45 protein-coding genes (2 of these 45 only partly in view) are annotated in these 57,671 nt (G+C 38.4%); 30 read left to right on the top strand and 15 right to left on the bottom strand.

Annotated elements, in window-relative coordinates:
* Window positions 1-304: the 3' end of a 23S rRNA pseudouridine(2604) synthase RluF gene (gene rluF / locus MED134_RS01240; RefSeq protein ID WP_021779203.1), read on the top strand. The gene continues 479 nt to the left of window position 1, outside the view; the window shows 304 of its 783 coding nt (coding positions 480-783); the start codon falls outside the window, past its left edge; the stop codon is at window positions 302-304.
* Between the two features lie 71 nt (window positions 305-375).
* Here rluF and MED134_RS15230 read toward each other — a convergent pair whose 3' ends face one another.
* From MED134_RS15230 to MED134_RS01230, 3 genes are all read right to left on the bottom strand, one after another.
* Complete coding sequence (locus MED134_RS15230) at window positions 376-552, bottom strand: hypothetical protein (RefSeq protein ID WP_021779204.1); 177 nt, start codon at window positions 550-552, stop codon at window positions 376-378.
* Between the two features lie 62 nt (window positions 553-614).
* Window positions 615-1,301, bottom strand: a complete 687-nt coding sequence (locus MED134_RS01235; RefSeq protein WP_038596802.1) for an SIMPL domain-containing protein — start codon at window positions 1,299-1,301, stop codon at window positions 615-617.
* 52 nt (window positions 1,302-1,353) lie between these two features.
* Entirely contained in the window at window positions 1,354-1,986 is a 633-nt protein-coding gene (locus MED134_RS01230) for a rhomboid family intramembrane serine protease (RefSeq protein WP_021779206.1), read from the bottom strand.
* Window positions 1,987-2,050: 64 nt separating this feature from the next.
* Here MED134_RS01230 and MED134_RS01225 point away from each other — a divergent pair, with 64 nt between their 5' ends.
* Entirely contained in the window at window positions 2,051-2,917 is an 867-nt protein-coding gene (locus MED134_RS01225) for a lysophospholipid acyltransferase family protein (protein WP_021779207.1), read from the top strand.
* A 49-nt stretch (window positions 2,918-2,966) separates the two neighbouring features.
* Here the strand turns inward: MED134_RS01225 and MED134_RS01220 are convergent, their stop codons facing one another.
* Both MED134_RS01220 and glmM read right to left on the bottom strand, forming a co-directional pair.
* The gene (locus MED134_RS01220) at window positions 2,967-4,472 is read right to left on the bottom strand and encodes an aminotransferase class V-fold PLP-dependent enzyme (RefSeq protein WP_021779208.1); all 1,506 of its coding nucleotides are present in this window, start codon (window positions 4,470-4,472) and stop codon (window positions 2,967-2,969) included.
* 86 nt (window positions 4,473-4,558) lie between these two features.
* Window positions 4,559-5,947: a phosphoglucosamine mutase gene (glmM, locus tag MED134_RS01215; protein ID WP_021779209.1), complete on the bottom strand. Its 1,389-nt coding sequence runs from the start codon at window positions 5,945-5,947 to the stop codon at window positions 4,559-4,561.
* A 167-nt stretch (window positions 5,948-6,114) separates the two neighbouring features.
* On the opposite strand from glmM, the gene MED134_RS01210 reads away from it, so the two are divergent.
* The 8 genes from MED134_RS01210 to MED134_RS01175 all read left to right on the top strand — a co-directional run bounded on the left by MED134_RS01210 (window position 6,115) and on the right by MED134_RS01175 (window position 14,588).
* Window positions 6,115-6,699: an ACP phosphodiesterase gene (locus MED134_RS01210; RefSeq protein ID WP_021779210.1), complete on the top strand. Its 585-nt coding sequence runs from the start codon at window positions 6,115-6,117 to the stop codon at window positions 6,697-6,699.
* 28 nt (window positions 6,700-6,727) lie between these two features.
* Window positions 6,728-8,419, top strand: coding sequence for a gamma-glutamyltransferase (gene ggt / locus MED134_RS01205; protein WP_021779211.1), 1,692 nt, complete (start codon window positions 6,728-6,730; stop codon window positions 8,417-8,419).
* Window positions 8,420-8,478: 59 nt separating this feature from the next.
* Window positions 8,479-8,955 carry a hypothetical protein gene (locus MED134_RS01200; protein ID WP_021779212.1) on the top strand — a complete coding sequence of 159 codons (477 nt, stop codon included), beginning with the start codon at window positions 8,479-8,481 and terminating at the stop codon, window positions 8,953-8,955.
* Window positions 8,956-8,980: 25 nt separating this feature from the next.
* Window positions 8,981-9,208: a hypothetical protein gene (locus tag MED134_RS01195; protein WP_021779213.1), complete on the top strand. Its 228-nt coding sequence runs from the start codon at window positions 8,981-8,983 to the stop codon at window positions 9,206-9,208.
* Window positions 9,209-9,285: 77 nt separating this feature from the next.
* Entirely contained in the window at window positions 9,286-9,777 is a 492-nt protein-coding gene (locus MED134_RS01190) for a nucleoside monophosphate kinase (RefSeq protein WP_158407694.1), read from the top strand.
* 222 nt (window positions 9,778-9,999) lie between these two features.
* Window positions 10,000-10,551: a hypothetical protein gene (locus MED134_RS01185; protein ID WP_021779215.1), complete on the top strand. Its 552-nt coding sequence runs from the start codon at window positions 10,000-10,002 to the stop codon at window positions 10,549-10,551.
* 272 nt (window positions 10,552-10,823) lie between these two features.
* The gene (locus tag MED134_RS01180; protein WP_038596798.1) at window positions 10,824-11,720 is read left to right on the top strand and encodes a serine hydrolase; all 897 of its coding nucleotides are present in this window, start codon (window positions 10,824-10,826) and stop codon (window positions 11,718-11,720) included.
* Window positions 11,721-11,744: 24 nt separating this feature from the next.
* Entirely contained in the window at window positions 11,745-14,588 is a 2,844-nt protein-coding gene (locus MED134_RS01175; RefSeq protein WP_021779217.1) for an NTP/NDP exchange transporter, read from the top strand.
* A 52-nt stretch (window positions 14,589-14,640) separates the two neighbouring features.
* Here the strand turns inward: MED134_RS01175 and MED134_RS01170 are convergent, their stop codons facing one another.
* The 3 genes from MED134_RS01170 to MED134_RS01160 form a co-directional block, all read right to left on the bottom strand.
* Window positions 14,641-15,888, bottom strand: coding sequence for a serine hydrolase (locus tag MED134_RS01170; RefSeq protein WP_021779218.1), 1,248 nt, complete (start codon window positions 15,886-15,888; stop codon window positions 14,641-14,643).
* Window positions 15,888-18,806, bottom strand: coding sequence for a PEP/pyruvate-binding domain-containing protein (locus MED134_RS01165; protein WP_021779219.1), 2,919 nt, complete (start codon window positions 18,804-18,806; stop codon window positions 15,888-15,890). Before MED134_RS01165 ends, MED134_RS01170 begins: the two co-directional genes overlap by 1 nt.
* Before the next feature lie 115 nt (window positions 18,807-18,921).
* Window positions 18,922-20,127: a sensor histidine kinase gene (locus MED134_RS01160; protein WP_021779220.1), complete on the bottom strand. Its 1,206-nt coding sequence runs from the start codon at window positions 20,125-20,127 to the stop codon at window positions 18,922-18,924.
* 304 nt (window positions 20,128-20,431) lie between these two features.
* On the opposite strand from MED134_RS01160, the gene MED134_RS01155 reads away from it, so the two are divergent.
* From MED134_RS01155 to MED134_RS01095, 13 genes are all read left to right on the top strand, one after another.
* Window positions 20,432-20,887 carry a MarR family winged helix-turn-helix transcriptional regulator gene (locus MED134_RS01155; protein ID WP_021779221.1) on the top strand — a complete coding sequence of 152 codons (456 nt, stop codon included), beginning with the start codon at window positions 20,432-20,434 and terminating at the stop codon, window positions 20,885-20,887.
* Entirely contained in the window at window positions 20,887-23,295 is a 2,409-nt protein-coding gene (locus MED134_RS01150) for a 3-hydroxyacyl-CoA dehydrogenase/enoyl-CoA hydratase family protein (RefSeq protein WP_021779222.1), read from the top strand. Before MED134_RS01155 ends, MED134_RS01150 begins: the two co-directional genes overlap by 1 nt.
* Window positions 23,296-23,381: 86 nt before the next feature.
* Window positions 23,382-24,575, top strand: coding sequence for an acetyl-CoA C-acyltransferase (locus MED134_RS01145; protein ID WP_038600741.1), 1,194 nt, complete (start codon window positions 23,382-23,384; stop codon window positions 24,573-24,575).
* Between the two features lie 83 nt (window positions 24,576-24,658).
* Entirely contained in the window at window positions 24,659-26,473 is a 1,815-nt protein-coding gene (locus MED134_RS01140; protein WP_021779224.1) for an acyl-CoA dehydrogenase family protein, read from the top strand.
* A 180-nt stretch (window positions 26,474-26,653) separates the two neighbouring features.
* Window positions 26,654-30,106 (top strand): pyruvate carboxylase, encoded by a 3,453-nt coding sequence (locus tag MED134_RS01135; RefSeq protein ID WP_021779225.1) that lies wholly within the window; start codon window positions 26,654-26,656, stop codon window positions 30,104-30,106.
* 251 nt (window positions 30,107-30,357) lie between these two features.
* Window positions 30,358-31,359: an NADP-dependent oxidoreductase gene (locus MED134_RS01130; RefSeq protein ID WP_021779226.1), complete on the top strand. Its 1,002-nt coding sequence runs from the start codon at window positions 30,358-30,360 to the stop codon at window positions 31,357-31,359.
* Window positions 31,360-31,488: 129 nt separating this feature from the next.
* Entirely contained in the window at window positions 31,489-32,436 is a 948-nt protein-coding gene (locus MED134_RS01125) for a tRNA dihydrouridine synthase (protein ID WP_021779227.1), read from the top strand.
* A gap of 48 nt (window positions 32,437-32,484) precedes the next feature.
* On the top strand, window positions 32,485-34,662 hold the full coding sequence (locus tag MED134_RS01120; protein ID WP_038600740.1) for a B12-binding domain-containing radical SAM protein: 2,178 nt from the start codon (window positions 32,485-32,487) through the stop codon (window positions 34,660-34,662).
* Window positions 34,663-34,802: 140 nt separating this feature from the next.
* Window positions 34,803-36,545, top strand: a complete 1,743-nt coding sequence (locus MED134_RS01115; RefSeq protein WP_021779229.1) for an alpha-amylase family glycosyl hydrolase — start codon at window positions 34,803-34,805, stop codon at window positions 36,543-36,545.
* A 150-nt stretch (window positions 36,546-36,695) separates the two neighbouring features.
* Window positions 36,696-38,246, top strand: coding sequence for a M20/M25/M40 family metallo-hydrolase (locus MED134_RS01110; RefSeq protein WP_021779230.1), 1,551 nt, complete (start codon window positions 36,696-36,698; stop codon window positions 38,244-38,246).
* Window positions 38,247-38,271: 25 nt separating this feature from the next.
* The gene (locus MED134_RS01105; RefSeq protein ID WP_021779231.1) at window positions 38,272-39,162 is read left to right on the top strand and encodes a dienelactone hydrolase family protein; all 891 of its coding nucleotides are present in this window, start codon (window positions 38,272-38,274) and stop codon (window positions 39,160-39,162) included.
* Window positions 39,163-39,246: 84 nt separating this feature from the next.
* Entirely contained in the window at window positions 39,247-39,729 is a 483-nt protein-coding gene (locus MED134_RS01100; protein WP_038596793.1) for a nuclear transport factor 2 family protein, read from the top strand.
* Between the two features lie 11 nt (window positions 39,730-39,740).
* Window positions 39,741-41,000 (top strand): MFS transporter, encoded by a 1,260-nt coding sequence (locus tag MED134_RS01095; RefSeq protein WP_021779233.1) that lies wholly within the window; start codon window positions 39,741-39,743, stop codon window positions 40,998-41,000.
* 40 nt (window positions 41,001-41,040) lie between these two features.
* Here MED134_RS01095 and MED134_RS01090 read toward each other — a convergent pair whose 3' ends face one another.
* The 3 genes from MED134_RS01090 to MED134_RS01080 form a co-directional block, all read right to left on the bottom strand.
* Window positions 41,041-41,907, bottom strand: coding sequence for a hydroxymethylglutaryl-CoA lyase (locus tag MED134_RS01090; protein WP_021779234.1), 867 nt, complete (start codon window positions 41,905-41,907; stop codon window positions 41,041-41,043).
* Between the two features lie 48 nt (window positions 41,908-41,955).
* Complete coding sequence (locus MED134_RS01085; protein ID WP_021779235.1) at window positions 41,956-43,512, bottom strand: NAD(P)/FAD-dependent oxidoreductase; 1,557 nt, start codon at window positions 43,510-43,512, stop codon at window positions 41,956-41,958.
* Between the two features lie 99 nt (window positions 43,513-43,611).
* Entirely contained in the window at window positions 43,612-43,884 is a 273-nt protein-coding gene (locus MED134_RS01080; RefSeq protein ID WP_038596790.1) for a hypothetical protein, read from the bottom strand.
* Between the two features lie 110 nt (window positions 43,885-43,994).
* Between MED134_RS01080 and MED134_RS01075 the strand changes: the two genes are divergently transcribed.
* The 3 genes from MED134_RS01075 to MED134_RS01065 are packed head-to-tail and all read left to right on the top strand — an operon-like array spanning window position 43,995 to window position 46,616.
* Entirely contained in the window at window positions 43,995-44,987 is a 993-nt protein-coding gene (locus MED134_RS01075; RefSeq protein WP_021779237.1) for a transporter, read from the top strand.
* A 19-nt stretch (window positions 44,988-45,006) separates the two neighbouring features.
* Window positions 45,007-46,146: a GNAT family N-acetyltransferase gene (locus MED134_RS01070; RefSeq protein WP_021779238.1), complete on the top strand. Its 1,140-nt coding sequence runs from the start codon at window positions 45,007-45,009 to the stop codon at window positions 46,144-46,146.
* Window positions 46,147-46,169: 23 nt separating this feature from the next.
* The gene (locus MED134_RS01065) at window positions 46,170-46,616 is read left to right on the top strand and encodes a hypothetical protein (protein WP_021779239.1); all 447 of its coding nucleotides are present in this window, start codon (window positions 46,170-46,172) and stop codon (window positions 46,614-46,616) included.
* An 8-nt stretch (window positions 46,617-46,624) separates the two neighbouring features.
* Here MED134_RS01065 and MED134_RS01060 read toward each other — a convergent pair whose 3' ends face one another.
* The 4 genes from MED134_RS01060 to MED134_RS01045 all read right to left on the bottom strand — a co-directional run bounded on the left by MED134_RS01060 (window position 46,625) and on the right by MED134_RS01045 (window position 54,204).
* On the bottom strand, window positions 46,625-47,491 hold the full coding sequence (locus MED134_RS01060; RefSeq protein WP_021779240.1) for a hypothetical protein: 867 nt from the start codon (window positions 47,489-47,491) through the stop codon (window positions 46,625-46,627).
* Between the two features lie 112 nt (window positions 47,492-47,603).
* Entirely contained in the window at window positions 47,604-48,605 is a 1,002-nt protein-coding gene (gap, locus tag MED134_RS01055) for a type I glyceraldehyde-3-phosphate dehydrogenase (protein WP_021779242.1), read from the bottom strand.
* A 15-nt stretch (window positions 48,606-48,620) separates the two neighbouring features.
* Complete coding sequence (pfkA, locus tag MED134_RS01050) at window positions 48,621-49,607, bottom strand: 6-phosphofructokinase (protein WP_021779243.1); 987 nt, start codon at window positions 49,605-49,607, stop codon at window positions 48,621-48,623.
* A 202-nt stretch (window positions 49,608-49,809) separates the two neighbouring features.
* A complete protein-coding gene (locus MED134_RS01045) occupies window positions 49,810-54,204 on the bottom strand; it encodes a translocation/assembly module TamB (protein ID WP_237747136.1) in 4,395 nt (1,464 codons plus the stop codon).
* Window positions 54,205-54,291: 87 nt separating this feature from the next.
* Between MED134_RS01045 and tsaD the strand changes: the two genes are divergently transcribed.
* The 4 genes from tsaD to MED134_RS01025 all read left to right on the top strand — a co-directional run.
* The gene (gene tsaD / locus MED134_RS01040; protein ID WP_021779245.1) at window positions 54,292-55,332 is read left to right on the top strand and encodes a tRNA (adenosine(37)-N6)-threonylcarbamoyltransferase complex transferase subunit TsaD; all 1,041 of its coding nucleotides are present in this window, start codon (window positions 54,292-54,294) and stop codon (window positions 55,330-55,332) included.
* 2 nt (window positions 55,333-55,334) lie between these two features.
* A complete protein-coding gene (locus tag MED134_RS01035; RefSeq protein WP_021779246.1) occupies window positions 55,335-56,036 on the top strand; it encodes a 16S rRNA (uracil(1498)-N(3))-methyltransferase in 702 nt (233 codons plus the stop codon).
* 187 nt (window positions 56,037-56,223) lie between these two features.
* Complete coding sequence (locus MED134_RS01030) at window positions 56,224-57,204, top strand: hypothetical protein (RefSeq protein WP_021779248.1); 981 nt, start codon at window positions 56,224-56,226, stop codon at window positions 57,202-57,204.
* A 113-nt stretch (window positions 57,205-57,317) separates the two neighbouring features.
* Window positions 57,318-57,671, top strand: partial view of a CDP-alcohol phosphatidyltransferase family protein gene (locus MED134_RS01025; RefSeq protein WP_021779249.1) — the 5' portion only. The gene runs 408 nt beyond the window's last position; 354 of the gene's 762 nt are visible here — the first part of the coding sequence; the start codon lies at window positions 57,318-57,320; its stop codon lies beyond the right edge, outside the window.

Here is a 57,671-nt window from a genome sequence, read left to right as displayed (position 1 = left end):
AGATACTGTGACACGTAAATGCCACGTAGAGCAACTGAGTAGGTTTTCTTTTAAAATCATACTCACACAAGGCCTCAACAGGCAAATACGTAGAATGTGTGAGGCACTAGATTATGAGGTTACTCGCTTAAAGCGAAATAGGATTATGAATATTGAACTAGATGTACCAGTAGGTAAATGGCGTTACATTAGTGATACAGAGATGGAGGAGATTAATAGACTTGTAGAAGACTCTGCAAAGACCCATACAGATGCTCCTAAAGAACCTAGACACCCTAATCTACGCAGAAACAGAAATAGGTAGTAACGACATCATCAAAGTAAAAAGGTCAAGGATAAATATCCTTGACCTTTTTATTTACACACAAAATAAAATTACTTTTTCTTTGCTCTCTGGAGCGCTTCATCTTTTGCTTCTTTTTTTGCAAGTTTAGATTTTTCTCTATGCACTCCGTTGCCTATGGATATGGGTTGCGGGTCATCTCTTACGATGCGTGCATCGATCTCTTTTTCGCGCTCAGATTTATTGGTTTCTCTTTCTTTCCTTTTCATATCTTAAAGATACTTTGAGAAAGCTATAAGAATGGTTAACAAGTCGTTAATCTTAGTTAAGCTTATTTTAATTCAAAACTTACAGAGATTTTTGTAGTGATTGTAAGCTCTCCTGGAGCGATGGTCTCCCCTTTTGCAGAGTTATCCATCTCCATAGACATCATTCTGGCCTTGTACATAGGAGGTTGTGGTGAAGCACTACCTTGCTCACTTATTTGTACTGCTTTACCTATAGTTTGACCTAATGCACCAGCATATGCTGTGGCCTTGTCTTTGGCATCTTTGATTGCTTTCACACGCGCGTCTGCCTTAAGAGCATCCATCTGTGAAGAGGTAAACTGTACGTTATCTATACGATTAATACCAGAATTAAGAAGTCCTGCCATTACACCTTCATACATCTTTAAATCCTTGAGTTTTATGGTAAGTGTTTGATTTGCGTTATAATTGTAGGTTTTACTATTATAATCATAATTTTTATTAAGGTTGATATACTCCGTCTGTACATACTTACTATCTATACCTTGGCTACGTAAGAATTTTATAACATTATCTATAGCCTGATCGTTTTCTGCTTTTACTTGCTTTGCTTCCTTTCCTTGATTTTCTACGCGCACGCGTATGTTTACACCGTCTGGCACTACCTTAACAATACCTTCACCGGTAACGTTTACTAGGGGTTGCATTGTGTTGTTTTGAGCAGATATAGACATTGTGATTAATAGAATTAATGCGGTTATATATTTCATAATTATTGGTTTTTTGTTTCTCTCAATATAAAAAAGAATAGAAGAGGTTTCCTTAAATCTTTCCTAATTTAAAAAGAATAAAGAAAGCAATAATAGGTAAAGCTAGCGCAATTACTATTAAAAGACGCTCTTCTAAAAGAATTGGAGCAGACACAATGGCAATTACATACCCCGCAATAGCACCTCCAAAATGGGCATCGTGCCCTATATTATCATTACGCTTCACCATACCATAAATAGAGTAAATCATATACCCTACTCCAAATACCCAACCTGGCATAAAGTAAATTTCTAACCTTGGATTGAGAAGTATCCCAGCATACACTACACCCATTACCGCACCACTAGCTCCTACCGCAGAGTAGTGATACTCATCTTTATGTAGAAAATAAGAAAGTAAATTTCCTAAAAGCAAACTTGAAACATATACCAGTAAAAACCTAGGTACGCCTATAGTGTAGATAACAGCATTTGCGAAGAAATACAGGGTAAGCATATTAAATAACAAGTGCTGCGTGTTTGCGTGTAAAAAGGCAGAAGACACCATACGTACTTGCTCTCCTCTACGTATAGCTCCTACGTTAAATTTATATTTTTCAAACATTGAGTAGTTTTTAAAACCACTCATAGAGAATAAGACATTTGCTAAGATAATTGCAATTGTAACTGGATGTAAATCCGCCATAAATACTAAGTTTTACTTGTAAAGATAGCTATATTTGTGAGATTAATATCTTAACTATATCTGAATGAAAGCTATTGTTTTCTGGTTGTTTTACCCACTATTATGGCTCATCTCCATACTCCCTTTTAAAGGGCTTTACCTGCTCTCAGATTTCTGTTATTTTGTTATTTATAAAGTTATAGGCTATCGTAAGAAAGTAGTGAGATATAACCTAAAGACTACCTTCCCAGAAAAATCTAAAGAAGAACTCCATACCATAGAACGTAAATTTTATAGCCATCTCTGTGATATGTTTCTAGAGATGATAAAATCTATGAATATAAAAAAGGAGGACCTCCTTGAACGTTACCAATTTTCTAACAAGGAACTCATCACAAAATATGATAAGGAAGGACAAAGCTCACTCCTTATGATGGGACACTACGCAAGTTATGAGTGGATATTTGCACTACAACTATCTATGGAAAATCCGGGCTACGGAGTATATAAAAAGATAAAACACAAACAGTTTGATAATCTCATACGCAAGATACGTAGTAGATGGAACACCTATCTTATAGACTCTAAGGATACAATGCGCTTTATAAGAAAAAATGAGAGTGAGAATAAAACAGGCTGTTACGGCTTTGTAGCAGATCAATCGCCTAGATTTCACCGTGCTCGCTACTGGACACAATTTTTAGGTCACGAGTTACCTTTTTTTACTGGAGTAGAACGTATTGCAAAAGAGTTTAAGCTGCCTGTACTCTATTACGGTACAGAAAAGATAAAACGTGGCTACTACAAAGGGTCTTTCCAACTTATTACACCAGATGGTTCTCAAACAGAAGATGGCGAGATTATGACAAATTATGCCGCCGCCCTAGAAGCTCAAATACGTAAAAATCCAGAGTATTACCTACTGGACTTCATAAACGTTTTAAACTTTTAGGCAAAAAGGAGGAAGTCCTTTCTGAGATAAATAAGTCTAAGAAATAGTATTAAAATTCAAACCAAGAGTCTATAGCAGTACTACGACTTAAAGAGGTTGCCTTATCGTCTTTATGTAAGTACTCGTTTGAGTAAGGTTGGTATATATAATCTTGAGACCAGTCTTTATGGTGTAAGGCTAGGTCTTTTATACACGCGCATACATAAGCTATTTCCTCATTTGTGATGGTAGGGTGAATAGACATACGTATCCATCCTGGCTTTTGTATTAAGTTACCCGCATCTATCTCACAAGCGAGGGAGTTTGATGTTTTTTGATCTACATTAAGTAAATAATGCCCATAAGTTCCTGCGCAGCTACAACCGCCCCTAGTTTGTATCCCAAAACGGTCATTGAGTAATTTGACCGCTAGATTAAAGTGCAACTCTTCTATATAAAAAGAAATAACACCTAGTCTATCCTTATGATCACCTGCAAGAATTTTTACGTTTTCTACCGCTTCTAGTTCATTCCAAATGATGTCTATAAGTTCGTGCTCACGAGCGAGTATATTATCTACACCCATCTCTTCTTTTACTTTAATTGATAAGGCTGTACGTATGGTTTGCAAGAAACCTGGAGTACCCCCATCTTCACGCTCTTCTATATTATCTATATACTTATGCTCACCCCAAGGGTTTGTCCACGATACGGTGCCTCCACCTGGGTTATCTGGTACCACGTTTTTATACAAATCTTTATTAAAGATTAAAACTCCAGAAGAGCCTGGCCCTCCTAAAAACTTGTGTGGAGAGAAGAAAATAGCGTCTAGGCGCTCTTCTTTATTCTCTGGGTGCATATCAATATGCACATAAGGCGCACTACACGCAAAGTCTACAAAACATAAACCACCGTGAGCGTGCATAAGTCTCGCCACATCGTGATATGGTGTCTGTATACCTGTTACATTACTACAAGCAGTAATAGATGCTATTTTGAAAGGGTGATCTTCATATTTGAGTAGTTCTTGTTCAAACATCTGTATACAAAAGCGTCCATCTTCTTTAGCAGGCACGACCACTACTGTTGCCGTGGTCTCTAGCCACGTAGTTTGATTACTGTGATGCTCCATATGTGTTACAAAAACAATGGGCTTTATCTCTGCAGGTACTTCTGTAAATTTCTTTATGTTTTCTGGCACTTTTAATCCAAGTATGCGCTGAAATTTATTGATCATACCTGTCATACCATTACCACCTACTATGAGTACATCATTCTCATCTGCATTTACGTGCTCTTTTATGATGTGCTTTGCTTTATGATAACTCATTGTCATAGCAGTACCTGAGACGGTCGTCTCTGTATGGGTATTTGCTACGTAGGGACCAAAGTCGCGTAACATCTTCTCCTCTATGGGACCGTATAATCTTCCTGAGGCGGTCCAGTCTGTATATAAAAGCTGCTTTGTTCCGTATGGAGATTGAAAACTTTGGTTAATGCCAATGATGTTTTCGCGAAAGCGTGAAAAGTAATTCTCTAGTTTACCGCTAGGCTTAGTAGACTTTAATGTATTCATAATCAATAGTTTGCACTGTAAAGATATTTAAAATTAAGCACAAAAAAAGAGGGCGATTGCCCTCTTTTTTTAATCGCTATATCTGTCTAGATACCAGCTACTTCCTTTATGGTAGCAATCATATCATTTGCAACTTGGTCTGCTTCGGCTTGTGTGCTTGCCTCTGTGTAAATACGTATAATAGGTTCTGTATTAGACTTACGTAGGTGTACCCAGTGATTTTCAAAATCTACTTTTACACCATCTACCGTAGATACATCTTCATTTGCATATTTGGCAGCCATCTTTTCTAGTAATGCATCTACGTCAAGACCTGGTGTGAGCTGGATCTTTTGCTTACTCATAAAGTATGGAGGATAACTAGCTTTGAGTTCGCTCACAGAGATTTTAAGCTTTGCAAGGTGTGTAAGGAAAAGCGCCGTACCTACCAGACTATCACGACCGTAGTGCGATGCTGGGTAGATAATTCCACCATTTCCTTCTCCGCCTATTACAGCGTTTTGGTCCTTCATAGTTTGTACTACGTTTACCTCTCCTACGGCACTTGCAAAGTATTCTCCACCGTGTTTTCTTGTGATATCACGTAGCGCACGTGAAGAAGATAAGTTTGACACCGTATTACCCTTAGTCTCTCCTAGTACATAATCTGCACAAGCAACAAGGGTATACTCTTCTCCAAACATTTCTCCCTTATCATCTATAAAAGCAAGACGGTCTACATCTGGATCTACTACGATTCCAAAATCTGCATTTTCATCTACCACCATCTTACAAATGTCACCTAGGTGCTCCTTAAGCGGTTCTGGGTTGTGAGGGAACTCCCCGTTAGGTGTACAGTATAATTTTACTGCCTCTACGCCTAGCTCTTCTAGTAATCTTGGTATGGCAATACCTCCCGTAGAGTTTACACCATCTACCACAACTTTAAACTTGGCATCCTTAATAGCTTTTACATCTACAAGCTCAAGGTTTTTTACCTCTTCAATATGCAAATCTATGTAGGCATCATTCTTTGTGATTTTACCTAAATCATCTACCTCTGCAAAGGTAAAATCTTCATTATCTGCATAATTTAAAATTTTCTCCCCTTCTACTCCATTAAGAAACTCCCCCTTACTGTTTAATAGTTTAAGCGCGTTCCATTGTTTTGGGTTATGCGAGGCAGTGAGTATAATACCACCATCTGCGTGTTCCATAGGTACGGCAACTTCTACCGTAGGTGTGGTAGAGAGACCGAGGTCTATAATATGGATTCCCATACCCACGAGCGTGTTCATCACAAGCTCTTGTATCATAGATCCAGATATACGTGCATCACGCCCTACTACTACTCTGTAGGTTTCTTTATTACGATCATTTTTGAGCCACGCACCGTATGCTGCAGCAAATTTTACTGCATCTACTGGTGTAAGGTTTTCACCCGTGCGACCTCCTATGGTACCACGTATTCCTGATATAGATTTTATTAATGTCATATGTAAATTTTGAGTACGCTTTCGCGAAAGCGTAATTAATCTTCGTTTTTTTGATTGTTAAACAAAAGTACTAAAACACATACGTACCAGCCTAACAAGAATGCATTGCTTCACAATGCCTCATAAAATCTTTGAACAGGTTAATTTTTCCTATTAACTTCACCACTATGAATTTTCTCGCACACATTTACCTTACCGATGGCTTACCTATGGAAACTATAGGCAACTTTATGGCAGATGGTATAAAAGGTAAAAAGTACCTCAAGTATAGTGATGATATACAGCGAGGTATACTCGTGCATCGCTGGATAGATAGCTACACAGATAGCCACCCTATTGTAAAGCAGAGTACAAAACGCCTGCACGCAAAGTATGGTCACTACTCTGGTGTGATAGTAGATATTATATATGATCACTTTCTAGCCAAAAACTGGAACAACTATCACGATACAGCGCTAGATGTGTACATAGATGACTTTTACCAGCTACTACAAGACCATCACAACTTGCTCACAGGTCGCATACAGAAAATGATGATCCCTATGATGGAGCAAAACTGGCTCCTCAGCTATGCAACTATGGAAGGTATAGGTACTGTGCTTTACAATATGAACATACGCACAAAACGCCTCGTAGCGATGGACAAAGCTATAGAAGACCTTGCCGAACATTATGAAGCCTTTGAAGATGAGTTCACACGGTTCTTTAAAGAATTACAAGCCTTTGTTGCATTAAAACTAGAAGAACTTTAAGTTTATCATATAATTACAAATCCAACCTATGAAGTATTTACTCTTACTCTGTATTCCCCTATTATTTATAAACTGTAAGACAGAAGCGCCTGCTCCTGCTCCCGTACAGGGACTTATTGCTCAAGAGGCTATGGTTGTTTCGGCGAGAGAAGAGGCTTCACGCATAGGCGTTGAGATTATGAGGCAAGGTGGTAACGTTTTTGACGCAATGATTGCTACAGATATGGCGCTCAACGTGACATACCCGTTTGCCGGTAGCCTAGGTGGTGGTGGTTTTCTCGTATACCGTACTAAAGATGGTGATATAGGAGCGCTAGACTATCGCGAGATGGCACCTGGAGCGGCTACCAGTGATATGTACCTAGATGAAGACGGTAATGTGATACCAGGTTTAAGCACAGAGGGAAGTCTTGCTGTAGGTGTGCCAGGCGGTCTTGCAGGTATGTTTGCCGTGCACGAGAAATTTGGCTCACTACCTATGGAGACCATTCTCAAGCCCGTAATAGAGCTTGCTCGCAATGGCTATGTAATTACAGAAAAACAAGCAGGAAGGTTTGGCGCTTTACAAGATAAATTTAAAGAGCTTAACGGAGATAGTATTATATATGTAAACGCTTTCGCGAAAGCGGACACCCTTAAAAACGAAGCTCTCGCACAAACACTAGAGCGCATTGTAGCAAATGGTAAAGACGAATTTTACAAAGGTGAGACAGGCCAAAAACTGGTAGACTTCTTACAATCTAAAGGTGGAATCATCACAATGGAAGATCTTGCGGCATACGAAGCAAAGTGGCGCACACCAGTAACCTTTGAGTATGATAACTTAAAAATGATCTCTATGAGTCCGCCTAGTTCTGGTGGGGTTTGTTTATCACAAATTATGCAAATGATAGAACCGTATGACATCTCACAATATGATCACAACAGTGTGGAGAGTATACAACTACTTACAGAGGCAGAGCGTCGCGCGTATGCAGATAGAAGTTTTTACCTAGGAGATCCAGATTTTGTAAACATCCCTATAGACACACTCATCTCTGATGTGTATGCAAAAAACAGAATGGAAACCTTCTCTTGGGACACCGCTACAAAGTCTAGCGATATGACACACGGTGCCTTGCCAGGTTATGAGAGCATGGAAACAACGCACTACAGCGCGGTAGACCAGTATGGTAACGCCATTGCAGTAACGACCACGCTTAACGGCGCTTATGGATCTAAATTATATGCGAGTGATATAGGCTTCTTTTTAAACAATGAGATGGACGACTTCTCTAGTAAACCAGGAGTGCCTAATATGTTTGGCCTTATAGGCGCCGAGGCAAATAAAATTGAGCCAGGCAAGCGTATGCTGTCTAGTATGACTCCTACCCTAGTAGAAAAAGATGGCGAGTTCTGGATGACCGTAGGTACGCCTGGAGGATCTACCATTATTACCTCTGTGTTACAAACGGTACTTAATGTACACGAGTTTGGGATGACAATGCAGGAGGCGGTAAACGCGCCACGTTTTCACCACCAGTGGTTACCAGATGTGGTATTATTTGAACCTAACAGCTTTGATCCAGCCATCATAAGCGGACTGCAAGAAAAGGGTTATGAAACCAACGAGGAGCGCTCTCCCGTAATAGGTAAAGTAGACGGTATTTTAGTCCTCCCTAATGGTACACTAGAAGGCGGCGCAGATAGACGTGGTGATGATACTGCGGTAGGGTTTTAGGGGGTTGAGTTAGATTAAATTATATATAAATCTAAATTGAATCAATCAAAAGATCTAAAATGAGAATAATTGTCATTGTAATAATTTATGGTTTGTTAACTAGTTGTAGTAACAAAAATGGTAATTCAGATTCTATACATAAATTAGAAAATACTGTTTGGATAGATTCACTTTGCAACAGTTATCATTTTAAGGATTCACTCGTTGTAAGAAATCTATTATTTCAAAAAGAATCTGATTATAGTGAAATTGGTAAATTTCATTCTTCTAATAAAATTCAACTTCACTTCCAGACAGATTTTGATGAGGTGAAAAAGTACTATTTAGAGCCAATTTCTAAAAACAAAATGTTTTTAAGCCCATTGAATCAATATGATTACCCAATAGTTTTATTAAAAAAAGAACTAATACAGCTGCCTTATTTAGAAATCGTAGAACTCAAGATAAAAATAAATCCAACATTTATATCTTCAAATGGTTTTAGACGATTAAGTATCACAAATAACAAGAAGATAGAATACATAAAAAGCAGATAATGATTTTGAACTAACTAAAAATACATTGTCTGATTCTACATTCCATCAAATAGAACAATATATAGAAATATTGCAACTAGAGAAATATGAGGAAGAGTATAACTTTGCTGGATTTGATGGGCCTAGTTTTGAATTGAATTTAATAACTAACAGCTACACAAAGACAATAAAATCTACCCAAGGAATCCCAAAAGGGATACGTAATTTAATTAATTTTATTGATTACAAGCTGCAGACAGAAAAGCAAAACTAGAGATGAGGAAAACACATATTATTCTTAGTCAACCTGGTTACTTGAGTAAAGTCTTTGAAAATATGTTATGTGAAATAATGTCATCTAGAAAAATTGACTTAAGAGAATTATTGCCCCAAGAAATCCGCTCTGAATCGATTTTGGGTAAGGAATTTAAACATTACATTACTCAAGGTGAAATTATACATCCTGATCTCTTAAATAAACTGATTAAAAGAGAAATTAATAAAGACAGTACTAACGTTATAATAGTTAATTATCCTAAAACTCAGGAGCAATATAATTCTTTAAAAAAGCTTATTGACATTGATAGAGTTTGGAATTTAAAGATAGTTGGACTCGATTTTTTTATTGAAAAACAATACTCAAAACTCAATGAAAAATATATTTTAGAGAATAACATAACTCGCAAAGCTTTAAAATTAAAAGTAAGTGCTGAAGAATATAAAATACAAACCCTCATTGCTGTAATTCAAAAAGATTATCCTTGCACTCTTGTAGAGATGGATTATGAAAATGAATTAAAGATGACTAATTATTTTAATTCAAAAATCGAAGGTTTAAAATAATATTTAGCCTTAGTAACTATGATTATAGTCTCTAACTACTTTTTTAACGGGTAACATTTAATTTTAGTAAATAAAATATCTTCCCTTCTTACGAAATATCATCAAAAACAAATAAGTGTATATTTAAAACATCAATTAAAAAACAAAGATACAGGCACTACCGGGAGCTACACTCTCTTTATTTAGTGCCTGCGGGCATATATTTAAAATCACATTACTAAAATGAAAAAGATAGGAAAGACAATTTTAATGCAAGCTATATACTTAATTCTTTTCTATTTTATTATTTACAGATTTAAGAATTATGAATTAGCAATGCTAATTTTTTTTATTCCGTTTTTGACTTACTCAATACTTACATTCAGAAAATTTGAAAAAATAACCGAAAGTAAAACGTACATAATGTTATCAAAAAGCAATTACAACTACTGGAATATTGGGTTTGTTGTACTGATAATATTTTTATGTTTACAAGAAATAACTATTTACAAAGTGGTTTTACTAACGTTTGCCATAATTTATCTATTTCTTGAATATACTATCTCAAAAAGAAGAGTAATAGATATAACAAAAAACGGTATTGATGAATTGGGAAAAAATAAGCATAGGGAACTAAACGAAATAACTATGCTCAATATCTACCCAAATAATGTAGAATTTAGGTTTAATCAAACTGAAATATTACAGATTAACCAGAATGAACTATTACAGCCTAGTTGGAATAATTTTTTAGAAAATATTGAAGAAATACAAAGTGAACTAGCAAAGAATTGAGTTAAAAACGTAACAACCTCAACTTTAATAAACACGAAATTCTAAGCTCTTTTTAATCTATAATTTTCACTATACGAGCTTTCTGATTTTCCACTTTCGCGAAAGCGTAATTTATCAAATACCATCTACAACAAACCCAATTGTAGACCGTTAATATCTTAACAAACAAGGGCTGTAAACATTAACAGTTTGGGATGGAATTAACAGTAATACTAGCTATCTTTGGCAGCCTTTTTGTATACTTAGGTTCAACTATAAATACATAGAATTTTATGAAATATATCACGCTTATAGTGTGCATTATAATGTCTTCTGTACTAAGTGCTCAGGAGCTTCCTATACAGATGGACGCTGTAGAGCCTCTTGAGACTCATACGAGTCCTATATTGAGAGAGCTTTTAATACAAGAGATTAATAAAAACTCAAAATGGAAAAATCTAGTGAAGTCTAATAGAATGTCTATAGGCGTTGTAGATATGTCCAACTTAGAGAATATAGAGTATGCCGGTATCAATGATGAGTTTATGATGTATGCCGCAAGTTTACCTAAGATTGCCATACTTCTTGCCGCAATGGATGCTATAGAAAATGGCGAACTACAAGACTCTAGAGAAATACGTAAGGATATGCGACTTATGATAAGTAAGTCTAATAATGCTGCCTCTACTCGTATGATAGACCGTGTGGGCTATGATAAAATAGAACAAGTACTGCGCAGTGACCAGCTCAAGCTGTATGATGAAGAAGTAGGCGGTGGTTTATGGGTAGGCAAGAGATATGCCGCTGGCGGAAAACGTAATCCAGACCCTATGAAGGGATTAAGTCACGCAGCTACAGCTAGACAGGTATGTAGTTTTTACTACCAGCTTGCAATGGGTAATCTAGTAAGTACAGAAAAGTCTGAAGAGATGCTGGATATTATGAAAGACCCAGCATTACACCACAAATTTGTAAACACGCTAGATAAAATTGCTCCTAAGGCAGACATCTACAGGAAATCTGGATCTTGGAAGAATTGGCACTCTGACTCTGTATTGGTATGGGGACCTGAGCGCAAGTATATACTAGTGGCTCTTATAGAAGATGCACAGGGTGAGCAAATTGTAAGAGATTTAGTAATTCCTTTAGAAAAAGCAATGAAAAAATCACGAGCTTTAGCCTATAACTAGGGAACCTCATTATAAACGCAATGAATGCTTAAAAGTCTTTACAAGAAAGCCTTTGATATAAGAGATGGTGAGATCACCATCTCTTTTTTTATGCAGCTGTACATCTTTCTGGTGATTACAGTGCTACTTATTGTAAAGCCCACTGTAAACGCATTATTCTTATCGGCGCTAGGTGCTGAGCGATTGCCTTACGGGTATCTTCTTGTTGCGGCGGTGGCTATTTTAAGTTCATACTTCTATAACAAAGCTTTAAAGCGATATTCTTTTAAAAAGGTCGCTACGATAACCTTATGCGCTTTTGGCTTCTTTTTTATGTTGCTTTCTGTCGCCTTGCATTATAAATTTCTTGAGGTCTGGCTGCTTTATTATTACTACGTTCTCATATCCTTATTTGCCGTGGTGGTTACCTCACAATTCTGGATACTGGCAAATATGGTTTATAATGCGAGAGAGGCAAAAAGACTCTTTGGTTTTATAGGCTCTGGCGCTATTGCTGGTGGAATTTTTGGTGGGTACTTAACGACCTTAATTTCGGCGGCTTTTGGGAATAAAACGTCTATTCTTATCGCAGGGATTCTCATTTTATGCTGTGTGCCTATACTCTATCGTATTTGGAATTTAAGGTTACGTACGCTTTCTATGTACACGAGAAAGAAAGAGATACACCAAGTGTCTAACCCAGATCGTAATGCTTTTCAAATCATCTTAAAATCTAAGCATTTACTATACTTAGCATCTATAATCGGGATAAGTGTGCTGGTGGCAAAGCTGGTAGATTTTCAATTTAGTGATTTTGCGCACAAGGCCATTCCAGACTCAGATGAGCTTGCTTCTTTTTTAGGGTTCTGGTTTTCTTCCTTTAATGTGGTGGCTTTACTCATACAGCTTTTTGTTACTAATAGAGTCTTAAGCTATCTAGGCGTAACCTCAACAATGCTTATACTACCATTAGGTATTGCCTTAGGCTCCCTCCTATTTCTTACGGTTCCTGAGCTTTGGGTGCTTATTATCATAAAAGGGTTAGACGGTAGTTTTAAGCAGTCTATAAACAAAGCAGCTGCAGAGCTTTCCATTTTACCCATACCGTATGCTATAAAGAACCAAGCTAAATCATTTATAGATATTGTGGTAGATAGTGTAGCCACAGGTATTGCTGGTTTTCTACTCATTTTTGTGATTAAGGGTATGGAACTAGACACCAAGTTTGTGACCATCCTTACAATCTTCTTCTTGTTTATTTGGCTCTTATTAATCTACAAGCTTAGAGATGCCTACTTTGATTCGTTTAGGTCCAACCTCAAGAGTTTACTGCTCAATAAAGATGAGTCCAAACGAAACTTCAGAAAAGAACGCACCATCGCTACTGCAAGACATATTTTACAAAATGGTGAAGAAAGCGAGATTCTCACTTTATTATCTAGATTATCATCGGCTAGGCTTAATCCCTTAAAAAAGCAAATAGTAGCACTTTTAGACCATCCTTCTAATGCTATAAAAATAGCGGCTATTGAGGAATTGTATTATTATAAAGAAGGTACTGCATTACATAAAATTAAAGCCCTCCTTCATACTAGTGACAGCGCACTCATAATAGCCACATTACAGTATTTACTTCATCATACCAAAATAGACGATAAAGAACTATTTACAACCTATCTTGATCATCCAGAAAAGCCCATTGCAAATGCTGCGCTGTTATGCCTGGCACAAGATGCACGCCTCAATACAAATCTTGGAAAGCAGTTTAATTTAAGAGACCGTATCGCGACTCAAATAGAACGACTAGGCACACCAGAAGGTCTAGAAAATGTTGCCGAAACTTCAGATCTGCTTCTTAGCATTGCCTACTCAGGGCTTAACGAGTTTTACTACTTTATCTCTATTCATTTTAGTAATAAAAATAAAAAGGTAGCAAAGAAAGCTATTGAGGCTGCAGGCATTACCACAGACCCGCTCTTTGTAGGGAATCTCCTCCAGTTTCTAGAAAATAAAAAACTACGCAAAGCAGCCATAAAAAGTCTTACTCAATATGGGCCAGAGATTACAAAAACACTTCTCAGGCTAGAAAATAAAGATGCTTTTAGTCTAGACATAAAAAGAAATCTACCTAAGGTTATCGCCACATTTAACTCTCAAAATGCGGTAAAAATCTTATTCAAATTTTTAGGTAGTAACAACCTCATCGTACGTAAAAATGCCTCAAAGTCATTGCTAAAACTAAGTAGTAAAAACCCGTCGCTTACTATTGATAAGCGCAAAATCTCCAGATACATATTACTGGAAAGCAACTACTACCAAAGCACGCTTAACGCCCTTGCTACCTTCACAAAACTTGTAAACAATCCACCAGCAGACTCACAAGAGGAAGCTAAAGAAACAGAGGTTTTACTCGCCCGTGAAGCCATAGTGCTTATTTTAAGAGAACAAGTAGATCAAAGTCTACATAGCATCTTCACACTTTTAAGTATACGCTACAATCAAGAAGATATTAGTGCTGCGTTTTTGGGTATTAAAAGTAAAGATGATACAGCGAGAATCAACGCCATAGAGTTTCTAGACAACCTCTTACATATCAAACTTAAAAATAAGATCCTGCCACTGCTTGAAGTACATATTATTGACACAGATGTTGATAATCTACATTCTCAAGAAATGGTAGAACAAACAGAATTTGATGCTGTGCGAAGCCTCATTCGTAATCGCAGCAGACAGATGAACATCGCTATGCTCCACCTCATTGAGATACTAGAAGACACAAAGTATATTGCCATTACTCAATCTTTTACAAAGCATAAAAACACAAACATTGCAAAACTTGCTACGCGTGTATCTACAAGTCTACAACGGGTAAAACAGCAACAAAAGTAAAACGCCTTCTAGTAACAACTAGAAGGCGTTTTAATAGAACTGTAAATGCTTTTTATGTGGGATTTACCACCTTATCAATACTACTTGCTAGGTACATATGCGCACCTGCAGAGTTTTTATTAAGTACGTTAGTCATCAAGCATACGATGTATTTTTTACCATTAGGCTGCTCTACAATAATCACTGAGTTCATATAGTTAAACACATTACCCGCATAGTCACTACAGTTAGGGTTTTTCTCTCGATCGCATTTATAAAACGAGCCAGATTTAAAGTACACCGCCGCATCATCTAGTCTATTAGAGTGTGCATAACGTATACGTCTGTCAGTCATATATAATAATCGCTTCATCTCAAGCGAACTTTCCTCATCTATTACATTTCCTTGCTCTAGGGCTACTAGAAATTTCATAAGTCCTTTAGGTGTTCCTATACTTCCACCCTCACGACCTACATACTTACCAGCAGGACGCGTAAACATCCCTCCTAGTCTCCAGTCGTCTTCTGTAATTCCTAGATCTCTTAATGGCTTATTCACCACTCGGTTTGCTTGACTCGTAAGAGAGTCTCTATCGGTCTCTACAAAGTAATTTTCTGCTTCTTCTTCGGTGAGGTCTGCATATTTTCGTCCAAAGGCGTCTAGCAACATTGTCTCTCTATACAGCACACTCGCAGCTCCGTTATTACTCACAGAGACCATATGATCTGCCCACTCATACAGTGAGAACTCATCACTAGCAACCACTTGTCGCTTTGTTAACTTATCACTGTCTATATCATACACAGGTATCGTGTGGTGATCTCCTGTTCCCCAGTATCGAGCCTTCACTCGTTTATTACACATAAGCCCCGTACGCAACTCAAAGTTATCTGGATATACTTCTGCAAGCTCTGTAAAGAAACCGTTTAGGACAGCAATTTTACCTACACTTCCTGGCTGGTACCCTACATTTTCTCTGTGAGCCGCATATTTCAAGCTATCTGGATTAGTCATATCAAGTACCGCAAGTGAGTAGTTTCCGCCAGGTGTAATTCTCGCAATCTTTCTGGCAAAATCATTGTCTTCTACTAGTATTGCTCCAAGAGAATCACGCTTTCGCGAAAGCAAATTGAGCTTGATATCCTCTAGTTTTAAATAAGCACCATTAGGAATACGCTTGTTTGCAATACTATCCATCTCCATTTTTTGAAGTCGGTATAATCGTTTTATACCCGTCGTATCATACCCGTCTATAGGATAAAGCATCGCTACAAATAAAGTCGATAAAGCGATGAATGTTAGTGTGATATATGTTTTCATTAGTTTATAGGTGCATCAAGCGTTATTAAAAAGTTTTTGTCAATTTTTGGTGAGATTGCCTCAAGATATTCTGAGGACTTTGCCGTTTTATTTTCTACAAATGGTCGTATCTGGAATAGCCATAGTTTGTCATTTTCAAAACCAAGCTCCACATCATAAGCCCCGTCATAATCAGAACCTGTCATTTCTGGTAATCGTGTTCTTATAGACTGGGCAATGGCACGTATATCCTTTATGTTTTTCTCATTGAGAATCTCTTCGTCAAAGGTTGCGATGTTTCTCTTCACACCTCCCGTTGCTGGCAGTCTAATAAAATCTGCCTGTCTCGCTGGTGACAGTAAGCGTGCATCTGTAGCGGTAACAAGTCTAGTTTCGGCTGCTTGTCCATCTACTGCTCCTCCTGCCCCACGGCTAAAGGCAATAGTAAGATCCTCATCTGTACCTTGATTAATACCCTTTGTAATCATCACACCGCTATACTCCACATCTACCGAAGGAATGATAAGTATAGAAGGAAACACATTTTCTGGGTTGCTTAGATACTGCTGGCGCCATTTAAAACTACGCTCCGTATATGGAGAAGCCCACACATCTTTAATTCCTTTTAAGATTTTATCCTCATCAAGAATATTAAAAAGCGTCAAGTTCAATCCTGCGCCAGTAAATTCTTCAAGGTCTTCCATATTTGTATCACTACGCAAGAATACGGGAGTTTTACCCATAGGCGATTTAAAGACTTTTTGGAAATCTGCACGCAGGCTATTTACAAATGACGGCTTGAGCGTCATCACATTAATGGCCTCTCGTAATCGCTTCAACTCTTGCAGTTGGTACGTCTCTATCTCTTTTGATGATGCGCCGTTACTTTTCATTTGTTCCGCTTTCGCGAAAGCGTTATTTAAAAACTCCCAGTAAGAACCCTCATAATTGGTCATTTTTTGATCCATATGGTCCTTAAAAATGCCGAAAGGAATAACAAGACCTTCTACCACCTGCTCTGGGAACATCTTCTTGAGTTGCCCAAGGTTTGCTGCCTTAGGGCCAACAAGCTTGCCAGACGCGCTTGCATCTAGATCGCGCATATTTATGATGTCTTTCTTATCGAGCGCAATCTTCTCTACAGGCACGGTCACCTGACTTGTAGAACGTTGCTTCTTTAAGAATAACTCACGCTCTTCATCTGTAATATCGTCCTCGCCTTTTATGATAACACTTCCTTTGTTTGAAACTGCATAGAATACCTTCTTACCGCTATACTTACTTAAATCTTGAAGATTTTCTTGCGATAATGCCGCATTTGGTATTCCTAAATTACGAGCTAGTAGCTGCACGTGTGAAACCAGATTACCTTCTGATACCGTCATAATACCAGCCACAGGCTTGAGGTCTGACGGCGGTTTTTCAAAGACGTATATCTTCTCTGTATCCACTTCTATACCTTCTGGAGAACCTTCTATAACAACAAGTTTACCGTATGCATACCCAGGATTTAATCCTCTCACAGAAGACTGTCCATCTATATCCATCACCTTATTTTCAAGCCCAGAATGCTTTGCTATAAACGCACCAAGCGTGCTAACACTCTCACCTAAATCTAATGCAACAGAGGAGCGCACTCGGTCATCTATAAAACCATAAGCCTTAGGCTCAAAAGTTGTGTAAGTATCAACTACTTCTTGATACTTTGCCTTTACTTGTGAAGCGCTCCACTCTACAACACCTCTAGCTGTCGCTAGAAAATCGTTAAGCTGCTCGACACTCTTATCATTATGGTAGCTATCTGCTTGTAAATACGGCTCTACCGCTGCCCACTCATTTAACTCAATGAGTCCTGTGCCTGTTGCTGCATATGAAAGGGTTTGTATTTTATAAAGCAGCTCCTTTAATGTTTCTGGTTGCCACTCTTGTGTCTTTAGGAGTAATATATCTTCCAGCTCATTAGATAAATCTAGCATCGCAAGACGGTCACTTGATCTACGTAAAGTAAGTACGTCTTGACGTATATAACAGAGTACATCTGCAATTTCTGGAACAAGTATTTGCGCAGAGGTATCTTGAGCTGCTTTTTCTAAAAACGTGCTAATGCGTTCTGTTAGATCATTTTTTACAGAGATAGCATTTACTTGACTCTGTAGTTCCTTAAAATTGATAGGTGTATAAAATTCGGCGAGCGTTTTTTCTAGTTGGTCAAACTGCTTCTTTACTTCATCAGAGAGGTCTCCCTTATGTTTTGCTCTAAACTCTTGAACCATCTGGATGTCGCTCACACTGGGCTTACCGTGTATTTTAATACGGGCATCCATAAATTTTGGGTAGGTCTCTGCGAGTATTTTTGACTCACTACGCATACGCTGGGCAATGTTGCTATCTCCATCGTGAGGAATATCACGTAAGGTCTGGCGTAGTAAATAGTAGTTTTGTCTAAAACGAGTGTCGCTACGCAATAACCACTCATAAAACTCAACGCCCCACGCCTCCTCATCTTCAGACTGGATGGCACCACGATAAAACTGTGACTTGCGCTGTACCCAACCATTATCTACACTTGCGAGGTATCTCGCTAGTTGATATTGCTTGATGCGGCTATTATCATTTGTTACATCCCAGAAAGCTATCTTATCTGTGTTTGCGAGTATATCTGCAAAAAAGAGGTGATACTTAGTACCTAGCGTTATTAGGTCTTCACTATAACTTGCGTGCTGCACACCACCACCTATATCATCTGGACAAGGGTCACGTGCTTCTCGCATCGTACCATCTTCACAAAACCACTCTATTTTTTTATAAGGGCCTCGCGGATTTTCTTTAAAAGATTTGATATTCTTCTGGATAGTTGCTACGGGTAAGTCTTGAGCAACAAGTTGACTCGTGATAGTAAAAGATAATATCACAAGAAATGCTTTGTAAATTTTGATCATTTATTGGTTAGATTGGATAGTGTGAACTAAAGGTAATAGAGTATACCGCAACATCCATATCCATTAACGCTTTACTAACAGAAGAAGCGCACCAGAACCAAAAATTTAATATACTTTAACTTTTGGCAACTGTAAACGTAAATTTTGTGTACTCCCCTAGCACTGAAGAAACACTTATGGTCCCACCGAGATTATGCACTAGTTTTTCTACTGTAGATAATCCTATGCCGTGGCCTTTCTCTCCATTTTTATCTAGGTGCCCAACAGTACTAAACAGGGTAAAAATACCTTCTATCTTTTCTTCTTCTATACCGCGGCCGTTATCTTTTATAGAAAATTCAAAGTGCTCATCTTGCTCTAGAACATCTATATGTATTACTGTATGCGCCTTATCATTATACTTAATACTATTACCTATAAGGTTTAGGAATATCTGGTCAAGTGCAGACCGGTTACATCTAAGCTCTATATTTACTTCAGGAAAGTGAAATTCACACTCAAAGTTTATATTTAATAGATCTACTAGATCTTCTAACATATCGTTAAACATAAACTCGTGGGCGTCTTCTCTATCATATGCTGTGCTCTCGTAGTGAGCAAGTATGTTTGTTATATAGTTGCTCATAGAGAGTGAAGACTTCTTGAGATACCCAAGGTAATTTACTCCAGACTCATCTAGTGATGCAGTATACTTCTTTTTTAATATATCTGAGGTAAGTATCAAATTTGCAAGTGGCATTTTTAAATCGTGTGAAACAGTGCCTGCAAAATCTTTGAGCAATGTATTATGTTTTGTGAGACTCGCTTTTGCCTGTTCTAATTGATTATTTACAATGCGCAATTCGAAAAGTCGCTCCACCTGCTTTGCAAGAGTTATAAGTGCGGCTCTTTGTTCTTTACTTAGTTTATTAGGCTTATGATCTATAACACATAAAGAGCCCATAGACATACCATCTGTCGTGCGTAGCGGGACGCCTGCATAAAATATAACAGGATCTTCAAGTTTTGTAAGTGGGTTATCTATAAATCGATCGTCTTTTGTTGCATCTGGTATTTCTAATATCTCATCAGGAGTCAAAATGGCGTGCGCACAAAAAGAACTATCACGCGAAGTCTCACATAATGCCATACCTACTTTACTTTTAAACCACTGTCTATCTTCATCTACAAGAGTAACTAATGCAACTGGAGTGCCACATATGTATGCAGCGAGCTTAGTAATGTAATCAAAATCTTCCTCTTGATTTGTGTCAAGTAACCCTAAACTTAGTAAGGTTTGCATACGTTGCTTTTCATTAAGAGGGAAATCTGGTGTGATCATAAAGAATGTACTATTTAAAAAACAACAAACTGTTTAAGTAACTAAGATAGAATATACAAAAATAACATTCAACCTTAAACAATTTTGCTTTATTGCATAATATGTTAACGCTATTGAATTCTCTTACAATTATCTATTTGCTAGACTTCGGTTTTATTAAATAATAAGGGGTATATTTATGATGTTCTCATTTTCGCGAAAGCGTAACTATCATATTCACAAGATATTCATATAAATTTGCATTAATTACTGTGCGTGCATAGTATATTTTTAGTATCTTTACAATCACATTGTGAAGAACTATATGAAAGATAAAACTATAGACTACTGTTTAAGAGCCACCTGGCAAGCAGTTATGAAAATGTATAATGAACAAGCTGCCGAATATGATGTAACTATGGCGGTAGGTTTTGCACTCCTTAGTATTGATCCAGAAGAGGGAACTCCCTCTACAGCACTGGGGCCTCGTATGGGTATGGAAGCTACTTCCCTATCTCGCACACTTAAGACTATGGAGGAAAAAGGTCTTATAGAACGTAAACCTAATCCTGCAGATGGCAGAGGCGTTCTTATACACCTTACAGAGTTTGGACTTGAAAAAAGAGATTTTTCGAAAGACCGCGTTGTTACTTTTAACGAAGCTGTGCGTGGTAATATATCACAAGAAAAGATTAATAATTTTTACGAAGTCATTGAAACTATTAATGACTTGATTCAAAATAGAAGAGTATTTAACCAAAAAGAAACCGCAATAAAATAATGGCAAAACGTAGAATTAAGAAAGTAGCCGTCATCGGTAGTGGAATAATGGGAAGTGGTATTGCTTGCCATTTTGCAAACATAGGTGTTGACGTTCTTTTGCTAGATATCGTTCCTCGTGAGCTTACTGCAAAAGAAGAAGCTAAAGGACTTACACTTCAAGACAAAGTTGTACGTAATAGAATGGTAAACGACTCGCTTACTGCAGCACTTAAGAGTAAGCCGTCACCTATTTATAACCAAGCTTTTGCAAAAAGAATCTCAACGGGTAACCTTGAAGATGATATCGCAAAAGTAAAAGACGTAGACTGGATCATTGAGGTAGTAGTAGAGAGACTTGATATTAAGAAACAAGTTTTTGAAAACCTTGAAAAGCATAGAACTCCAGGTACACTTATTACTTCAAACACATCTGGTATCCCTATTAACTTTATGTCTGAGGGACGTAGTGAAGATTTCCAAAAGCACTTTTGTGGAACTCACTTCTTTAACCCAGCACGTTACTTAAAATTATTTGAAATCATACCTGGGCCTAAGACAGACCAGAGCGTTCTTGATTTCTTAAATAACTACGGTGAGCAATACTTAGGTAAAACCTCTGTTGTTGCAAAAGATACACCTGCCTTTATAGGTAACCGTATAGGTATCTTCTCTATAATGTCACTTTTCCATACTGTAAAAGATATGGGTATGACGGTAGAAGAGGTAGATAAACTTACAGGTCCAGTTATAGGACGTCCAAAATCTGCAACCTTCCGTACGGTAGATGTTGTAGGTCTTGATACCCTTGTACACGTTGCAAACGGTATTGCAGAAAACTGTCCTAATGATGAGCGCAAGTCTCTTTTTGAACTTCCAGGCTTCATTAGTACAATGATGGAAAACAAATGGCTAGGGTCTAAAACTGGTCAAGGTTTTTATAAAAAGAGTGTAAATGAGGCTGGTAAGAAAGAAATTCTTACACTAGACCTTGACACTATGGAGTACCGCTCTAACAAGAAAGCAAAATTTGCTACCCTAGAGCTTACTAAAAATATAGACAGCGTTTACGATCGCTTTAAAGTGCTTGTAGGTGGTAAAGACAAAGCTGGTGAGTTTTACCGCAAGTCTTTTGCTCACCTATTTGCTTATGTACAAAATCGTATTCCTGAGATTACAGACGAGCTTTACAAGATAGACGATGCTATGAAGGCTGGTTTTGGCTGGGAGCACGGACCATTCCAAATTTGGGATGCTGTAGGTGTAGAAAAAGGTATCGAGCTTATGAAGGCAGAAGGTCTTGAAGTTGCCACTTGGGTAACAGATATGATTGCTGCTGGAAGTGAGACTTTCTACTCTGTAAAAAATGGTGCTACTTATGTATATTCCGCTTCCGCGAAAGCGCACGTAAAGAAACCAGGTCAAGATTCATTTATCATTCTTGATAACATTAGAAAGCAAACAGAAGTATTCTCAAACACGGGAGTATCTGTACAAGATCTAGGAGATGGAATCTTAAACGTTGAGTTCCGATCTAAGATGAACTCTATAGGAGGTGACGTACTTGCAGGAGTAAATAAAGCAATAGATCTAGCCGAAAAAGACTTTGACGGTCTAGTAGTAGGTAATCAAGGTACAAACTTCTCTGTAGGAGCAAACATTGGGATGATTTTTATGTTTGCTGTAGAGCAAGAGTATGATGAGCTTAATGCTGCTGTAAAATATTTCCAAGATACGTGTATGCGTTTACGCTACTCTGCTATCCCTACAGTTGTTGCACCTCACGGTATGACACTAGGTGGTGGTTGTGAGATGACACTACACGCAGATAGAGTTGTCGCAGCTGCCGAATCTTACATAGGACTTGTAGAGTTTGGTGTAGGTGTAATACCAGGTGGTGGTGGATCTAAGGAAATGGCCCTTAGAGCATCAGATAAGTTTGATAAAGGTGATGTACAACTTAACGTATTACAGGAGCACTTCCTTACTATAGGTATGGCAAAAGTATCTACCTCTGCACACGAGGCGTACGATCTTAACATCCTTAAGCACGGTAAAGACCTTGTAGTTGTAAACCGCGATCGCCAGATTGCTACGGCAAAGGCTGTTGCACGCCAAATGGCAGATATGGGATACACACAACCTGTAAAACGTAATGATGTACTAGTATTAGGTAAGCAGGCACTAGGTATGTTCTTAGTAGGAACAGACTCTATGCAAGCATCTAACTATATATCAGAGCACGATAAGAAAATTGCAAACAAGCTTGCTTATGTAATGGCTGGAGGAGATTTATCTGAGCCTACAAGAGTTTCTGAGCAGTATTTACTAGATCTAGAGCGTGAAGCGTTCTTATCTCTAGCTACTGAGAGAAAATCACTTGAGCGTATACAGCATATGTTACAAAAAGGAAAACCATTAAGAAACTAAAGTTTCTGTAATACGCCTTAAGCGCTAAGCTATAGGCAATGATAAACCGCTTAAAGCTTTCAGCTTATAGCCAAAAGCAAACTAAAATGAAAACAGCATATATAGTAAAAGCATATAGAACAGCCGTTGGGAAAGCTCCCAAAGGTGTCTTTAGATTCAAGCGAGCAGATGAGCTTGCTGCAGAAACGATTCAGTATATGATGAAGGAGCTGCCAGAATTTGATAAAAAGAGAATAGATGACGTTATCGTAGGTAACGCAATGCCAGAAGGATCTCAAGGTCTTAATATGGCACGTCTTATATCTCTTATGGGACTAGACGTAATAGACGTACCTGGTGTAACTGTAAACCGTTTTTGTTCTTCTGGAATAGAAACTATAGGGATGGCGGTAGCAAAGATTCAAGCTGGTATGGGTGATTGTATTATCGCCGGTGGAGCAGAGTCTATGTCTTCTGTACCTATGACAGGATTTAAACCAGAACTTAACTACGATACTGTAGTAAAGTCTGGACACGAAGATTACTACTGGGGAATGGGTAACACCGCAGAGGCAGTAGCAAATGAGTATAAAATCTCTCGTGAAGATCAAGATGAGTTTGCATATAACTCACATATGAAAGCCCTACGCGCACTAGCCGAAGATCGTTTTCAAGACCAGATTGTACCTATAGACGTAGAGCAAACGTATATAGATGCAAACGGAAAAAAAGCTACAAAATCTTACACAGTAAACAAGGATGAAGGTCCTCGTGCAGGAACAAATAAAGCAGCACTTGCAAAACTTAGAGCAGTATTTGCAGCTGGAGGAAGTGTAACTGCTGGTAACTCTTCACAAATGAGTGATGGTGCAGCCTTTGTAATGGTTATGAGTGAGGAGATGGTAAAAGAACTTAACATCGAGCCTATCGCACGTATGGTAAATTATGCAGCAGCAGGTGTACCACCACGTATAATGGGTATAGGTCCCGTAGCTGCCATTCCAAAAGCACTTAAACAAGCTGGACTTAAGCAAAATGATATTGAGCTTATCGAGCTTAACGAGGCATTTGCATCACAGTCACTTGCAGTAATACGCGAGTTAGGACTTGATCCAGACATTATAAACGTAAATGGTGGTGCGATTGCATTAGGTCACCCACTAGGATGTACTGGAGGTAAACTATCAGTACAGTTATTTGACGAGATGCGCAAGCGTGATATGTCAGGTAAATACGGTATGGTTACAATGTGTGTAGGTACCGGACAGGGAGCTGCAGGAATTTATGAATTCTTGAAGTAATTCCGCTTTCGCGAAAGCGTAAAAACAAAAAATTATAGTACATATTTCTTATAGAGAAAGAAAAAAATTAATTAGCAATAGCAATGAGCACAGAAACAACAAAAAATGATATCCTACGCGGTGGTCAATTTATCGTAAAGGAAACAGCTTGTGAAGATGTCTTCACAATGGAAGATCTTAATGAAGAGCAAAAGATGATGCGCGACTCTACAAGAGAGTTTGTAGACCGCGATCTTTGGGCACACTGGGAGCGTTTTGAAAAGAAAGATTATGCATACACAGAGGAGACTATGCGCAAAGCTGGTGAACTAGGTTTACTAGGTGTTGCTGTACCAGAAGAGTATGATGGTCTTGGGATGGGATTTGTATCTACAATGCTTGTTTGTGATTACATTTCTGGAGCTACTGGATCTTTTAGTACTGCCTTTGGAGCACATACTGGGATAGGTACAATGCCTATCACACTATATGGTAACGAAGAGCAAAAGAAGAAATATGTGCCAAAACTTGCTACTGGTGAGTGGTTTGGAGCATACTGTCTTACAGAGCCTAGTGCAGGATCTGACGCAAACTCTGGAAAAACAAAAGCCGTTCTATCTGAAGATGGAAAGAGCTACAAGATTTCTGGACAAAAAATGTGGATTTCTAACGCTGGTTTCTGTAACCTATTTATCGTTTTTGCTAGAATAGAAGATGATAAAAACATTACAGGGTTTATCGTAGAAAATGATCCTTCTAATGGAATCACACTAGGTGAAGAAGAAAAGAAATTAGGTATACACTCTTCTTCTACTCGTCAGGTATTCTTTAATGATACAGTAGTACCTGTAGAGAATATGCTTTCTGACCGTGGTAACGGTTTTAAAATCGCGATGAACGCACTTAACGTAGGTCGTATTAAACTTGCTGCTGCTTGTCTTGATGCACAGAGACGTGTGATAAACGAGGCTGTAACATATGCAAAAGAGCGTGTACAGTTTAAAACTCCTATCATAAACTTTGGAGCAATTAAGCAAAAACTTGCGCTTATGGCTACAAACGTATATGTAGATGAGTCTGCATCTTACCGTGCTGCCAAAAACATTGAAGATCGTATCTCTATGCGTCAGGCAGAAGGTAACACACACCAAGAAGCAGAGCTTAAAGGTGTTGAGGAGTATGCTATAGAGTGTTCTATCCTTAAAGTTGCAGTATCTGAAGATGTACAGAATACTACAGATGAAGGTATCCAGATTTTTGGAGGAATGGGCTTCAGTGCAGATACTCCAATGGAGTCTGCTTGGCGTGATGCACGTATCTCTCGTATCTATGAAGGTACAAACGAGATTAACCGTATGCTCGCTGTAGGTATGATGGTAAAGAAAGCGATGAAAGGACACGTAGACTTTATGGGACCAGCAATGGCTGTAAAGGATGAACTTATGGGTATCCCTTCTTTTGACACTCCAGATTACTCTGAGACACTTTCTGAAGAAAAAGCACTTATCAAGAGCCTTAAGAAAGTATTCCTTATGGTTGCAGGATCTGCAGCTCAAAAGTTTGGAACAGAGCTAGAGAAAAATCAGCAACTACTTATGGCGGCTGCAGATATTCTTATAGAAATCTATATGGCAGAGAGTGCTATACTACGTACTGAGAAAAACATTAAGCGCACTGGTCTAGAGAGTCAAGCAACACAAGTTGCAATGTCTCAACTATACCTATTTAACGCTGTAGATATCATCCAGACTAAAGCAAAAGAAGCTATTATCTCTTTTGCCGAAGGTGATGAGCAACGTATGATGCTTATGGGACTTAAACGTTTTACAAAGTATACAAACCAGCCTAATGTAATCGCATTGCGCAACCAGATTGCTGCAGATGTTGAAGAAAATGGTAAATACCGCTTTGACGGATAATATATTTTTTTAAGTCACTAAAACTATGTGTACTAGATTACGTATTGAAAATGACTTAAATGTATATGTATTCGCTTGCGCGAAAATTTAATATCAACAGAAGCCACTTCCCTATCGAAGTGGCTTTTTTTGTACCCTACTACTACAACGATTTCGTAACACAACAACCTATTTTACACAATGAAAATTAAAAAAGTCCTCGTCGCAAATCGCGGGGAAATTGCTATTAGAGTACTACGTGCCTGTACAGAACTTAATATTGCAACCGTAGCTGTCTACACCTATGAAGATAGATACTCACAACATCGCAACAAAGCAGATGAGTCTTACCAGATAGGAGCAGATAATGAACCGCTCAAACCCTATTTAGATATGGATCAAATCATTGATCTAGCAAAATCTAAAAATGTAGATGCCATTCACCCCGGCTACGGCTTCTTATCTGAAAACTCAGAATTTGCAAGAAGATGTGCAAAAAATGGCATTATATTTATTGGCCCTGAGCCAGAAGTAATGGATGCACTAGGTGATAAAATCACCGCAAAAAAAGTAGCACAATCTTGTGGAGTACCTATAATAGAAAGTAATAAAAAAGCCTTAGATTCACTAGAAACGGCCCTAAGTGAAGCTGGAAAAATAGGATATCCAGTAATGCTCAAAGCTGCCTCTGGTGGAGGTGGTCGCGGTATGCGTATTATACGTAAGGAAGAAGATTTACAGCTTAGTTTTGACTCTGCACGTAATGAGGCGCTCAACTCTTTTGGAGATGATACAATGTTTTTAGAAAAATATGTAGAAGATCCAAAACATATAGAAGTACAAATAGTAGCAGACACACACGGTAATATAAGACACCTTTATGAACGTGATTGCTCTGTACAACGCAGGCACCAGAAGGTGGTAGAAATGGCTCCTTCATATAACCTATCACAAACGCTACGCGATAACCTTTATAAGTATGCTGTAGCTATTGCTACAGAGGTAAATTATAACAACATAGGTACCGTAGAGTTTCTTGTGGATGCAGATGATAATATTTACTTCATCGAGGTTAACCCACGTATACAAGTAGAGCACACAGTAACCGAAATGGTTACAGGTATTGACCTTGTAAAAACACAAATCTTTGTGGCTGGCGGTTATAAACTATCAGATAAGCAGATAAAGATTTATGGCCAAGAGTCTATAGGTACTTACGGCTTTGCCATACAGTGTAGACTTACCACAGAAGACCCTACTAATAAATTTACACCAGATTACGGAAAGATAACAACCTACCGTAGCGCCTCTGGTATGGGTATACGTCTAGATGCCGGTAGCATTTATCAAGGGTATAAAGTGAGTCCGTTTTTTGATTCGATGCTTGTAAAAGTATCTGCTCACGGTAGAACCCTGGATGGTGCAATACGTAAGATGGTGCGCGCCTTAAAAGAATTTAGAATACGTGGTGTAGAGACCAACATTCATTTTCTTCAAAATGTCATACAGACAGACGTTTTTAAAAATGGAGAGACCACAGTAAATTTCATTCAGAATACTCCTTCCCTATTTAATATTAAACTCTCTCAAGATCGTACCTCTAAGGTTGTTCAGTTTCTGGCAGATGTGAGTGTAAATGGCAATAGTGATGTAAAAACAAAAGATCCAAAGAAGGTATTTACAAACCCTAAGGTGCCACTTTACAGCCTGTCTGATCCGTTTCCAAAAGGGACAAAAGATATGCTTACAGAGCTAGGTCCGGAGGCATTTTGTAAGTGGTTATTAGAGGAGAAAAAAATACACTTTACAGATACCACAATGCGTGACGCACACCAGTCTTTACTGGCAACGCGTATGCGCTCTTATGATATGCTCAAAGTAGCATCCAGTTTTGCAAAAAATCACCCTAACACCTTTAGTATGGAAGTATGGGGAGGTGCAACCTTTGATGTATGTATGCGATTCTTACACGAGAGCCCTTGGACACGTTTACGAGAGTTACGCAAGGCAGTACCTAACATCTTGTTCCAGATGCTCCTTCGTGGTTCTAATGGCGTGGGTTACAAAGCATATCCAGATAACCTTATAGAAAAGTTTGTAGAGAAGTCTTGGGAGAATGGTGTAGACCTCTTCCGTATTTTTGACTCTCTTAACTGGGTAAAAGCAATGGAACCTAGTATACAATACGTACGTAATCTTACAGGAGGAATAGCCGAAGGTGCCATAAGTTATACGGGAGATATTCTAGATACTAAGCAAACTAAGTACAACCTCAAGTACTACACACAACTTGCAAAAGATCTAGAAAATGCTGGGGCACATATGATTGCCATTAAGGATATGGCAGGATTATTAAAACCATATGCAGCGACAGAACTTGTTACAGCACTTAAGGACACTGTAAATGTACCTATACACTTACACACACACGACACGTCTTCTTTACAAACAGCTACTTACCTCAAGGCCATTGAGGCAAATGTAGATGTGGTAGATGTAGCTCTAGGAGGACTTTCTGGATTAACTTCTCAACCTAACTTTAATGCTGTAGTAGAGATGCTTAAGTATCAAGATAGAGAACACCCATTTGAGATGGAAAAACTCAATCAGTTTTCTAATTATTGGGAAGATACGCGTGATCTCTACTACCCTTTTGAGTCTGGACTTAAAGCCGGAACGGCAGAAGTATTTCAGCACGAGATACCAGGTGGGCAGTACTCAAACTTGCGCCCTCAGGCAACTGCTCTAGGTCTTGCAGATAGATTTACAGAGGTAAAAAAGATGTATGCCGCTGTAAATAAAATGTTTGGCAACCTAGTAAAGGTTACGCCTAGCTCTAAGGTGGTAGGTGATATGGCCATTTTTATGGTGACCAATAACCTCACACCAGAAGATGTGATGGAGCGTGGTGATACCATTTCCTTCCCAGAGTCTGTTATAAACTTCTTTAAAGGAGATCTAGGTCAGCCAGTAGGTGGTTTCCCAAAAAAGCTACAAGCCATTATCTTAAAAAATAAAGAAGCTTATACAGATAGACCTAATGCACACCTAGCACCAGTAGATTTTGATAAGGAGTATAAAGTCTTTACAGAGACCTTCCAAAAAGGGTTTACCAGGCCACTAGAGATAGAAGATTTTCTATCATATATGCTCTACCCAAAGGTTTTTGAGCAAGCACACGAAAACTATAAGAAATACGGTAACCTAGCGCTCGTACCTACTAAGAATTTCTTCTTTGGTATGAAACTAGGTGAAGAAACACTTATTGAGCTAGAACCTGGAAAAACGGTGATCATCAAGTTACTCTCTATTGGTATTCCTAATGATGAGGGAATGCGCACGGTATTCTTTAAAGTAAATGGAGAAAATCGCTTTGTAGAAGTACACGACACTTCCCTTAATATCAAAAAGGTTGAAAACGTAAAAATTGATCCAGATAATGAAAACCACATAGGTGCTCCATTACAAGGCTCTCTTTACAAAGTGCTGGTCAAAAAAGGGCAAGAAGTCAAAGAAAATGACCCACTTTTTATAATAGAAGCTATGAAAATGGAAACTACCGTTGTTGCCTTTAAAGATGGTACAGTACAATCTATAATCGTGACAGATGGAACAATGGTGTCTCAAGATGATCTCGTTGTAACTCTTGAATAAGCCACCCCCTGCATCTCACAATTTTTGGTGAGATACTCGGTAAAGCCGCCTCTTGACAGGCGGCTTTTTTGTTCTCAATAGTACAATTACTTTTATAGGTTATGAGTCCGCTTTCGCGAAAGCGTAATAAAACCCTATCTCAAAAGTACCTTAACTTCATATTTACAACCGGCGTTAAATAAAACCTAATATCACCTAGGGAATAGGAATTATACAACACAACTTGTACTTTAAATTAAAACTTAATAGATATGAATACTACAAAAGTTATACTACTTAAAAATAGACCGAGCGGCAAACCGTCATCTAGTGATTTTGAATTTACAGAAGAGCAAGTGCCAGAAATAAATGATGGTGAAATTCTCTTAGAAACTACATACGTCTCTGTAGATCCTTACTTAAGAGGAAGAATGCAAGATGCAAAATCTTACGTGCCGCCTTTTGAGCTTAATAAGCCTATACACTCTGGTGTAGTGGCAAAAGTAATAGCGACCAAAAATGATAACTTTAAAGAAGGAGATTATGTATCTGGAATGCTAGACTGGAAAGAGGTACAGAAATCTACTGGAGAAGAATTACATAAAGTGTCAAAAGACAATGCTCCCCTACCCGCATATCTCGGTACTCTGGGTATGACCGGTCTTACTGCATACTTTGGCCTTAAAGAAATAGGAAAACCTAAAGAAGGAGAAACCATACTCGTGTCTGGTGCAGCAGGCGCCGTAGGAAGTATCGTAGGGCAAATAGCAAAAATAAAAGGCTGCCGCGTAGTAGGTGTTGCAGGCTCTGATGAAAAGATAGAAAAGCTTAAGAAAGATTTTGGCTATGACGATGGCTTCAATTACAACACAGAAGATGATCTAAACGCTGCTATACAGAGAACCTGCCCAGATGGTGTAGATATATACTGGGATAACGTGGGAGGAGAACTCTCAGACGCTGTATTCTTTAATATTAACCAGAAAGCACGTATTATAAACTGTGGTGCAATTGCCGTATATAATGACAATAAAGTCCCTACGGGTGTGAGTCCGCAGGTGTTTTTAATTAAGAATAGTGCCTTGATGCAAGGATTTATAGTGTCTAATTATATGGATTCTTTTCCAGAAGGGGTACAACAACTTAGTAAGTGGTACGGAGAAGGTAAACTGCACCATGAAGATACTATTGTAGAAGGTTTTGAAAATATACCGCAAGCGTTTATAGACCTCTTTGATGGTAAAAACACCGGTAAGATGCTCGTAAAGATATAGACGAGATAACACCTATTATTATTGCACCCCTATGTAAGGCACAATGTCATACATAGGGGTGTAACTTTTTGTGCAAAATAACGAGACTAAGGTGTATTAAAATTATCTTCGCAGCAGATACTAGTTTTAATGAGTTACCACCTCCTTTCTTCGCCCTTACAGGGGTTTACAGATTTTCGTTTTCGCAATGCACAACAAAAATATTTTGGAGGTATAGACACTTACTATGCTCCTTACATACGACTTAATAAAAAACAAGTTATAAAAGGCTCTTACCAGCGAGACTTAAATCCAGAAGTAAACACATCGCTAGAGGTCATCCCGCAAGTAATGACGGCAGACCCAGATGACTTTATTTTTGTGATTAAATATATACAGTCGCTAGGTTATAAAGAACTTAACTGGAATCTAGGCTGTCCCTACCCTATGGTCACAAAAAGTGGTATGGGATCTGGACTTATTTGCAATACAGAAAAAATAGACCACATACTTGACCGTGCGCATACGGAAACAGATGTTACCATCTCAATGAAAATGCGACTAGGTTATGAAAGTCCAGAAGAGATTATTAATTCTTTTCCTATTCTTGAAAAATACCCGCTCAAGAGTGTGGCTATACACGCACGTCTAGGTAAGCAATTATATAAAGGCGGGGTAGATCTTGAGGGTTTTCAAAAATGTATAGACACGGCAAAACACAAATTATATTACAACGGTGATATCACAACGGTAGCACAGTTTAGAAAAATGAGAGCGCGCTTCCCTTCTATCGAGCATTTTATGATAGGTCGCGGTCTTATCGCAGATCCTTTTTTACCAAGTATGATTAAGGCAGATACTACTGCCTATCCAGAAAATAGATGGGCAATCTTTAGAGAGTTTCACGATGAGATTTATACACAATATGATGCTGCCCTCTCTGGCCCCACTCCTATCAAAATGAAAATGCAAGGCTTCTGGGAGTTTTTTGCACAGTCTACACACAACCCACAGAAGGTTTTTAAGGCTATAAAAAAAGCAAGCAACCCTATGAAGTATCAAAAAGCCGTAGGAGAAATAATCGCAGCACAACGATAGTAAGATATTAAGCTATCTTTGCACCTCACAAAAGAGCCTCTCAATCTATTGGAAGACGTATTACTCATAACACCACCCTTTACACAGCTTAACACGCCATACCCGGCAACAGCATACATAAAAGGTTTTCTTAATACTATAGATATCACAAGCTACCAGATGGATCTAGGTATTGAGGTAATACTCAATTTATTTACCAGTGATAGCTTTCAAGAAATATTTGATAGTGTTAAAACCCAAGACCTAGCACTCTCAGAAAATGCACAGCGCATACTTGCACTTAGCTCACAGTACGTGCAACCGTTAGATAGAATAATTGCCTTCTTACAAGGTAAAAACCAGACCCTTGCTAGACTCATTTGTACAGATAACTTCTTACCGCGTGCCTCTCGTTTTGAGCAACTAGATGATCTCTCTTGGGCTTTTGGTGAGATGGGAATGCAAGACAGAGCAAAGCATCTTGCTACCTTGTATCTAGAAGATTTATCAGATTTTCTAGTAGAATGTGTGGACCCAAATTTTGGCTTTAGTAGATATGCAGAACGTCTAGGTCAAAGCGCAAATAACTTTGACGAGTTATATAACGAGTTACAGCAAGAACTCACATATATTGATGAGATAACAATTGGGTTGCTAGAAGCCCGCTTTCGCGAAAGCGTTCCAAAACTAGTACTACTCTCAGTACCTTTTCCCGGAAATTTATACAGCGCCCTGAGATGTGGTGCTTACATCAAAGAAAATTACCCGGAGGTAAAAGTGGCTATGGGCGGCGGGTTTCCTAATACAGAGCTACGCTCTATTACAGATTCCAGAGTTTTTGAGTTTATAGATTTTATCACTCTAGATGATGGCGAGCTACCTGTTGCACTGCTCATAGATGCAGTGATACATAAAGTAGAAAACCCAACCTATAAACGTACGTTTCTCATAGAAAATGGTGCTGTGGTTTATAAAAATAACACGGCAAGACAAGACTATAAGCAAGCACAAGTAGGAACTCCAGATTATAATGACTTACTACTAGATGAGTATATCTCTGTGGTAGAGATTGCAAACCCTATGCACAGCCTCTGGAGTGATGGAAGGTGGAACAAGCTCACAATGGCACACGGATGCTACTGGGGTAAATGTACTTTTTGTGATATCTCACTAGACTACATAAAGATTTATGAACCTGTTGCAGCACGGACGCTTGTAGACCGTATGGAAGCGCTTATCGCTCAAACGGGCGAAAACGGTTTTCACTTTGTAGATGAAGCTGCTCCTCCGGCTCTTATGAAAGCCGTAGCATTAGAAATACTGCGTAGAGGGCTTGTAGTAACCTGGTGGACAAATATTAGATTTGAAAAAAACTTTACTGCAGATCTATGTCTACTTCTTAAAGAATCTGGATGTATTGCCGTGTCTGGAGGGCTTGAAGTAGCTTCAGATAGGCTACTTAAACTTATAGACAAAGGCGTGACGGTTGCACAAGTGGCACAAGTTACTCGCAACTTTACAGCGGCAAATATTATGGTGCACTCCTACCTTATGTATGGATATCCCACACAGACGGTACAAGAAACGGTAGATAGCCTTGAGATGGTGAGACAGCTCTTTGAGCTAGGTATTATACAATCTGGATTTTGGCATCAGTTTGCGCTCACAGCTCACAGTCCTGTAGGGCAAGATCCAGAAGCATATGGCGTGACACCCCATTATAACGAGATTACCTTTGCAAATAATGATATAGACTTTACAGATAGCACAGGGATAGACCACGCTAGCTTTAGCTACGGACTCAAGAAATCGCTCTTTAATTATATGCACGGTATAGGCTTTGAGATGCCGTTACAAGACTGGTTTGATTTTGATATTCCTACATCTACTATAGATCCATATTACATAGAAGACTGTCTCAACACAGAGGCAAATCTAAGTATAAAACCTACGGCAAAAATAGTTTGGATAGGTACAACGCCTATCGTGAGTTACTTCTCAAAGAAAAAGAGACAGCTTGCCACGCTCCTATTTCACACCACAAGTGACGAGTTTACGATTACTCTCAGTGAGGAAGAAGCGAGATGGATTATTGCTATACTACCGGCTCTAAGCCCCCAGAGTGAGCAGCTAATGACTTTCTCAAAACTTAAAAACTCGTATGAAGAACAGTTTGAGCACTTTGAGCTTTTTTGGTTTTCAAAACCTCTGGAAACACTTAAAGAAAAAGGACTTTTAGTGCTGTAACTTCTTTTTATAGCTTACTACGGGTACTATAGCATACAACATTATAATTGTAGGTGCATATCTATTTGTGACTAGCTAAGTTTCTTTATTTTTAACTACTCAAACACGGTCTTTAGCTGTTAACACAAAGAACTACCGATATGACAAAAAATACTTCGCAAATCCCTAACGGCGTTATGCTCAACGCATATCCAGATAGCATAGGTACTAACCTCAGTGATATCATTACATTGCTTCAAGAACCAGCGCTTAAGGATGTATTTTCATTATTTTATGTTTTACCTACCTTTTTTAATAGTGATTTAGACAGAGGGTTTTCTATCATAGATTACAATATTAATAAAGAGCTTGTGTCTCAAGCAGATCTTGACGCACTTAAAGAGCTAGATATTATGCTCAAATTTGACATTGTGCTCAACCACCTTTCTGTAGGTTCTCCACAGTTTAAGGATATATTAAAAAACGGTGACGCATCACCTTATAAAGACTTCTTTATAGACTGGAATAACTTTTGGAAAAATCATACCGCAAGTTATAAAGATGGCGTAGCAGTTCCAGAAAAGCAATACCTAGACAAGTTATTTATGCGTAAGCCAGGCTTACCTGTGCTTAACGTACTTTTTCCAGACGGCACAGAACGCCCTTACTGGAATACTTTTTACCAAAAAATCACCCTACAACCCATTACTCTTGAAGACATAGCACATCTAGGTCTATCACAAGATGATAAAGATCACGCTATAACTCTTATTAATGAGACCATTGAGGCAGGAGGAATACTAGAGGAATTACGCTTTCGCGAAAGCGTACAACCCCACAAGCAAGATGTATTAAACATAGTACATAAAAATAGATCATACCTAGGCCAGATGGATGTAAATGCAAATGCGCCAGAAGTGTGGGATTTTTATGATGAAACACTTCGCAAGGTGGCAAGTTTTGGATGTAAGATACTACGTCTTGATGCCTTTGCTTACTTACATAAAGAAGTAGGACAGACTAACTTTTTTAATAAACCCGGCACCTGGACCTACTTAGAGCGCATACGCCAGATTGCCGAAAAGTATGATCTTACCCTTTTACCAGAAATACACTCAGAGTATGGACTAGGTCTACACAACGAGGTGGCAAGCGAGGGATATCAGATTTATGATTTTTTCTTTCCGGGTCTAGTGATTCATACCATTGAGACTGGTGATAATACGGCGCTCACAAAATGGGCAACAGAAGTTGTTACAAAGGGCTATAAGACAGTAAATATGCTAGGTTGCCACGACGGAATCCCTGTTTTAGACCTTAAGGGCATCATAGATAAAGAAGGAAATACACACCAAGGACTACTTAAAGACCAAGAGATTGAGCATATTATAGATACGATACTTGACCGTGGTGGTCGCGTTAAAAATATATATGACCCAGAGGGTAATAAAATCTCATACTACCAAGTAAATGCAACCTTTTACAGTGCGCTAGGTGAAGATGATAATAAGCTACTACTGGCAAGAGCCTTACAAATATTTATGCCAGGTATCCCACAGGTGTGGTACCTAGACCTCTTTGCAGGTAAAAATGACTATGCCGCCGCAGATGCTGCCGGGACAGGTGGTCATAAAGAGATAAACCGCACAACTCTTACTCAAGAAGATATTGCATCTGGCTTACAGAAACCAGTGGTACAAATGCAACTAGCGATGCTACGATTGCGTAACACATCTCCTGCTTTTAATGGTACGATGGCTATATCAAACAGTACTACAAACGAAATGGGTATCACGTGGTCTAATGATGTAAACAAGGTTGTATTACAAGCAAACCTTAAAACAAATCGCTTTAAAATCTCATACCAAGAGAATGGTGAGAACGTAGTTATCACTAATGAGTAGGGCGAATTTTGCTTTCGCGAAAGCGGCAACTTTATCCCTTAAACTTTAAGCACCGGCTAGTCATTACAAAGCATATATGAGGTTAATTGCCTCTTTTTCTAATTGAGTTTGATTTATCATTCGTAACTTCTACGTCTAAAATCAATCCAAATGAAAATACGTATTACTTCACTTGTACTTTGTATGCTTATGGGCTCAATACTCACAGCTCAGAGAGACAATGCTACGGTGCAGGCTTTAATAAAGGAAGCCACACAAAATTCACAGTTAGAATCGCTTGCCCACCAGATCACAGATGTGCTTGGTCCAAGACTTGTGGGTACACCACAAATGCAAGCTGCAAATGACTGGGCTGTACAACAATACGCATCTTGGGGTATAGAGGCTCGCAATGAGCAATGGGGAGAATGGCGAGGATGGGAACGAGGAATTTCTCACATAGATATGCTTGAGCCCAGAGTACAGAGTTTAAGAGGTACGCAACTAGCCTGGAATCCAAGTACTTCAAAGGAAGGTGTTACTGCAGAGGTTATCACCCTACCTACTATTAAAAACGCAACGGAGTTTAAAAAATGGCTGCCAACCGTAAAGGGTAAGATTGTTCTTATTTCAAAACCGCAAATCACGGGACGTCCAGATTATAACTGGGAAGAGTTTGCTACCGAAAAGTCGTTTGCCAAAATGAAAAAACAACGCGACTCTCTATCAAACTTATGGAATGACAACATACAGCGCACGGGATACACAAGTAGAGGTTTACCAGAAGCATTAGAAAATGCAGGAGCCGTAGGTATCGTAACTTCTAACTGGTCAAGAGGTTTTGGAGTTAATAAGATATTTAGTGCTAGAACAAAAGGAATACCTACTGTAGATCTTGAACTAGAAGATTACGGTATGCTTTATAGACTATCTGAATCTGGTAATACTCCTAAAATTAATATTACAGCAATCTCAAAAGAACTGGGTACCGTGCCCACATTTAATACCATAGCAGAAATAAAGGGGACAGAAAAGCCAGAGGAGTATGTCATATTATCGGCTCATTTTGACTCTTGGGATGGTGGTACAGGAGCTACAGACAATGGAACGGGTACGCTTGTAATGATGGAAGCTACGCGTGTACTTAAAAAAATCTATCCTAACCCAAAACGTACTATACTAGTAGGTCATTGGGGAAGTGAAGAACAAGGGCTTAATGGCTCAAGAGCCTTTGTAGAAGATCACCCAGAAATTGTGGCAAAAGTGCAAGCATCATTTAATCAAGATAATGGCACAGGTCGTGTTGTGCGCCTTAATGGTGGCGGGTTCTTACGTAGTTATGATTATTTAAACAGATGGCTAAATGCTGTACCTAAAGAAATAACAGATGAGATAGAAACTACATTTCCTGGTGCGCCAGCACGAGGAGGGTCAGACTACGCTTCATTTCAAGCTGCTGGAGCTCCAGGGTTTAGTCTCAGTAGTTTGAGCTGGTCGTACTGGAATTATACGTGGCACACCAACCGTGACACTTATGACAAGATAGTTTTTGATGATGTACGCAATAATGTAATCCTTACTGCAATACTTACATATATGGCTAGTGAAGATCCAGAATTTACCTCTCGTGAGCAAGCAGTGCTCCCACTAGATAGAAGGTCTGGTAAACAAAGAGAATGGCCTACGCCTCGTTCTCCCATAAGAAAAGGAGGACTTGATTAACTCATAATAATTAAACACCTATTATATGAAACCACTACGCAAAGAAGATATCTCACAAGAAGTTTTTGACCTTTATGATGACTATGCTCACAATAAAATAGATCGCAGAGTTTTTATAGAGCGATTATCGGTATTTGCTGTAGGTGTGGTGACCCTTCCAGCGCTCTTGAGTTTTATAAGTCCAGATTATGAGACTACACAAACGGTCTCAAAAAATGATCCTACCATAGAAACTGTTTTTATAAACTATGACTCACCAAAAGGAGGTGGGTCTATCAAGGCGCTATATAGTAAACCTGCAAATGCTTCTGGCAAATTACCAGGGGTCATTGTGGTGCACGAGAACAGAGGTCTTAATCCTTATATAGAAGATGTAGGCAGGCGCACTGCAAAGGCAGGGTTCTTATCACTAGCTCCAGATGCACTATCGCCGCTGGGCGGCTATCCTGGTAATGATGATGAGGGTCGTGCAATGCAACGCAAGAGAGATAGACTGGAAATGCTAGAAGATTTTATTGCAGCATATCACCATCTCAAAAATCACAAAGATTGTAATGGCAAGGTAGCTGTTGTAGGCTTTTGTTTTGGCGGATGGATTTCTAATATGATGGCTGTACTCGTCCCAGATCTTTCTGCTGCGGTCCCATTTTATGGTAGACAACCAGACGATGAGCAAGCCGCAGAAGTAAAAGCACCACTACTACTTCAATATGGTGGTCTTGATGAGCGTGTTAACGCTGGATGGCCTGCTTATGAGAAAGTACTCACAGCAAATAATATCCCGCATACCGCACATTTTTATGAAGGTGCAAATCACGGTTTTCATAATAATACAACACCTAGATATGATGAGAAAGCTGCAACTCTAGCCTGGGATAGAACAATTGCTTTTTTTAATAAGTATCTTACAGCCTAATCGCTGTATACTTAGAATGCAAGAATAGAAAACCGCTATAGTTATTATATAAACTTAATGACGCTTTCGCGAAAGCAAAAAAATATGAATATCATAGAGACTTTTTATAAATCATTTCAAGAAGGTAATGCCAGCGGGATGACTGCTTGCTATGACGATAATATCGTATTTTCAGATCCTGCATTTGGAGAGCTTCAAGGCAATCGAGCAAAGGCTATGTGGCATATGCTTATAGAACGCTCAAACGGCGCTATGACTATAGATTATAGTGATGTTCAAGTTTCTGGTAATACAGCAACAGCAAAATGGACGGCTCATTATACCTACGGCCCAAAAAAGCGAAAGGTTGTAAACCACGTCCAAGCGGCGTTTGAGCTTCAAGATGGAAAAATTATAGCACATCACGACACCTTTGATATGTACACGTGGTCAAAACAGGCACTGGGCACTCCAGGACTACTTTTAGGTTGGACAGGCTTTATGCGTAAAAAAATCCAACAGAAAACAAACGGCTTACTCGACGCTTATATGAGGCGTAATAGTTCTAAAAACTATCAAACTATTTAATACACAGCTCTGTGCAAAGTACCATACGTTATCAATCTCCTTTTTACATTATACTACTTGTACTAGCTGGCGAGGCAGTATTTATACTTCCTTTTGTACTAGCAAGAGTTTTTAGAGCAACAGTGCTTGACGTATTTCAAATTACAAATACAGAACTAGGCTATTGCTTCTCCATTTACGGGATTATAGCTTTAATATCATACATCATAGGCGGCCCACTAGCCGATAAATATCCGCCAAAAAATCTAATGGGTATAGGTCTTATACTCACAGCTCTGGGCGGGATAGTATATGCTAGTAATCCTTCATTGCTTACTCTGCAGGTACTTTACGGCTTCTGGGGGTTTACGACTATATTTTTATTTTGGGCTGCGATGATTAAAGCTACGCGTGTATGGGGTGGAGCTAGCAACCAAGGTAAAGCCTTTGGTTTTCTAGACGGCGGTCGTGGTCTGGTAGGCGCATCTTTTGGGTTGCTTGGGGTCGTTATCTTCTCACTTTTTATAGTAGGAGATAATGTAGCGCTTACAAGTGCACAGCAAGTAGAAGCTTTCCAAACTATTGTATATGCCTCTTCTGCAATAGTAGCTCTGGTAGGTATTATTGTACTCTTATTTTTGAAAACTAATGTGCCTCAACAAGAAAATAACACGCAAATCATTACGCTAGATGCTATAAAAACAGTCCTTAAACTACCATCTGTGTGGTTACTTATGACCATCATTTTATGTGCCTATGTAGGTTATAAAATCACAGACATCTTCTCTCTATATGCAAAAGATGTGATGAATTATAGCGAGGTAGACGCCGCAAAGACGGGTACATTTTTACTATTTATAAGGCCGCTAGTGGGTGTTATCGTTGGTTTTCTGGCAGATAGGTCGCGTGCCTCACTCTACCTATGTATGGGTTTTGCACTATCTATTATAGGAGCCATACTTTTTGCCTCAGACATACTTAGTGAAGATAATACCGTACTTTTCTTCTTAACCATCATCATCACAGCTCTTGGAGTTTATGCAGCACGAGTCCTCTACTTTGCTGTTATGCAAGAGGGCAAAATACCGCTTAAGTTAACCGGTACCGCGGTGGGTATTATCTCATTTATAGGCTATACTCCAGATATTTTTGCAGGACCTATGATAGGGTATTACCTTGATGGTATTCCTGGTAAAGAAGGTCACTTTGCTGTTTTTTGGATGCTAGCCATCTTTTCGGCAGTGGGGCTTTTGGCGTCTATTGCCTTTTATAGATTTGCTCGTAGGGAGTAAGATTACGCTTTCGCGAAAGCGTCCTTAAAACTATTTTCTTCTAGTGATATTTTTGAAATATTTTGAGCGCCTCGTTATAGCTGCTCTCAAAACTCATCGTATTGATATTATCATATGCTTGTACAGAGGCAAAGTAAGAAACTAGCTTCTCTGTAGGCATATTACCGGTAAGGTCATCTTTTGCCATAGGGCAACCGCCAAAACCTTGTATTGCTCCATCAAAACGCACACAACCTGCCTTGTAAGCGGCATCTACCTTTTCGTGCCAGGTAGTAGGTGTGGTATGTAAATGTGCACCAAATTCTATATTTGAGTACCTTGGTATTAAGTTAGAAAAAAGGTAGTCTATAGTTTCTGGGTCTGAGGTTCCTACCGTGTCAGATAGTGATAATATCTTAACTCCCATCTTACTTAGTCGTTCTGTCCACTCCCCTACGATATCAACATTCCAAGGGTCTCCATATGGATTTCCAAAGCCCATTGATATGTAAACTACAAGCTCTTTATTTTTTGAGTCTGCGAGCTCTATAATGTCTTGTAGTAAATCTATAGACTGGTCTATGGTTTTATGCGTGTTACGCATTTGGAAGTTTTCTGAGATAGAAAAAGGATAACCTAGATAGTCTACCATCTCGTGTTGTACAGCATCTTGCGCACCACGCAGGTTTGCGACTATGGTAAGGAGTTTACTGTCTGTTTTTGAGAGGTCAAGGCTATGCAATACTTCTGCAGAGTCTTTCATCTGAGGGATTGCCTTAGGAGACACAAAGCTACCTACGTCTATCGTATCAAAACCACAACGCAGTAGCGACTGGATATACTGGATTTTAGACTCCGTAGGAATCCAATCTTTTATGCCTTGCATCGCGTCACGAGGACACTCTATTATTTTTACCTTTTTACTCACTTTGTAAAAATAGGATTTTAAAAACGGACTTGTAAGAGTTGTGTTACTTTACGCCTGCTTCTTTTCAATAATCTTATCAACACAATTTATACCATCTATGGCTGCAGAGATGATACCCCCAGCATATCCAGCTCCTTCCCCGCAAGGATAAAGGCCTTTTACCTCTACGTGCTCTAGGGTTTCCCACTCACGCGGTATGGATACGGGTGATGACGTTCTACTCTCTGGTGCGTGTATTACGGCATCATTAGTAAGGTAACCCTTCATCTTTCTACCATAAGCTCTAAACGCCTTCTTTAAACGTTTAGATAAAATATCTGGTAAAACTTTATTGAGATCTACAGAAACAATACCGGGTTGATACGACGTCTTTGGGAAGTTTTTTGAGACACGACCGTCTACAAAGTCCCGCATACGCTGTGCCGGTGCTGCTTGCGTTTTTCCTGCGGCTTCCCAGCAAGCACGCTCTACAGACTTTTGAAAATCAAGACATACAAAGGGATCATCCTTTTTATAATTAGGCAAATCTTCTGGAGTTACACTCACGACAATACCTGAGTTTGCATACGGATTATCACGCTTAGATGGACTCCAGCCGTTTGTCACTACCTCTTCTTGACTTGTTGCACAAGGTGCTATAATACCCCCTGGACACATACAAAAAGAGTAGACCCCCATACCGTCTACCTGCTGTACTAGACTATAAGACGCTGGAGGTAAATAAGGATTATCACCATCTGAGTGATACTGTATATCATCTATAAGTTCTTGCTGGTGCTCTATACGTACACCTATGGCAAATGGCTTTGCCTCAATCTTAATATTACGCTTATGGAGTAAGTAAAATATATCTCTCGCCGAGTGACCAGTTGCTAGTATCACATTATCAAAATCTAGCCAGTCTGTATCGTTTACTTGTATAGCGATAATCTGGTTATCCACCACTTTGAGATCTGTAAGCTTCGTATCAAAACGTACTTCACCGCCGTGTGCTATAATAGCCTCACGCATTGCGGTAATAATTTTAGGAAGCTTGTTTGTACCTATGTGAGGATGTGCATCTACCAGTATATCTTCTACCGCGCCAAAGTGTACAAACCACTCTAGAGCTTTAAGTACATTACCACGCTTTTTTGATCGTGTATAAAGCTTTCCGTCTGAGTAAGTGCCTGCGCCTCCTTCTCCAAAACAATAATTTGAATCAGGATTAACAATATGATCTTTGTTTATAGCCGCAAGATCTCGTCTTCTAGCTCTTACATCTTTACCACGCTCAAAAATTATGGGTTTTAGTCCGCCTTCTACGGCGCGTAATGCGGCATACAATCCAGCAGGACCAGCTCCTATAATGGCTATCTCTGGAGCGTTAGAAACATCTTGTGGTACAAATGGAGGGATACTAGGTCGCTCCTCGCCTTTTTTCCAAAACTCTATTTGTAGTGATATTTTTACCGGTGATTTACGAGCGTCTATAGAGCGCTTACGTATATCCCACTCACGCACATCGTCTGCACGAAGTCGGGCTTTTTTAAAAGCAACCTCTGCGATGTAGTCATCATCTTCGGCTTGGTGTGGGAGAACATTTATTTGTACAAGTGTAGACATAGCGCAAAGATAAGTGCTTTGCAATCTTGAAGTGCCTAATGACTCTAAAAAATGGTTATAGAAATGTGGTTTTACGCTTTCGCGAAAGCGTACTCAACATTAATCTATTTCCTCATAGTCTACATACTCTCCTACTACTTTTGAAGATTTTTTAGGAACATCTCTTGTAGGCTCTTGTTGTGATTGCCCATATTGTTGAGTCTGTTGCTGGAAGCCTTTAAAGGCATTTTCCATTTTCTGACCGGCTTTTTTTGTAATGTACCGTACAATGTATGGCCAAGCTAATTTTGCCAAGAAACGAAGCCCAAAATATACCAGAAGTATGATGGCAATCGTTTTAATAAAACTTGGAATTTCTGCAACTAGCAGCATAATCTTTACTTTTTTTTCAAAATTAGTAATTATAGCTTGCAACAAAGAGATGTAGAAGCCTAAAAAAAAGATAAATTCTTCTATATTTGAACGACTAACCCATAACCTTTATGCACACCGTACGTATTATTGTTACTCTATTAATTTGTGTCGCTACAACAAGCTCCATTACAGCACAATACACAGAGACAATTAACTCAAACAGACCTGGAGAATCTCAAGGCGCTTTTAGTGTAGGGACTCGTGTTTTACAGGTAGAAACTGGTTTTGACATTGGGAATGACACCCACTCGCTTTTACAAACTGATACAGATATACTGGGGTATAACCTCAATTTACGTTACGGTTTATTTTTTGAAAAACTAGAGCTTAACGGGTTTATGAGATACCAGCGCAATGAGGTATCATTTATTTCTGGATCTGCCACGCCAGATGTTATCGCAGGACTAGAGACGGTACAAATAGGTGCTAAATATCTTATTTATGACCCATATAAATATGCTAGTGACGAGGTAAATCTATATAGTTACCACGCAAATAGACGTTTTAAATGGAAGTCACTCATCCCTGCTGTAACAGTATATGCTGGAGGTGTTTTTGATTTTGAAAACAGCCAGTTTAATTCTATACGTGAGGATGGTATTAGTCCTAACTTAGCCCTTATACTCCAGCATAACTGGGGTCGCTGGGTGTGGGTAAATAATATTATAGTAGATAGAGCAGGTACCACATACCCTACTAACTCTTGGATTACAACCTTAACACACTCCTTTAATTCAAAATTTGCTGGCTTTGCAGAGTACCAGCTTATAGATGGTGATCTATATGCAGATTATCTAGTACGAGCGGGAGCTGCATATCTTATCACAAAAAATCTACAAGTAGACCTTAGTGGTCTGGCAAACTTTAAAGACACCCCTACCCGCTGGAACGTCTCTGCAGGAGTTTCTTATAGACTAGATTTACACGAGAAGGATGAGATTATAAAAGATAGAGATGCAGATGGTGACAAAAAGAGCTCATCAAAGCGTCAAGCAGAGCGCATAAATAAAAACAAAAAACGTAAAGATGCAGTAGATCCTGACGGTGACGGCATTAAATAATACCCCCTAAATATTGCAGATGATTACGCTTAAGGAAATGATTACCCCTAAAGAACTTAAACAATTTGTTAAGTTCCCATTTTCCCTATATAAAGATGAACCTAAGTGGGTACCTCCCATCATAGCAGATGAGCTAGATAGTATGGACCCAGCAAAAAATCCTGTGTTTAAAAATGCAGAGGCACGTTATTTTCTCGCTTTCGCGAAAGCGGAAAACGGAAAACAAGAAGCCGTAGGAAGAATTTGTGCTATCATCAATCATATAGAAATCAACGAGCAAAAGAAACCTAAAATGCGTTTTGGCTGGTTTGATGTAATAGATGACATAGAGGTGACTAAAGCACTGTTATCCAAAGTCTCAGAGATAGGAAAAGAAAACAATCTTGAGTTTGTAGAAGGACCGGTAGGTTTTTCTAATATGGAGAAAGCAGGATTGCTTATAGAGGGATTTGAGTATCTCAACACAATGATTACTTGGTATAACTACCCATATTACAAGGATCACTTTGAACAACTAGGTTTTGAAAAAGCTGCCGAATGGGTTGAATATAAAATTCAAATAGACCCACCAGAAAAGCAGAACCCAAAAGTGAAGAAATTTGCAGATATTATTGCAAAGCGTTACGAGCTTAGCCCACTAGAGTTTAAAACCTCTGCAGATGTAAAGCCGTATGTAGATGAGATGTTTGGGTTGCTTAATAAAACCTATAATACTCTTAGCACCTTTGTACCTATACAGCAGTATCAAATAGATCACTATAAGGAGAAATATATAAAATATATTCATCCAGATTTTATAAAGTGTGTACAAGATAAGGAGGGTAAACTCGTTGCTTTTGCTATTACAATGCCATCTTTTAATGAAGCCCTTAAAAAAGCAAATGGATCGCTCTTTCCCTTTGGGTTTTATCACTTGCTTAAAGCAAAAAAGAAAAATGACACTGCTGCCTTCTACCTTATAGGTATTGATCCAGAGTATCAAAACAAAGGAGTTACGGCTGTTATTTTTCAGAAAATGCAGGAACTATTTAACTCTAGAGGGATTACTCAAGTTGAAACAAACCCAGAACTAGAAGAAAATAAAGCCATACAACAGCTCTGGAAAAATTACGAACACAAGCTTCACAAACGTAGAAGAACCTACCGTAAGGATTTATAGCACTTAATACGGCTGACACAATTATGATAGATTCACTAAGCCTCGTAGGTCTTGCAGTAGATGCGGCTCTTGTCGTACTTATTGTAATCGTACAGCTTATAATATACCCTAGCTTCTTATATTATAATCGTGACAATCTTGTAAACTGGCATAACAAGTATACAGGTAAGATTGCTGTAGTAGTAGGGCCGCTTATGGTCATACAACTTTTACTAGCCGTTTATACGGTAGTTACCGGTGGCTTATATATGATAGGGACTATTTATCTAGTCTTTGTATTATCTACCTGGGTTACCACTGCACTTATATTTGTACCGTTACATAAAAAAGTGACCCAAAACACTCACACAGATGGAGATCTTAGGTCACTTGTTTCAAAAAACTGGATACGTGTTGTTTTATGGGTTATAATTCTCTGTATAACGGTAGTAAAACTTAATATACTCCAGCTGTTTTCTTTTTATAATTAACAGTGTTGCTACTTGGCAAGTATGTGTTCTTTATGATGCGCAACGAGGCCATCTATAGGTCGCTTAAGAATCTTACCAGCTGTAAGTCCAAAACTATTCAATACTTCTTTGAGTTCTGCTTGTAAATAAAAACCTATAGAACCTACAAAGTGTATAGGTATGTCTTTTGCATCTGGAAACTGAAGAACAATCTGGTGTTCTACAAATACAGAAAGCCCTTCCTTGATGACGCTCTGGCAATACTCCTCATCTTTATTTTCAATAATGAAACGTGCAAAGGTTGCTAGATATGTATTAGGGTTAGGATTTTTATAAAGGTGATTCTTTATGTTTTCTGAACTTAAATCATATTCTGACTCAAATTTTTGGGCTAGCACTTCTGGTATTTTCCCGAACTTATAATCACGTATAAGTTGACGTCCAAAGTAATTACCACTAGCATCATCCATTACTACATAACCTAGAGAAACTACTTTCTGAATGATGTCTGTACCATCAAAATAACTACAGTTTGACCCTGTACCTAGTATAGAGACAATACTTCTCTCTCCCTCTGTGGCTGTAGCATATAATGCTGCATACGTATCTTCTTTAAGAACAATATCAGTAGCTTGAGTAAATATCTCATCAAAAACACTTCTCATTAATACACGAGGGCGCTCTGTACCACAACCAGCACCATAGAAGTAAAGTGCTTTTACATCTTTTCTATGTTTATAAAGCTCAAAGTTGTTTACAATACGTTCTCTTAAAATTTCTCGAGATAAAACTTGAGGATTTAATCCTAAAGTTTGTGTTTGGAAAAGACTTTTACCATCATCAGTTAGCGCAATCCAATCTGTTTTTGTCGAACCGCTATCTACTACTAAAATCATATAATACGTGTATGAAGAAAAATAATATAAAAACGCTTTTACAGCAATATACACCTACCTCCTATTTAAGAGCAGCTAAGTATATATTACTACAAAAGCGCGTTAATGCATCTTAAAGTGTATTTACTTTTTCTGCAAGATCAACGAGTTTGTTTGAGTATCCAAACTCATTATCATACCAAGATACAAGCTTGAAAAAAGTTGGGTTTAACTCTATTGCACTATCTGCATCAAATACAGAAGTACGTGTCTCGCTTACAAAATCTTGAGATACAACTGCATCTTCTGTATAACCTACCACACCTTTCATAGATCCTTCGGCAGCATCTTTAAATGCTTTTTTAATAGCTTCTATAGACGTTGCTTTTGAAGTCTTCACAGTTAAGTCTACCACAGAAACATCTGCCGTAGGTACACGGAAAGCCATCCCTGTAAGTTTTCCATCTACTGCTGGTAGTACTTTCCCTACTGCTTTTGCAGCTCCTGTAGATGTAGGTATAATATTATTTAAAGCACTACGGCCTAGACGGTAGTTCTTGCGGCTAGGTGCGTCTACTACAAATTGTGTAGAAGTACCTGCGTGTATTGTAGTCATAAGGGCCTCTTCAAGACCAAAGTTATCTTCTATAACTTTTGCCATAGGTGCTAGACAGTTTGTAGTACAAGACGCGTTAGACACTACGGTATGTTCTGCCGTAAGATCTCCATCATTTACTCCCATTACAAACATAGGTGCATCTTTAGAAGGCGCAGATATTACGACTTTCTTTGCTCCACCCTCTATATGGTAATTTGCAGTTTCTAGAGTCGTAAAGATACCCGTACACTCTGCTACAACATCTGCTCCAGCTTCATCCCACTTAAGGTTTTTAGGGTCACGCTCTGCAGTAACACGTATAGTTTTACCGTCTACAACAAGGTGCCCATCTTTTACCTCTACAGTTCCATCAAAACGTCCGTGTACAGAGTCATATTTAAGAAGGTACGCTAGGTGATTTACATCCAGTAAATCGTTTATTGCTACTACATCTACATTATCACGCTTTACTGTCGCTCTAAATACGATACGTCCAATACGTCCAAAACCGTTTATTCCTAATTTTAAATTTGCCATTGTTCTTCTCTATTATTATGTGGTCATTATCTCTGACACACGGATTAATTCTTTATTTATTTTACTCTCACCCTTAATTGCTTGTTCTAGCGGTGTAAGGGTCATTGTATCGTGTATGGTACCTACCATATAATTACTTTTTCCTTCTATAAGACTCTCTACAGCCTTTACTCCCATACGGCTAGCTAGCACGCGATCATAGCAAGTAGGAGATCCTCCTCGCTGCATATGCCCTAGTACAGAAACACGTACGTCATACCCCTCAAGATTTTCATCTACATAATCTTTAAGTTCAAAAACAGATTTCCCTATTTTATCACCTTCGGCTACGACAACGATACTTGATGATTTTCCAGATATTTTAGACCGCTGTAGTGATTCTACTAGTCGTTCTATACCCATATCTTCTTCTGGTATTAAAATCTCTTCGGCACCAGCACCCACCCCAGCGTTAAGAGCAATGTGACCTACATCGCGGCCCATTACTTCTACAAAAAAGAGCCTATCGTGTGAGTGTGCAGTATCACGTATTTTATCTATAGCATCTACAGCAGTATTAAGTGCTGTATCATACCCTAGTGTGCGATCTGTACCACTTATATCATTATCTATTGTACCAGGTATACCTATCACTGGGAAGTCAAACTCTGCGTTAAAATGAAGTGCTCCTGTAAATGTACCGTCACCACCTATTACTACAAGTGCATCTATACCTGCCTTTACCATCTGGTTATGAGCAATCTGCCTACCATCTGTAGTTCTAAAACGCTCGCACCTGGCAGATTTTAAAAAGGTTCCTCCTTTATTAATTATACCACGTACACTTCTTGCGTCTAGCGGAATAAAATCACCCTCAATCATACCGTCATACCCTCTGTGTATCCCTACACATTCTAACTCGTGATAAGCACAAGTACGTACAACAGATCTTACTGCAGCATTCATTCCTGGGGCGTCTCCTCCAGAGGTCATAACTGCTATTTTGGTGATTTTTTTACTCATATAAGCACAATTTTAGATTAAATTTAGCAAACTTAATGTAGAAAAATCAATGAATTGGGGTGTAATTTATTGGATTGTCAATTTCAAACGTTTTCGGTTGAAAAGTTTTTTGGAATTCTTAATTATGACACATTAAAAAGAGGCCGAAAATGATGAAATGGGAAGAATTACGCTTTCGCGAAAGCGTAAAAAAAGACTTTTCCTATTTATTAAATTGAACGCCATCTGGTCCAATCTTTTTTGGGACATCTCTTTCGCCTTGAGCTTGAAGAACAGCTTCTTCTACTTTGCCTTTAAATACTTTACGTAGTAGTTCTTTAAAAGTATTAAAATCTACAGCATATGAAAGTCCCACTCCTTGGGTATAACCTTCTATCTCTCCTATAAACTGGATATCTGTCTGGCGATTGAAAACTTTTGCTCGTAACGTTCCATCTTCATTAAGTAAGAAATCTATCTCTACATCACCCACAATCACACTCTCACTAATACCTCCTGTAGGGACACCTACTTTACCATTTATAAGAACTCGGTTTGTGATTTGAGTAGACAGGGTCACTCCTACTCTACCTGCAGACTGGATATTTGCCGTAGGGTCACGCTCTGCTTGTACAAGATCTACTCCCACGTCAAAAATACTATCGTCATCATTAAAGAGAATACCAGATAGTATAGAAGATGTAGTCTCAAGTAGATTATTTACAGCCGCAGTAGCGGTATTTACACTTGCCGAACTTAGGAACGCTCCCTGTGAAACAAGAGATATAGCGTTAAGCTCTTTTGCATTACGGTCTTGTAATAAAAATTCTAACTCTGACACCACGGTACTACCAGCACCAGGAAACTCAATATCAAAAGTAATATCTGGCTTTAACAGCTCTCCTGCTAGGTTAATAATTACGTTTACTGGTATTTTTCTATTTACGGTAGAAGTTTCTAGTAATGTACTTGGGTTAGCCTGCGTTCTATAGATTGCGCTTACATCGAGTATAGCTTTTGCTGGATCACCATCCCAGCGTATGTTTGCATCCTGTTGTAATATAAAGTCTTTTGTTACAATACCTCCGTAACGGAAATTAAAAACACCTTCGGTGGCAATAAAATCCCCATTCATTATAAACTTACCATTGGTATCAAGTTGTATAAGTAAGGTACCTACTCCTCTCCCTCTCAAGGTACTTCCATTAGTTTTATCTACAACCACCTCTACCTCTGCATCTGGATCAATATCTAAATCAAAGTTTACAGAAAGACCTTTTACCGCTTCTGTGATAATTTTCTCACCGTTAATACGAGCCTCTTTTTCTTCTGGACTTAAAAACTTTATGTAGGAGTTGTCACCTAGAGTTTCTGAGTCATCTATAGGGATTTTAAAAACGGTGCCCTTGGCAGTTTCTCCAAAAACGTCTATCACTAGATTATCTGTAGGGCCTTTTATAAAAGCCTCTCCTTCTAGAAAAGCTGTACCATAATAGAGCGACTCTAGATCTTCTTCGGTATCGAGTACGGCAATTCGAGAGGCGCTTATACCTAAATCGAGTTTCCAATCATTAAAGGACTTGTGGCTTATCTTACCATTAAGAACACCTAAGGTTTTATACTTGATATCTTCCAGTTGTACAGCTTGAAACTCGAACTCTTGTTTTCTTAAAACAACATTTGAAATACCTCTAAAATCATAATCCACATTGAGATAAGGAATTTGTAAACCTGCATCTTTTAAGGTCAAATTACCATTTATCTCAGGGTTGCGATAGTCTCCCTCTACTTTTGCATTACCACTCACTAAGCCACGTATTCTATCTATCACGCCCTGTCCCATAGGGTTAAATGGGCTTAAATCAAGATCTTTAAGGCCCACAGCCATATCTATAATAGGTATAGTGCCTGCAGCATCTATAGTCCCATTTGCTGTAAAGGATTTTAATCCCTCACGTGCAAGGCGAGACTCAATCTCATATTTTGATAAAGTTGCATTACCTCTTACATTTATATCTAGCTGCCCAAGGTTAGTCTCATTTACAGAGAAGTCTGAAATTGCTAGAGAGGTAACAGGTAAATAAGCACCATTTTTCTGAAGTACATCTAGCTGTCCATTAATGCGTCCTCCCAGGTTGAGACTATCGAGCTCTGGAGTTACTTTGGCTAGATCTACGTTTTTAAAATTTGCTTTTATATTCTTATAGGTGCTATCACGTATCTGGCCTTTAAGATCAATAAGCTCATCTTTATGACTTAACACCAAGGTCTTAATATCTATATCTTTAAAGTTATTATCAAATACGACACTGTTATTCTGGTCGTTTTTTTCGTTTATAAACCAAGGCGTATCCTTGAATACAATTTCAGATTTTTTAAAACCTAATACCGAGTTTCCTTCTTCATTAATAGTATGATATAATGACAAATCAAAAGAGTCATCATTGCGCTTACCACCCGTAAACTCTGAGCGCATAAAGAGTGTATCTTTAAGAGTCACATTAATTAGGTTAAAGTCTGATACCGCATAAAATCCTGCGTTTATACTATCTGCAGCGACGTATGTATTAAATAGTGGGTTTTTGTTATCTACACGTACTTCTATAGCTTCTGCCATATACCCAAAGGCATCTATTTGCGGTGACTTAAAGGTGAGTTTAAACTCAGAGTCGTCTGCCACCACACTACCTCTTATAATAGTTTCTGGCTCAAGTTTTAAATCTGGCACAAATACTTCTACAATCTTATTATAGATCGTAAACTCAAAATCCATAAACTGATTTTCTGTGAGAATCTCAGGTTGATAATTTGTATATAAACTACCTATGGCATTTTTAAAAAGTGGCACCACTTCGCCAAATTTATAAATACCACTCACCTCACCACTTATTATGTCTGTAGAGTTTATAGCAATGGTACGCACTTGTTTTTTATCAAACTTTGAGGTGATCTCAAAATCTTTAAAACTGTAAGTGTTGTTTTTGTTTTGGTAACTCGCATCTTCAAAAGAAATACGACCATACATATTCTCAATACCAGTACCCCTCATATCTACAACCACGTTACCTTTAAGTACAGAGATACTGTCGTTTATAAAATTAAGAGAAACAAGGTCTGCATAATCTATTTGTGCTTCTAGGTCGTAACTATTGATCTCTTTTGATATATCTACAAGACCATTAAACTTACCACGAGCATTAGGATCATCTATAAGCACTTCTCCGTCAAAAACCGGAGCCTTAAGATTTCCAAATATGGTAATATCCTTATAATCATAATCATTGTAGCCTATACTTGCTATAGTACCAGAAAGCTTAGTATTAATAGTCTCTTGTATAAACCCTTTACCGTCTACATCTAGATTAAAAGTTGCCTTACCCAGCCTATCGTCATTAAGTAACTTTCCTAAGTTAAAATCATCTACCATTACAGTACCTTCATATCCAGCATTTTCGGCATCTTGTAAGCCTGTCATTGCCAGGTCTAGGTTAACGGTACCTAAATCTGTACCTATAACGCCCTCTGTAACTACAGTAGCTCTTGTAAGGCTATTTTTACCTGCAAAGCGTATTGTACCTAGCTGCGTCATCTCTGTAGGTAGGGTTTCCAGTGGTTTTGGGAGTAACTTTTTAAGGTCAAAATAATTTGTTTGCACACTTTTATAATCACCACTAATTCTAAACTTGTTACTGTCTAGCAAATTTTCAAAAAAGACATCTCCACGTATTATAGAGTTCCCCAGACCTCTCACCTCGAGATTAGGTACTCTAAAATCATTGAGGTAGCCGGAGAGATCTCCTTGTATGCTCAAGGTAACATCTGGTGCAATGTCATTGTAAAATGGGCGTATATCATTTGTTGATATTTCCGCTTTCGCGAAAGCGGCCTTTACCTCTACCAGCGTGTTAAAATCGTCTAGTGCTCCGTCTGAGGTATCTAAGGTAATGTCACCTTCAAGTGAAGAATCATCTGTAGTTAATGAAAAATCGTTGAGAGAAATTAAATCTGGATCGTAGTGAAATATACCATCTAGTGTTCTAATCTGGTATCCTTTTATAGCATCAAAAGAGAGCGAAGTTATATGTGCATCAACAGTTTGATTATTTATAACAAAATCTTCCCACTCTGTAGTGAGATTTTGGTAATCTAACACAAAGGGATCGTTAAGCTCCTCATTTATATACATAAATCTACCATCGGTAATGAGCACATCGTCTGATGCTAATAGAAAATTTGTGTTTCCTTGAGAATTATTTGAAGCAAATTTACGTGAGAAGATTGTAAGGTTATCTGAGGTGTCTCCTTCATATTTAGTAAGGTAAAACCGTGCACCCTCTAGACTTATATCACCTAGATCAAGATCACTATCTAATACCTTTTTAACACTGTAAACACTTGTGGCAAGCTCACGCACATAGATCATTGTATCATTTTTATGATCTCTTATGAGAGTACCTTTTACTAGTACATCACCATTCCATTTAAGGCCTACACGCTCTAGGTGTATTTCTGTACCATATTTTTCATTAATACGATCTGTCGCATTTTTTGCAATATGCGTTTGTACAGCTGGAATAGAAAAAAGTAGCACGATGAGCCCAAATAGTAAGAACAACACCAAAAGCGTGCGAAGTGCTATTTTTTTAAATTTCTTGATAGGGCTTATTGTTTTAACTTTGTAAACTTATAGCAACTTACGTGCCTTATGAATACTGATTCTCAAAAAACTTACATTCTCGCTATTGAATCTTCTTGTGATGATACTGCTGCTGCTGTATTACAAAACGATAAGGTACTCTCAAATGTTGTTGCAAACCAAGCGATTCATCAAGAATATGGAGGTGTAGTTCCAGAGCTTGCCTCGCGTGCACATCAACAAAATATCGTACCAGTTGTTACCGCTGCATTACGTAAAGCAAATATCGACAAAAAACAACTAAGCGCCATTGCTTTTACAAGTGGACCTGGCTTACTTGGGTCCCTTCTGGTAGGCACCTCATTTGCAAAATCTTTTGCGATGGGGCTAGACATACCGCTGCTGGACATAAACCATATGAAAGCGCATATACTAGCCCATTTTATAGATGAAGAGGGCTATGACAAACCTAGTTTCCCTTTTATAGGAGTGACAATATCTGGTGGACATACACAAATAGTACGCGTAGATGATTACTTTAAGATGGAAGTTATAGGCGAGACCATAGATGATGCCGTGGGTGAAGCCTTTGATAAAAGCGCAAAAATTATGGATTTGCCCTATCCTGGAGGACCGCTCATAGATAAGTATGCACAACTAGGTAATCCAAAAGCTTTTCCTTTTACAAAACCCAAGGTGGATGGTCTTAACTTTAGCTTTAGCGGTCTTAAAACACAAATAATGTACTTTGTACAAAGACAACAGGAGGCAAACCCTGACTTTTTAAAAGAACATAGGGATGATGTGTGCGCCTCAATACAATATACCATTGTAAATATCTTAATGGATAAAATTAAGAAAGCGGTAAAAGAAACTGGCATTACTCAAATCGCTATAGGTGGTGGCGTATCTGCAAACAGTGGTATAAGAACCGCGCTAAAAAAGGCAGAAACTACTCACGGCTGGAAAACATTTTTACCAAAATTTCAATACACCACAGATAACGCAGCGATGATAGGCATTGTGGGATACCTTAAGTATAAAGATCTTGTAGAGAAAGATTCTTTTCAAAACTTAGAAGTAAGTGCTCAATCTAGATTGAAAATATAAGTATGCAACTATTTTACAGCAAGAGTCTTGATATAGAAAGTACCTCATACACTTTACCTAAGGATGAGAGTAAGCACGTTATAAGGGTACTACGTAAGCAGCCTGGTGATACTATCTATCTTACTAATGGTAATGGTTACCTGTTTACTGCGCAGGTGTATGATGCAAATCCTAATAAATGCAAATTATCTATCACAAGCCACACATACCAAGAGCCAAGAGATTACAAACTACACCTCGCTGTAGCCCCCACAAAACTCAATGATAGATTTGAGTGGTTTTTAGAAAAAGCCACAGAGATAGGTGTTACAGAAATCACTCCACTACTTTGTGATCATAGCGAACGCAAAGTTATAAAGGAAGAGCGCTTTCTTAAAATATTGCAAAGTGCAATGAAGCAGTCATTGCACTATCACCTACCCAAACTAAACCCGCTCACGCCTTTTAAAGATTTTATAACAAATGCACATAGCAATACATTTATAGCCCATTGTGAAGACGATACAAAAAGTCTCCTTAAAAGCGAACTATCTCCTGCAACAGACTGCACAATTTTAATAGGACCTGAGGGAGACTTCTCAACTACAGAAATACAGCAAGCCCTACAAAAAAATATAACACCTGTATCACTAGGTCATAGTAGACTGCGTACTGAGACCGCTGCCATTGTAGCCTGTCACAGCGTGGCATTTATAAATGAATAAGGATTCTGTGACTAACAACTCACTAGCTATTAAAGATGACGTAAATACTGCTATTAAAAATGGTTTTCTTACAATTTTGTATATCCAATTATAAATTGTTTATTTGTCTACCTTGTATTACCTCACGGTAAGGGGCCCAACTACTTAATAATTAAAAAGTTAGATAAAATTGCGTAATTTTGTCAAGTTGGTCACACCCTTTATCCCGACGTTTATAAGCGTTTGTGGAGGCCTTCTGCTGGTTATAGGTCTTATACTATATTTCCCGCTTGACAATAAATCACAACTACTTACCACTGTACAAATAATAGTTGTTATAAGCATACTGCTCGTTGTTGTTATTTTAGGTTTCATTCTTACCAAAACGTCTCAATTACAATTTACAGGAGACTCTACAACATTAGAAATACAGAAGCTCACCCAGCAAGTGCATTACTTTAGAGATATTGCAGATATACTTGTACGATCAAAAGTTTGGGCACCTGGCTTAAAAGAATATATAGATGAAGAGTTTACAAACCTAAACTACTTTCTAGTAAAAGAGTTTTATAAAGGTAGATCTAAGCTTGCACTTGAGTATATAGAAGAAAAAGATCGCTATGGAGAAACAGAAATTTTATATTTAGAGACTAAAGCTATACTTCTTAACGATCCAAGTAAAGGAAGAGTAGATAACTATATGAACCCAAAAGAGTACGATAGCCGTATGCTCAAAAAATGGGCAGAGCACAAAGTAGGTACTGGCTGGAACCATTATTTTGGTTTTAAATACAATCAGTTTAAAGAAGAGCTAGATGTTTCAAGAATATATGAACGACATCAAGAAAAGATTATAAATTATGCTGTTCAAATAGACACCATACGCTATCAGGATGTAGGCTTTAGTGAAGAACTCATTTCAAAACTAGGTATGCACCTCTCTGATGAAGTTATACCGCAATTACTCGCACTCACCTTACAAGCAGTAAAGCGCGTCCCAAAAATTATGAATATAGCCTTTACACTCGTTGTATTACTTATAATTTTTGGTGTATTTCAACCTATTGCTATCATACTCTTTAATCTTGAAGAAGTCTTTAGTTTCATATCAATAAGTGTAGTTCTTAGTGTGCTTATGTTTTTAATGCTATCTATATATCCTTTTATAACCAGTCAAATTAACAAGTGATTAATTACGCTTTCGCGAAAGCGTAAACTACCTTTGTATTAGTTATATTTAATTAACAATTGCTGTTTTAAATTGCCCTTCTAGGTTTTTAAAAATGCTACAACCTAGAATTTATGTCAAAATTACCACAGGCGCATCGTTTTACAGATTTATCAGACTACGGAAGAAAACCCGCTCAGTATATAGTACGATTTTTAAAGGATACCAGCGCTACTCCTGTCCAGGTTACGCTTCTCTTTTTTGTTTCGGGAATGATTGCTATCTATTGTATCTACACAGAATATTATATACTCGCAGCAATTTTTATGATTCTAAAATCTATACTTGATGCCGCAGATGGGGAACTGGCCAGAGTTAAAAAAACACCATCCTACACGGGTCGATATCTAGATTCTATACTTGATATTGTACTTAATGCGTTATTCCTTTTAATGATAGGTTATAAGACAGATGCAGATGTTTGGCTT

The organism is Dokdonia sp. MED134, assembly GCF_000152925.2.
Taxonomy (GTDB): Bacteria; Bacteroidota; Bacteroidia; order Flavobacteriales; family Flavobacteriaceae; genus Dokdonia.
The sequence above is the reverse complement of the archived record's forward strand: the minus strand, read 5'-3'. Positions and strand labels throughout refer to the sequence as shown.

Bases quoted from the DNA above. Each gene is read 5' to 3' on its own strand.
- MED134_RS15230 (WP_021779204.1), bottom strand. From the start codon at position 552: ATGAAAAGGAAAGAAAGAGAAACCAATAAATCTGAGCGCGAAAAAGAG.
- MED134_RS01235 (WP_038596802.1), bottom strand. From the start codon at position 1,301: ATGAAATATATAACCGCATTAATTCTATTAATCACAATGTCTATATCT.
- MED134_RS01230 (WP_021779206.1), bottom strand. From the start codon at position 1,986: ATGGCGGATTTACATCCAGTTACAATTGCAATTATCTTAGCAAATGTC.
- MED134_RS01225 (WP_021779207.1), top strand. From the start codon at position 2,051: ATGAAAGCTATTGTTTTCTGGTTGTTTTACCCACTATTATGGCTCATC.
- MED134_RS01220 (WP_021779208.1), bottom strand. From the start codon at position 4,472: ATGAATACATTAAAGTCTACTAAGCCTAGCGGTAAACTAGAGAATTAC.
- glmM (WP_021779209.1), bottom strand. From the start codon at position 5,947: ATGACATTAATAAAATCTATATCAGGAATACGTGGTACCATAGGAGGT.
- MED134_RS01210 (WP_021779210.1), top strand. From the start codon at position 6,115: ATGAATTTTCTCGCACACATTTACCTTACCGATGGCTTACCTATGGAA.
- ggt (WP_021779211.1), top strand. From the start codon at position 6,728: ATGAAGTATTTACTCTTACTCTGTATTCCCCTATTATTTATAAACTGT.
- MED134_RS01200 (WP_021779212.1), top strand. From the start codon at position 8,479: ATGAGAATAATTGTCATTGTAATAATTTATGGTTTGTTAACTAGTTGT.
- MED134_RS01190 (WP_158407694.1), top strand. From the start codon at position 9,286: ATGTCATCTAGAAAAATTGACTTAAGAGAATTATTGCCCCAAGAAATC.
- MED134_RS01185 (WP_021779215.1), top strand. From the start codon at position 10,000: ATGAAAAAGATAGGAAAGACAATTTTAATGCAAGCTATATACTTAATT.
- MED134_RS01180 (WP_038596798.1), top strand. From the start codon at position 10,824: ATGAAATATATCACGCTTATAGTGTGCATTATAATGTCTTCTGTACTA.
- MED134_RS01175 (WP_021779217.1), top strand. From the start codon at position 11,745: ATGCTTAAAAGTCTTTACAAGAAAGCCTTTGATATAAGAGATGGTGAG.
- MED134_RS01170 (WP_021779218.1), bottom strand. From the start codon at position 15,888: ATGAAAACATATATCACACTAACATTCATCGCTTTATCGACTTTATTT.
- MED134_RS01165 (WP_021779219.1), bottom strand. From the start codon at position 18,806: ATGATCAAAATTTACAAAGCATTTCTTGTGATATTATCTTTTACTATC.
- MED134_RS01160 (WP_021779220.1), bottom strand. From the start codon at position 20,127: ATGATCACACCAGATTTCCCTCTTAATGAAAAGCAACGTATGCAAACC.
- MED134_RS01155 (WP_021779221.1), top strand. From the start codon at position 20,432: ATGAAAGATAAAACTATAGACTACTGTTTAAGAGCCACCTGGCAAGCA.
- MED134_RS01150 (WP_021779222.1), top strand. From the start codon at position 20,887: ATGGCAAAACGTAGAATTAAGAAAGTAGCCGTCATCGGTAGTGGAATA.
- MED134_RS01145 (WP_038600741.1), top strand. From the start codon at position 23,382: ATGAAAACAGCATATATAGTAAAAGCATATAGAACAGCCGTTGGGAAA.
- MED134_RS01140 (WP_021779224.1), top strand. From the start codon at position 24,659: ATGAGCACAGAAACAACAAAAAATGATATCCTACGCGGTGGTCAATTT.
- MED134_RS01135 (WP_021779225.1), top strand. From the start codon at position 26,654: ATGAAAATTAAAAAAGTCCTCGTCGCAAATCGCGGGGAAATTGCTATT.
- MED134_RS01130 (WP_021779226.1), top strand. From the start codon at position 30,358: ATGAATACTACAAAAGTTATACTACTTAAAAATAGACCGAGCGGCAAA.
- MED134_RS01125 (WP_021779227.1), top strand. From the start codon at position 31,489: ATGAGTTACCACCTCCTTTCTTCGCCCTTACAGGGGTTTACAGATTTT.
- MED134_RS01115 (WP_021779229.1), top strand. From the start codon at position 34,803: ATGACAAAAAATACTTCGCAAATCCCTAACGGCGTTATGCTCAACGCA.
- MED134_RS01110 (WP_021779230.1), top strand. From the start codon at position 36,696: ATGAAAATACGTATTACTTCACTTGTACTTTGTATGCTTATGGGCTCA.
- MED134_RS01105 (WP_021779231.1), top strand. From the start codon at position 38,272: ATGAAACCACTACGCAAAGAAGATATCTCACAAGAAGTTTTTGACCTT.
- MED134_RS01100 (WP_038596793.1), top strand. From the start codon at position 39,247: ATGAATATCATAGAGACTTTTTATAAATCATTTCAAGAAGGTAATGCC.
- MED134_RS01085 (WP_021779235.1), bottom strand. From the start codon at position 43,512: ATGTCTACACTTGTACAAATAAATGTTCTCCCACACCAAGCCGAAGAT.
- MED134_RS01080 (WP_038596790.1), bottom strand. From the start codon at position 43,884: ATGCTGCTAGTTGCAGAAATTCCAAGTTTTATTAAAACGATTGCCATC.
- MED134_RS01075 (WP_021779237.1), top strand. From the start codon at position 43,995: ATGCACACCGTACGTATTATTGTTACTCTATTAATTTGTGTCGCTACA.
- MED134_RS01070 (WP_021779238.1), top strand. From the start codon at position 45,007: ATGATTACGCTTAAGGAAATGATTACCCCTAAAGAACTTAAACAATTT.
- MED134_RS01065 (WP_021779239.1), top strand. From the start codon at position 46,170: ATGATAGATTCACTAAGCCTCGTAGGTCTTGCAGTAGATGCGGCTCTT.
- MED134_RS01060 (WP_021779240.1), bottom strand. From the start codon at position 47,491: ATGATTTTAGTAGTAGATAGCGGTTCGACAAAAACAGATTGGATTGCG.
- gap (WP_021779242.1), bottom strand. From the start codon at position 48,605: ATGGCAAATTTAAAATTAGGAATAAACGGTTTTGGACGTATTGGACGT.
- pfkA (WP_021779243.1), bottom strand. From the start codon at position 49,607: ATGAGTAAAAAAATCACCAAAATAGCAGTTATGACCTCTGGAGGAGAC.
- tsaD (WP_021779245.1), top strand. From the start codon at position 54,292: ATGAATACTGATTCTCAAAAAACTTACATTCTCGCTATTGAATCTTCT.
- MED134_RS01035 (WP_021779246.1), top strand. From the start codon at position 55,335: ATGCAACTATTTTACAGCAAGAGTCTTGATATAGAAAGTACCTCATAC.